The sequence below is a fragment of the Sphingomonas sp. UBA978 genome, assembly GCF_002292295.1.
GTDB lineage: Bacteria > Pseudomonadota > Alphaproteobacteria > Sphingomonadales > Sphingomonadaceae > Sphingomonas.
Window position 1 is genome coordinate 1 of the sequence record NZ_DBBS01000002.1, and the last position, 56498, is coordinate 56498.

Annotated in this window: 53 protein-coding genes, 1 tRNA gene and 1 riboswitch (1 of these 55 running past the window's edge); of the genes, 30 read left to right on the forward strand and 24 right to left on the reverse strand. The window is 69.2% G+C overall.

Features of this window, described 5'->3' with window-relative positions; translation table 11 throughout:
• Nucleotides 1–20: 20 nt before the first annotated feature.
• The 3 genes from B2515_RS00040 to gluQRS are packed head-to-tail and all read right to left on the reverse strand — an operon-like array spanning nt 21 to nt 1686.
• A complete protein-coding gene (locus tag B2515_RS00040; RefSeq protein WP_293872493.1) occupies nt 21–569 on the reverse strand; it encodes a cob(I)yrinic acid a,c-diamide adenosyltransferase in 549 nt (182 codons plus the stop codon).
• 13 nt (nt 570–582) lie between these two features.
• Nucleotides 583–813 (reverse strand): twin transmembrane helix small protein, encoded by a 231-nt coding sequence (locus B2515_RS00045; RefSeq protein WP_230631597.1) that lies wholly within the window; start codon nt 811–813, stop codon nt 583–585.
• A 9-nt stretch (nt 814–822) separates the two neighbouring features.
• On the reverse strand, nt 823–1686 hold the full coding sequence (gene gluQRS, locus B2515_RS00050) for a tRNA glutamyl-Q(34) synthetase GluQRS (protein ID WP_293872494.1): 864 nt from the start codon (nt 1684–1686) through the stop codon (nt 823–825).
• 125 nt (nt 1687–1811) lie between these two features.
• Here gluQRS and B2515_RS00055 point away from each other — a divergent pair, with 125 nt between their 5' ends.
• The 3 genes from B2515_RS00055 (at nt 1812) to ppc (ending at nt 5662) form a co-directional block, all read left to right on the forward strand.
• Nucleotides 1812–2378 carry an HNH endonuclease gene (locus B2515_RS00055; protein WP_293872495.1) on the forward strand — a complete coding sequence of 189 codons (567 nt, stop codon included), beginning with the start codon at nt 1812–1814 and terminating at the stop codon, nt 2376–2378.
• A gap of 16 nt (nt 2379–2394) precedes the next feature.
• On the forward strand, nt 2395–2856 hold the full coding sequence (locus tag B2515_RS00060; protein ID WP_293872496.1) for a hypothetical protein: 462 nt from the start codon (nt 2395–2397) through the stop codon (nt 2854–2856).
• Nucleotides 2857–2965: 109 nt separating this feature from the next.
• Nucleotides 2966–5662, forward strand: coding sequence for a phosphoenolpyruvate carboxylase (ppc, locus tag B2515_RS00065; RefSeq protein WP_293872497.1), 2697 nt, complete (start codon nt 2966–2968; stop codon nt 5660–5662).
• Between the two features lie 61 nt (nt 5663–5723).
• Here the strand turns inward: ppc and B2515_RS00070 are convergent, their stop codons facing one another.
• The 3 genes from B2515_RS00070 to B2515_RS00080 are packed head-to-tail and all read right to left on the reverse strand — an operon-like array spanning nt 5724 to nt 11293.
• The gene (locus B2515_RS00070; protein ID WP_293872498.1) at nt 5724–9059 is read right to left on the reverse strand and encodes an error-prone DNA polymerase; all 3336 of its coding nucleotides are present in this window, start codon (nt 9057–9059) and stop codon (nt 5724–5726) included.
• A 16-nt stretch (nt 9060–9075) separates the two neighbouring features.
• Nucleotides 9076–10626: a Y-family DNA polymerase gene (locus B2515_RS00075; protein WP_414711342.1), complete on the reverse strand. Its 1551-nt coding sequence runs from the start codon at nt 10624–10626 to the stop codon at nt 9076–9078.
• Nucleotides 10520–11293 (reverse strand): hypothetical protein, encoded by a 774-nt coding sequence (locus tag B2515_RS00080; protein WP_293872500.1) that lies wholly within the window; start codon nt 11291–11293, stop codon nt 10520–10522. Before B2515_RS00080 ends, B2515_RS00075 begins: the two co-directional genes overlap by 107 nt.
• A 141-nt stretch (nt 11294–11434) precedes the next feature.
• Between B2515_RS00080 and B2515_RS00085 the strand changes: the two genes are divergently transcribed.
• The 6 genes from B2515_RS00085 to B2515_RS00110 all read left to right on the forward strand — a co-directional run bounded on the left by B2515_RS00085 (nt 11435) and on the right by B2515_RS00110 (nt 18629).
• A tRNA-Gly gene (locus tag B2515_RS00085) sits at nt 11435–11509 on the forward strand.
• A gap of 241 nt (nt 11510–11750) precedes the next feature.
• On the forward strand, nt 11751–11921 hold the full coding sequence (locus B2515_RS00090) for a hypothetical protein (protein ID WP_293872501.1): 171 nt from the start codon (nt 11751–11753) through the stop codon (nt 11919–11921).
• Between the two features lie 336 nt (nt 11922–12257).
• Entirely contained in the window at nt 12258–14168 is a 1911-nt protein-coding gene (locus B2515_RS00095) for a putative bifunctional diguanylate cyclase/phosphodiesterase (RefSeq protein WP_293872502.1), read from the forward strand.
• 74 nt (nt 14169–14242) lie between these two features.
• Complete coding sequence (locus tag B2515_RS00100) at nt 14243–15043, forward strand: class I SAM-dependent methyltransferase (protein WP_293872503.1); 801 nt, start codon at nt 14243–14245, stop codon at nt 15041–15043.
• Between the two features lie 161 nt (nt 15044–15204).
• Nucleotides 15205–16242 (forward strand): patatin-like phospholipase family protein, encoded by a 1038-nt coding sequence (locus B2515_RS00105; protein ID WP_293872504.1) that lies wholly within the window; start codon nt 15205–15207, stop codon nt 16240–16242.
• Nucleotides 16239–18629 carry a PQQ-binding-like beta-propeller repeat protein gene (locus tag B2515_RS00110; RefSeq protein WP_293872505.1) on the forward strand — a complete coding sequence of 797 codons (2391 nt, stop codon included), beginning with the start codon at nt 16239–16241 and terminating at the stop codon, nt 18627–18629. The genes B2515_RS00105 and B2515_RS00110 overlap by 4 nt, the downstream gene beginning before the upstream one ends.
• Here B2515_RS00110 and B2515_RS00115 read toward each other — a convergent pair.
• Both B2515_RS00115 and B2515_RS00120 read right to left on the reverse strand, forming a co-directional pair.
• A complete protein-coding gene (locus B2515_RS00115; protein WP_293872506.1) occupies nt 18626–21790 on the reverse strand; it encodes a helicase-related protein in 3165 nt (1054 codons plus the stop codon). The genes B2515_RS00110 and B2515_RS00115 overlap by 4 nt on opposite strands.
• A gap of 153 nt (nt 21791–21943) precedes the next feature.
• Nucleotides 21944–22252: a hypothetical protein gene (locus B2515_RS00120; RefSeq protein ID WP_293872507.1), complete on the reverse strand. Its 309-nt coding sequence runs from the start codon at nt 22250–22252 to the stop codon at nt 21944–21946.
• Between the two features lie 107 nt (nt 22253–22359).
• Here B2515_RS00120 and B2515_RS00125 point away from each other — a divergent pair, with 107 nt between their 5' ends.
• Nucleotides 22360–22668, forward strand: coding sequence for a hypothetical protein (locus B2515_RS00125; RefSeq protein WP_293872508.1), 309 nt, complete (start codon nt 22360–22362; stop codon nt 22666–22668).
• 62 nt (nt 22669–22730) lie between these two features.
• Here the strand turns inward: B2515_RS00125 and B2515_RS00130 are convergent, their stop codons facing one another.
• On the reverse strand, nt 22731–23213 hold the full coding sequence (locus B2515_RS00130) for a hypothetical protein (RefSeq protein WP_293872509.1): 483 nt from the start codon (nt 23211–23213) through the stop codon (nt 22731–22733).
• A gap of 168 nt (nt 23214–23381) precedes the next feature.
• A riboswitch (cobalamin riboswitch) is annotated at nt 23382–23607 on the forward strand.
• 115 nt (nt 23608–23722) lie between these two features.
• Here B2515_RS00130 and metE point away from each other — a divergent pair.
• Nucleotides 23723–26026: a 5-methyltetrahydropteroyltriglutamate--homocysteine S-methyltransferase gene (metE, locus tag B2515_RS00135; RefSeq protein WP_293872510.1), complete on the forward strand. Its 2304-nt coding sequence runs from the start codon at nt 23723–23725 to the stop codon at nt 26024–26026.
• 55 nt (nt 26027–26081) lie between these two features.
• On the opposite strand, the gene B2515_RS00140 is transcribed toward metE, so the two are convergent.
• The 9 genes from B2515_RS00140 to B2515_RS00180 form a co-directional block, all read right to left on the reverse strand.
• Nucleotides 26082–28157: an acetyl-CoA carboxylase biotin carboxylase subunit gene (locus B2515_RS00140; RefSeq protein ID WP_293872511.1), complete on the reverse strand. Its 2076-nt coding sequence runs from the start codon at nt 28155–28157 to the stop codon at nt 26082–26084.
• Between the two features lie 16 nt (nt 28158–28173).
• Nucleotides 28174–28437, reverse strand: a complete 264-nt coding sequence (locus B2515_RS00145; protein WP_293872512.1) for a DUF2442 domain-containing protein — start codon at nt 28435–28437, stop codon at nt 28174–28176.
• Nucleotides 28434–28655: a DUF4160 domain-containing protein gene (locus B2515_RS00150; RefSeq protein ID WP_293872513.1), complete on the reverse strand. Its 222-nt coding sequence runs from the start codon at nt 28653–28655 to the stop codon at nt 28434–28436. Before B2515_RS00150 ends, B2515_RS00145 begins: the two co-directional genes overlap by 4 nt.
• Nucleotide 28656: 1 nt before the next feature.
• The gene (bioB, locus tag B2515_RS00155) at nt 28657–29652 is read right to left on the reverse strand and encodes a biotin synthase BioB (RefSeq protein WP_293872641.1); all 996 of its coding nucleotides are present in this window, start codon (nt 29650–29652) and stop codon (nt 28657–28659) included.
• Nucleotides 29649–30029 carry a lysozyme inhibitor LprI family protein gene (locus B2515_RS00160; RefSeq protein WP_293872514.1) on the reverse strand — a complete coding sequence of 127 codons (381 nt, stop codon included), beginning with the start codon at nt 30027–30029 and terminating at the stop codon, nt 29649–29651. Before B2515_RS00160 ends, bioB begins: the two co-directional genes overlap by 4 nt.
• A complete protein-coding gene (scpA, locus tag B2515_RS00165; protein WP_293872515.1) occupies nt 30026–32230 on the reverse strand; it encodes a methylmalonyl-CoA mutase in 2205 nt (734 codons plus the stop codon). Before scpA ends, B2515_RS00160 begins: the two co-directional genes overlap by 4 nt.
• Complete coding sequence (gene mce, locus B2515_RS00170; protein ID WP_293872516.1) at nt 32217–32636, reverse strand: methylmalonyl-CoA epimerase; 420 nt, start codon at nt 32634–32636, stop codon at nt 32217–32219. The genes scpA and mce overlap by 14 nt, the downstream gene beginning before the upstream one ends.
• A 105-nt stretch (nt 32637–32741) precedes the next feature.
• On the reverse strand, nt 32742–33032 hold the full coding sequence (locus tag B2515_RS00175; RefSeq protein ID WP_293872517.1) for a GIY-YIG nuclease family protein: 291 nt from the start codon (nt 33030–33032) through the stop codon (nt 32742–32744).
• Between the two features lie 97 nt (nt 33033–33129).
• Complete coding sequence (locus B2515_RS00180) at nt 33130–34656, reverse strand: acyl-CoA carboxylase subunit beta (protein WP_293872518.1); 1527 nt, start codon at nt 34654–34656, stop codon at nt 33130–33132.
• Nucleotides 34657–34754: 98 nt separating this feature from the next.
• On the opposite strand from B2515_RS00180, the gene B2515_RS00185 reads away from it, so the two are divergent.
• The gene (locus B2515_RS00185; protein ID WP_293872519.1) at nt 34755–36158 is read left to right on the forward strand and encodes a helix-turn-helix domain-containing protein; all 1404 of its coding nucleotides are present in this window, start codon (nt 34755–34757) and stop codon (nt 36156–36158) included.
• Here the strand turns inward: B2515_RS00185 and B2515_RS17320 are convergent.
• On the reverse strand, nt 36143–36427 hold the full coding sequence (locus B2515_RS17320) for a hypothetical protein (RefSeq protein WP_366001910.1): 285 nt from the start codon (nt 36425–36427) through the stop codon (nt 36143–36145). The two genes, B2515_RS00185 and B2515_RS17320, sit on opposite strands and share 16 nt — an antisense overlap.
• 1069 nt (nt 36428–37496) lie before the next feature.
• Here B2515_RS17320 and B2515_RS00195 point away from each other — a divergent pair.
• Nucleotides 37497–38285, forward strand: a complete 789-nt coding sequence (locus tag B2515_RS00195; protein ID WP_293872523.1) for a DUF72 domain-containing protein — start codon at nt 37497–37499, stop codon at nt 38283–38285.
• Nucleotides 38286–38323: 38 nt separating this feature from the next.
• Here B2515_RS00195 and B2515_RS00200 read toward each other — a convergent pair whose 3' ends face one another.
• Nucleotides 38324–40120, reverse strand: a complete 1797-nt coding sequence (locus B2515_RS00200; RefSeq protein WP_293872525.1) for an AcrB/AcrD/AcrF family protein — start codon at nt 40118–40120, stop codon at nt 38324–38326.
• A gap of 59 nt (nt 40121–40179) precedes the next feature.
• On the opposite strand from B2515_RS00200, the gene B2515_RS00205 reads away from it, so the two are divergent.
• A complete protein-coding gene (locus tag B2515_RS00205) occupies nt 40180–40611 on the forward strand; it encodes a GtrA family protein (protein WP_293872527.1) in 432 nt (143 codons plus the stop codon).
• A 2-nt stretch (nt 40612–40613) separates the two neighbouring features.
• Entirely contained in the window at nt 40614–41342 is a 729-nt protein-coding gene (locus B2515_RS00210) for a class I SAM-dependent methyltransferase (protein ID WP_293872529.1), read from the forward strand.
• A 40-nt stretch (nt 41343–41382) separates the two neighbouring features.
• Here B2515_RS00210 and B2515_RS00215 read toward each other — a convergent pair whose 3' ends face one another.
• From B2515_RS00215 to pyk, 3 genes are read right to left on the reverse strand one after another with little or no spacing between them, the layout of a single operon-like run.
• Nucleotides 41383–42408, reverse strand: a complete 1026-nt coding sequence (locus tag B2515_RS00215) for a glycosyltransferase family 2 protein (protein WP_293872531.1) — start codon at nt 42406–42408, stop codon at nt 41383–41385.
• Nucleotides 42409–42465: 57 nt separating this feature from the next.
• Nucleotides 42466–43005, reverse strand: a complete 540-nt coding sequence (locus tag B2515_RS00220; RefSeq protein ID WP_293872533.1) for a DUF4337 domain-containing protein — start codon at nt 43003–43005, stop codon at nt 42466–42468.
• Nucleotides 43006–43064: 59 nt separating this feature from the next.
• Entirely contained in the window at nt 43065–44519 is a 1455-nt protein-coding gene (gene pyk / locus B2515_RS00225) for a pyruvate kinase (RefSeq protein WP_293872535.1), read from the reverse strand.
• A 77-nt stretch (nt 44520–44596) separates the two neighbouring features.
• On the opposite strand from pyk, the gene B2515_RS00230 reads away from it, so the two are divergent.
• The 4 genes from B2515_RS00230 to B2515_RS00245 all read left to right on the forward strand — a co-directional run bounded on the left by B2515_RS00230 (nt 44597) and on the right by B2515_RS00245 (nt 46163).
• Nucleotides 44597–44974 carry a DUF1244 domain-containing protein gene (locus B2515_RS00230; RefSeq protein ID WP_293872536.1) on the forward strand — a complete coding sequence of 126 codons (378 nt, stop codon included), beginning with the start codon at nt 44597–44599 and terminating at the stop codon, nt 44972–44974.
• 116 nt (nt 44975–45090) lie between these two features.
• Nucleotides 45091–45357 carry a DUF2312 domain-containing protein gene (locus B2515_RS00235; RefSeq protein ID WP_230631800.1) on the forward strand — a complete coding sequence of 89 codons (267 nt, stop codon included), beginning with the start codon at nt 45091–45093 and terminating at the stop codon, nt 45355–45357.
• 73 nt (nt 45358–45430) lie between these two features.
• The gene (locus B2515_RS00240) at nt 45431–45877 is read left to right on the forward strand and encodes a nuclear transport factor 2 family protein (RefSeq protein WP_293872541.1); all 447 of its coding nucleotides are present in this window, start codon (nt 45431–45433) and stop codon (nt 45875–45877) included.
• Between the two features lie 7 nt (nt 45878–45884).
• Nucleotides 45885–46163, forward strand: coding sequence for a DUF1294 domain-containing protein (locus tag B2515_RS00245; RefSeq protein ID WP_293872543.1), 279 nt, complete (start codon nt 45885–45887; stop codon nt 46161–46163).
• Nucleotides 46164–46195: 32 nt separating this feature from the next.
• Here B2515_RS00245 and B2515_RS00250 read toward each other — a convergent pair whose 3' ends face one another.
• Entirely contained in the window at nt 46196–47662 is a 1467-nt protein-coding gene (locus B2515_RS00250; protein ID WP_293872545.1) for an ATP-binding protein, read from the reverse strand.
• Between the two features lie 113 nt (nt 47663–47775).
• On the opposite strand from B2515_RS00250, the gene B2515_RS00255 reads away from it, so the two are divergent.
• The 11 genes from B2515_RS00255 to B2515_RS00305 all read left to right on the forward strand — a co-directional run.
• Nucleotides 47776–48315: a DUF1003 domain-containing protein gene (locus B2515_RS00255; RefSeq protein ID WP_293872547.1), complete on the forward strand. Its 540-nt coding sequence runs from the start codon at nt 47776–47778 to the stop codon at nt 48313–48315.
• A 29-nt stretch (nt 48316–48344) separates the two neighbouring features.
• Entirely contained in the window at nt 48345–49088 is a 744-nt protein-coding gene (locus B2515_RS00260; RefSeq protein WP_293872549.1) for a YebC/PmpR family DNA-binding transcriptional regulator, read from the forward strand.
• 53 nt (nt 49089–49141) lie between these two features.
• The gene (locus B2515_RS00265; RefSeq protein WP_293872551.1) at nt 49142–49537 is read left to right on the forward strand and encodes an endonuclease domain-containing protein; all 396 of its coding nucleotides are present in this window, start codon (nt 49142–49144) and stop codon (nt 49535–49537) included.
• Nucleotides 49534–50040 carry a crossover junction endodeoxyribonuclease RuvC gene (gene ruvC / locus B2515_RS00270; protein WP_293872553.1) on the forward strand — a complete coding sequence of 169 codons (507 nt, stop codon included), beginning with the start codon at nt 49534–49536 and terminating at the stop codon, nt 50038–50040. Before B2515_RS00265 ends, ruvC begins: the two co-directional genes overlap by 4 nt.
• Nucleotides 50037–50633 carry a Holliday junction branch migration protein RuvA gene (gene ruvA, locus B2515_RS00275; RefSeq protein WP_293872555.1) on the forward strand — a complete coding sequence of 199 codons (597 nt, stop codon included), beginning with the start codon at nt 50037–50039 and terminating at the stop codon, nt 50631–50633. The genes ruvC and ruvA overlap by 4 nt, the downstream gene beginning before the upstream one ends.
• Before the next feature lie 46 nt (nt 50634–50679).
• The gene (locus B2515_RS00280) at nt 50680–50931 is read left to right on the forward strand and encodes a ribbon-helix-helix domain-containing protein (RefSeq protein WP_293872557.1); all 252 of its coding nucleotides are present in this window, start codon (nt 50680–50682) and stop codon (nt 50929–50931) included.
• Nucleotides 50924–51226, forward strand: a complete 303-nt coding sequence (locus B2515_RS17325) for a type II toxin-antitoxin system RelE/ParE family toxin (RefSeq protein ID WP_414711343.1) — start codon at nt 50924–50926, stop codon at nt 51224–51226. Before B2515_RS00280 ends, B2515_RS17325 begins: the two co-directional genes overlap by 8 nt.
• Nucleotides 51223–52266 carry a Holliday junction branch migration DNA helicase RuvB gene (gene ruvB, locus B2515_RS00290; RefSeq protein ID WP_293872561.1) on the forward strand — a complete coding sequence of 348 codons (1044 nt, stop codon included), beginning with the start codon at nt 51223–51225 and terminating at the stop codon, nt 52264–52266. Before B2515_RS17325 ends, ruvB begins: the two co-directional genes overlap by 4 nt.
• Nucleotides 52267–52462: 196 nt before the next feature.
• On the forward strand, nt 52463–54736 hold the full coding sequence (gene ptsP, locus B2515_RS00295) for a phosphoenolpyruvate--protein phosphotransferase (protein ID WP_293872563.1): 2274 nt from the start codon (nt 52463–52465) through the stop codon (nt 54734–54736).
• 98 nt (nt 54737–54834) lie between these two features.
• Nucleotides 54835–55794, forward strand: coding sequence for a helix-turn-helix domain-containing protein (locus B2515_RS00300; protein ID WP_293872565.1), 960 nt, complete (start codon nt 54835–54837; stop codon nt 55792–55794).
• A gap of 76 nt (nt 55795–55870) precedes the next feature.
• Nucleotides 55871–56498, forward strand: partial view of a tetratricopeptide repeat protein gene (locus B2515_RS00305; RefSeq protein WP_293872567.1) — the 5' portion only. Its footprint extends 338 nt past the window's final position; the window shows 628 of its 966 coding nt (coding positions 1–628); its start codon is at nt 55871–55873; its stop codon lies beyond the right edge, outside the window.

Below are 56498 nucleotides of genomic sequence, written 5' to 3' on the forward strand. Positions count from 1 at the left end.
CAGATGCCGGGACTAAACACCTAGCGGCTGGCGCCCGGCCGCCACAGCACGTCGCCGGCCGCGCCGGCATTCACCGCGCGCGCGGCGACGAACAGCCAGTCGGACAGGCGGTTGAGATAGGCGAGGGCGGGGGCGTTGAGCCCGCCGGCCGCCACCGCGCTCCGCTCCGCGCGGCGGACGATCGCGCGGGCGAGGTGCAGCGCCGCCGCGGCGGGATCGCCACCGGGCAGAATGAAGCTCGTCAGCGGCGACAGCGTGGCGTTCATCGCGTCGATCTCCGCCTCCAGCCGTGCGACCTGCTCGGGCAGGATGCGCAGCGCGCCGTCGATACCCTCGGGCGTGGCGATATCGGCGCCGAGGTCGAACAGGTCGTTCTGGATCACCAGCAGCCGCGCCGCCGGATCGCGGGTGCCGAGCGTCGCCAGTGCGACGCCGATCGCGCTGTTCGCCTCGTCGACATCGCCGATCGCGATCATCACCGGCTCCGCCTTCGACACGCGCGATCCGTCGACGAGGCCGGTCGTCCCGGCATCGCCGGTGCGCGTGTAGATGCGGTTGAGCTTTACCACTTTGGTAGCAGGATCAGGTGCGCCCGGCGGCGAACAGGATCACCACGACGATCAGGATCGCCAGCGCTTGGAAGAAGATGCGCTGCTGCATCATCCGGTTCGATTTGAGCGACGCCGCCGAGGGGCCTTCGCCGCCGCGAACCTGAGCGTGCGATTCCTGGAGGAAGGCGATGACGCCCCGGACCAGCGCGACCACCGTCGCCAGCATCGCCGCGATCAGCAGAATGACGAGGAAGGTGTTCATGCGTCCTACTTAGGGCCGGTGCGCGGCAAAGCCAATGGGAAGCCGCCCGGCGCGCAGCGCCTCGGCGAGCGCGGGGCCGTCCTCCCCCGCGGCGCGCAGGTCGGCGAGCGCGGGGGCGCCGTTGCGCTTGGCGAGCCGCGCGCCGTCCGGACCGGTCAGCAGCGCATGGTGCAGGTAGCGCGGCGTCGGCAGCCCGAGCAGCGCCTGGAGCAGCCGGTGGATATCGGTTGCGCGCAGCAGGTCACGGCCGCGCACCACGTCGGTGACGCCCTGTGCGGCATCGTCGACCGTCACCGCGAGATGATAGCTTGCGGGCGCATCCTTGCGCGCCAGCACGACGTCGCCGAACGCCTGCGGATCGGCGCGCTGCGGCCCCGCCTCGCGATCGGTCCAGTGCAGCGGGCCGGTGCATGCCACCGCCGCCGCCATCGCCAGCCGCCATGCATGCGGGGCACCGTTCGCGATCCGGGCCGTGGCCTGCCCGGGGTCGAGATGCCGGCAGGTCCCCGGATAGACCAGCCCGTCCGGCCCGTGATGCGGCGCGCTGGCGCTCGCCGCGATATCGGCGCGCGTGCAGAAACAGGGGTAGAGCAGGCCCTGTTCCCGCAGTCGCGTCAGGGCAGTCTCGTATAGCGCCAGCCGCGCCGACTGGCGGACGGCCGGTCCGTCCCATGCCAGCCCCAGCCAGGCGAGATCGGTGAGGATGCCCGCGACATGCGCCTCGCGGCTGCGCGTGCCGTCGATATCCTCGATCCTCAGCAGGAACGTGCCGCCCGCGGCGCGGGCATGGTCGTGCGCGCGGATCGCCGCATAGGCGTGGCCGAGATGCAGTGGCCCGGTCGGGCTCGGCGCGAAGCGCGTCGTGACGCTCATCGCCCCCGCCGCTCCTGCCGCCGCCGCCCGGCGCAGCCCCCTTGACCGACATCGGTCGCCCGTGCTGTCATACTGGCGTCACTCTCGTGGGCGACATGGCCCGCGGGTAATCCGTGGGAGGAGCCGTGTTTCATCCCGATCTGATCCGTCACCCCGACAGCTGCCCCGCGCTGGTGCTCAACGCGGACTATACGCCCTTGTCCTATTATCCGCTCAGCGTCTGGCCGTGGCAGACCGCGATCAAGGCGGTGTTCCTCGACCGGGTCGACATCGTCGCGCATTACGAGCGCGCGGTGCGCAGCCCAACCGCGGAGATCAAGCTGCCCTCGGTGATCGCGCTCAAGCAATATGTGCGTCCTTCGGCATTTCCGGCGTTCACCCGCTTCAACCTGTTCCTGCGCGACCGCTTCTCCTGCCAATATTGCGGCGTGGGACGCGACCTGACGTTCGACCATGTCGTGCCGCGCGCGCAAGGGGGGCGGACGACGTGGGAGAATGTCGTCACCGCCTGCGCGCCGTGCAACCTCCGCAAGGGCGGACGGACGCCGAAACAGGCGCATATGCCGCTGTACGTCGAGCCGATCCGGCCGACCAACTGGCATCTGCAGGAACATGGCCGCGCCTTTCCGCCCAACTATCTCCACGACACGTGGCACGACTGGCTCTATTGGGACGTTGAACTGGAAGCATGACCGAAGGGGGCCGTTTTTGCGCAATCTGATGATCGTGGCCGCGCTGGTGGCGCTGGCGGGTTGCGGCAGCGCGCGCGAGGAAAAGACGGCGCAGGCCGACGCCAATGCGGCGGGCTTCGTGCCGCCGGCGGTGACCAGCCGGGTCGATTTTTCCAGCGCGATGGAGCGGCGCTTCCGCGAACTCGATCGCAACGGCGACGACCGGTTGGACAAGACCGAACTGCCCCGCCAGAACAGCCGCCTGATGAATCTCGACCGCAACAAGGACGGCGAGATCAGCCTGATCGAATGGGGCGAAGGCACGCTGAAACGCTTCGACCAGATGGACCTCAACCACGACGGCACCGTCACGTCGGACGAGGAAAGCGAATGGCGCGCCGCCCGCGCGGCCGGGCGCCAGCCGGCGGCGGCGGCGACCACGCCGATGCTGGGCGATACGCTGAGCAACCAGGGGACGGTGGCGCCGCCGTCGCGCTGACCGGCCGGGAGGGCGACGGCGGCCGCAACCGTAACGGCAACCGCTGCTTTTGTCGTGCAAACCCCATCCCCGGTTGACCCCGCTCCTGCCGCAGCGCAGCATGAGGGGCATGGCTACCGTCGACCCCGCTTCGCTTCCCCCGATCGCCAACAACCCTGACGTCCGCTTCCTTGGTGCGAAACTGGGCGACGTCATCCGCGCCTATGGCGGCGATGCGCTGTTCGAGGCGACGGAGGCGATCCGCCGCGCCTCGGTCGAGCGGCACCGCGGCACCGACACCAGCGACGCGATCCACCGCCACCTGCAGGACCTCGGCCTTGACGAGACGCTCGATTTCGTCCGTGGCTTCATGCTGTTCTCGATGCTTGCCAACCTCGCCGAGGATCGCCAGGGCATCGCCGCCGAACAGGGCGCCGACGTCGCCGCCGCGCTGGCGACGCTGGCGGACGAGGGCATCGACCGCGCCGCGATCCAGCAGTTGCTCGCGCATGCGCTGATCGTCCCCGTGCTTACCGCCCACCCCACCGAGGTGCGGCGCAAGAGCATGATCGACCACCGCAACCGCATCGCGCAGCTGATGACGCTGAAGGATGCCGGGCGCGAGGAAACCCCCGACGGCGACCGCGTCGAGGATGCGATCACCCGCCAGATCGCCTTGCTGTGGCAGACGCGGGTGCTGCGTCGCGACCGGCTCTACGTCACCGACGAGGTCGAAACCGCGCTGAGCTACATGCGCGAGGTGTTCCTGCCGGCGCTGCCCGCGCTCTACCAGCGCTGGGACCGCGCGTTCGGCGAACGCGTGCCGAGCTTCGTCAGGCCGGGGAGCTGGATCGGCGGCGACCGCGACGGCAATCCCTTCGTCACCGCCGATTCACTGCGCACCGCTTTGGGTCGCGCCTGCGAGGCGGTGCTCGGCTTCTATCTCGATGCGGTCCATGCGCTGGGCGCGGAATTGTCGATCTCGACGCAGCACGTCCCCGTCGATGCCGCGGTCGAGGGGCTGGCGGACGCGAGCGGCGATACCGCCGAAAGCCGCCGCGACGAGCCGTATCGCCGCGCGCTGTCGGGCATCTATGCGCGCCTCGCCGCGACGCATCAGGCGCTGACCGGCAAGGCAGCGCCGCGGCCCGGTCACCTGACGGGCGAACCCTATGCCGATCCGCAGGCGTTCCGCGCCGACCTCGTTGCGATCGCGCATGGCCTCTCCCCGAAGGATTCCGGCACTGGGGCGCTGGGGACCGGCGGCGCGCTCGGCCGGCTGATTCGCGCGGTCGAGACGTTCGGCTTCCACCTCGCGACGCTCGACCTGCGCCAGAACAGCGCGGTCCACGAGCGCGTCGTCGCCGAGCTGCTCAAGACCGCCGGTGTCGAGGCGGATTATCTGTCGCTCGACGAGGACGCGCGCGTCGCTTTGCTCCGCCGCGAACTCGCGCATGCCCGCCCGCTCGCCAGCCGCTTCACCACCTATTCGGAGGAAACCGATTCCGAGCTGAAGATCGTGCTCGCCGCCGCCGAGGCGCATGCGAAATACGGGCCGGCGTGCATCACCAACTATATCGTCTCGATGGCGCAGTCGGTGTCCGACCTGCTCGAGATCAACCTGCTGCTGAAGGAGGTCGGGCTCTACCGGCCGGGTGACGCGCCGAGCGCCGCGATCATGGCGGTGCCCCTGTTCGAGACGGTCGGCGATCTCGAGGCCGCGCCGGGTATCATGACCGCCTGGTTCGGCCTGCCCGAGATCGCCGCGATCGCCGCGAAGCGCGGGCATCAGGAGGTGATGATCGGCTATTCGGACAGCAACAAGGACGGCGGTTACCTCACCTCGACCTGGCAATTGTCCAAGGCGTCGACCGCCTTGAAGCCGGTGTTCGAGGCGGCGGGCGTCGGCATGCAGCTGTTCCACGGGCGCGGCGGTGCGGTCGGGCGCGGCGGCGGCAGCGCCTTTGCCGCGATCCGTGCGCAGCCCGCCGGCACCGTGCAGGGCCGCATCCGCATCACCGAACAGGGCGAGGTGATCGCCGCCAAATACGGCACCCGCGACAGCGCGATGACCAATCTGGAGGCGATCGCGTCCGCCACCCTGCTCGCCAGCCTCGAGCCGGAACGGCTGTCCAATGCCGAGAACGACCAGTTCGCGGGCGCGATGGACACGCTGTCCGACACCGCCTTCCACGCCTATCGCGACCTCGTCTACGGGACCGACGGGTTCCGCACCTTCTTCCGCCAGATGACGCCGATCAGCGAGATCGCGGGCCTGAAGATTGGCAGCCGCCCCGCCAGCCGCAAGAAGAGCGACGCGATCGAGGATCTGCGTGCCATCCCCTGGGTGTTCAGCTGGGCGCAGGCGCGGGTGATGCTGCCCGGCTGGTATGGCGTCGGCCAGGCGCTGGCGGGGTTCGAGGACCGCGGCCTGCTGAAGGAGATGGCGCAGGGCTGGCCGCTGTTCGCCTCCAGCCTCGCCAATATGGAGATGGTGCTGGCGAAGTCGGACATCGACATCGCCGGTCATTATGCCGAACTGGTCGAGGACGAGGGGCTGCGCACCACGATCTTCACCCGCATCCGCGACGCCTGGCACCAGACGCACGACGGGCTGCTGGAGGTGACGGGCCAGACCCGCCTGCTCGACAAGCATCCCGCGCTCGACGCGTCGATCCGCCTGCGCCTGCCCTATATCGAGCCGCTCAACCTGCTCCAGATCGAACTGATGAAGCGCCACCGCGCCGGCGAGGACGATCCCCGCATCGGCGAAGGCATCCTGCTGTCGATCAACGCCGTCGCGACCGCGCTGCGCAACAGCGGATAATCGGGGGCAAGCGCGGGTCTTCGCTGCGCTCGGTCGCCGTCAATCCTGCGCCTGCGCGCCCTCAGTGGAAATCCCGCGACGGCGGCAGCACGCGGACGTCGCGCGGATGGCCGCCGCGGGGGTCGCGGCTCATGATCGGTTTGGGGCGGATCACCTCGTCGACCGGCAGCAGCGGGGTTTCGGCGTTATAGTCGGACGATAGCCGGCCGAGTTCCGCGCTGCGGTCGTACGCCTTCACCGTCATCAGGTGGATGACGCCCTCTTCGCTGCGCTGGATCACGCCCTCCAGTACCAGCAGCCGCGCCGCCATCACCGCGCGCCGGTTCGCCTCGAAATCGCGCGCCCACATCAGCGCGTTGGTGATGCCGGTTTCGTCCTCGATCGTGACGAAGATCGCATTGCCTTTGCCCGGCCGCTGCCGGACCAGCACCACGCCGGCGATCCGCGCCCGCCGCCCGTCCTTCGCGCGCGCCGCCTGCGCGCTCGACATGATGCCCTCCGCGGCGAAGACCGGGCGCAGGAAGCGCATCGGATGGTCCTTCAGCGACAATCGCGTCGTCTGGTAATCCGCCGCGACCTGTTCACTCGCCGGCATCGCCGGCAGCCGCGCGTCTGTTTCCTCGCCCAGCTCCGGCGCCTCCGCCGCGGCGAACAGCGCGAGCTGTTTCGGCGGCGTGCGCCGCACCGCCCACAGCGCATCGCGCCGTTCCATCGCGATCGAGCCGAACGCGTCGGCATCGGCGAGCAGGTTGAGCCCGCGCGTCGGCAGTCCCGCCCGCGCCGCGAGCGCCTCCACCCCCGCGAACGGTACGTCGCCGCGCGCTGCGACCAGCGCCTCGGCCCAGCCCTGCCGAAAGCCGTCGACCTGGCGGAAGCCGAGCCGGATCGCGAGGCTGCCGTCGTCCAGTCGCTCCAGCACATTGTCCCACTGGCTGGCGTTGACGTCGATCGGCCGCACCACGACGCCATGTGCGCGCGCATCTTGCACCAGCTGCGCGGGCGCGTAGAAGCCCATCGGCTGCGAATTGAGGATCGCGCAGCCGAACACCGCGGGGTGGAAGCATTTGATCCACGACGACACATAGACCAGCCGCGCGAACGACAGCGCGTGGCTTTCGGGAAAGCCATAGCTGCCGAATCCCTCGATCTGCTTGTAGCAGCGCTCCGCGAAGTCGCGGCTGTAGCCGCGGCGGACCATGCCGCCGATCAGCTTCTCCTCGAAATTGTCCATGCCGCCGACCTTGCGGAACGTCGCCATCGCGCGCCGCAGCTGGTTCGCCTCGCCCGGTGTGAACCCCGCCGCGACGATGGCGAGCTTCATCGCCTGTTCCTGGAACAGCGGCACGCCATAGGTTTCCCTGAGCAGCGTGCGCAATTCGTCGGGTGGACCGAAGGCGGGGTCGGGGGAGGGGAATTCCGGTATCTCCTTGCCGGCCCGGCGACGGAGATACGGGTGGACCATGTCGCCCTCGATCGGCCCCGGCCGCACGATCGCGACCTGCACGACCAGATCGTACAATTTGCGGGGCTTGAGGCGAGGCAGCATGTTGATCTGCGCCCGGCTTTCGACCTGGAACACGCCGATACTGTCGCCCTTGCAGAGCATGTCGTAGACATCGGGATGTTCGTCGACGGCGATCGTTTCGAGCTGGTGCGTGCCCAGGCCATGGTCGTGCATCAGGTCGAATGCCTTGCGGATGCAGGTCAGCATGCCGAGCGCGAGGATATCGACCTTCATGATCTTCAGTTCGTCGATGTCGTCCTTGTCCCATTCGATGAAGGTGCGGTCCGCCATCGCGCCGTGATGGATCGGCACCGTCTCGTCCAGCCGCCCCTGCGTCAGCACATAGCCGCCGACATGCTGCGATAGATGGCGGGGGAATTTGATGAGGCTGTCGACGATGGCGCGCAGCCGCGCGATCTCGGGATTGTCGATGTCGAAGCCGGTCTGGCCGAGATGTTTCGCCTCGAACCGGTCGGCGAAGCTGCCCCAGACGGTGCTGGTCAGCCGCTGCGTCACGTCCTCGGTCAGGCCCAGCGCCTTGCCGGCTTCGCGCACCGCGCTGCGCGGGCGGTAATGGATCACGGTCGCCGCGATCGCCGCGCGATGGCGGCCGTAGCGGCGGTAGATATATTGCATCACCTCCTCGCGCCGCTCGTGCTCGAAATCGACGTCGATATCGGGGGGCTCGTCGCGTTCGGCCGAGACGAAGCGCGAAAAGAGCAGATCGTAGCGCATCGGATCGACCGAGGTGACGCCGAGCAACCAGCAGACCGCCGAATTCGCCGCCGATCCGCGGCCCTGGCACAGGATCGGCGGATCGCATTCCTCGCGCGCGAAGCGGACGATGTCGTGAACCGTCAGGAAATAATAGGCATATTGCCGGTCCCGTATCAGCGGCAGTTCCTCGTCGAGCAGGGCCTGCAACCGGGCGGGGAGGCCGCCCGGAAAGCGCCGATGCGCCGCGGCATAGGCGATATGCTCCAGCCAGCCCTGCGCATCCCAGCCATCCGGCACCGGTTCGTGGGGATATTCATAGGCAAGCTGCGTCAGCGTGAAATCGATGCGATCGAGTATCGTCAGGCTTTCCGCCACCGCCTGCGGCGCATCGGCGAACAGGCGGGCCATCTCCTCGCCGGGCTTGAGGTGCCGTTCCGCATTGGCGGCGAGCAGCTGCCCGGCCGACGCGATCGTCGTACCATGCCGGATGCAGGTCAGCACGTCGTGGAGCGGCCGGGCATCGGCAGTTGCGAACATCGCATCGCAGGTCGCGAGTAGCGGCACGCCGACGCTCCGGGCGATCTGCGCATGGCGGCGCAACTGCCGTCGATCCCGGCCGGCGCGCGGCATGGTGAGGCCCAGCCACAGCCGGTCCGGCGCGGCATGGGCGAGCCGGCGCAGCGTCTCGCCGAGGCTCGGGTCGTCGCGGCGTGGCGGCAGCATCGCCTCCGGCCGCGGAGTCGCCGGCCGAGCGCTCGACACGGGCAGCACGATCAGCAGCAGGTCGTCGCTATGCCGCAACAGGTCGCCCAGCCCCAAGATGCAATCGCCCTTCTGCGCCCGCAGATTGCCGGTGGTAAGCAGGCGGGTCAGCCGGCCCCAGCCATGCCGTGTGGCCGGATAGGCGACGATGTCCGGCGTGCCGTCGGCGAAGACCAGCCGCGCGCCGACCACCAGCTTGAAATCGATGTCGCGGAAGCCGCCCGTGATCGCGCGCTCGCGGATCTCGCGCAACGCCTTGTGGACGCGCACCACCCCGGCGACGGTATTGCGGTCGGCGATGCCGATTCCCGCATGGCCCAGTGCCACCGCCTGACCGATCATGTCCTCGCCATGACTCGCCCCGTGCAGGAACGAGAAATTGGTTGCGGCGACCAGTTCGGCGAACGCGGTCATGACGCGGGGCGGGGCGTCACGCGAACAGCCCGTGCAGATACCAGCGCGGATGCTCGCGTTCGTCGTGCAGGCCGTGGCGGAAGATCCAGAAGCGGCGGCCGCGGCGATCCTCGACGCGATAGTAATCGCGGGTCGGGATCGTCGCATCGTGCCGTCGCCACCATTCGCCGGCGATCCGCTCCGGTCCTTCCGAACGGGCGATCTCGTGGACGCGGCGGCGCCAGCGGAAGCGGTGCGGGGGGCCGTCCGGCACCTCGGCCATGACGCTCTCGATCGGCTGTGGCGGGTCGAACAGATAGATCGGGCGCAGCGGCGGCTCGCCCGCCTCCGTCTCCGGCCAGGCGGCGGCCGGCGCGTCGGCGGTGGCGGGCAGCATCAGTTCGGCCTGTTCGGGGATGTGGCTGTCGCGCGCCCCGAAGCGGCGCACCCGGCTGCGCCCGAGCCGGGTCGAGAGCTGGTCGACCAGCTGCGCCACTTCCCCCTCTCGCGAGGCGCCGCCCTCCAGCCGCAATTGCGCCGCGTCGAGCCGCTCGGCCAGCGCGACGTCGAGCCGCACCAGATCGTAGCCGAAGCCGGGGTCGAGCGGATCGGCGAGGCTGTCGATCCGCTCCGCGAACAGGCGCATCAGCAGCGCGACGTCGCGCGTCGGCTGGCCCGTCTCGACGCGCAGCGACTGGACGTGGCCATCGGCGCGGAACAGTCGCGCCTCCCACCGCCGCCCGCCCTGGTGGCGTTCGGTCAGCGTCGTCGCCGCCGCCTCTGCCAGTTCCTCCAGCACCTCCAGCGCATAATCGGTGCGCGCGATCGGTTCGGCGAAGCGGCGCTCGACCGCGATCGGGGCGATCCGGACGCGCGCCTTCACCGGTGCTCTGTGGTCGCCGGCGAGCCGCCGCACCATCGTCGCCGCCTCTTCGCCGAAGCGCGCGGCGATCCCCGCCAGCGGACGCGCCATCACATCGCCGACCGTCTTCAGCCCGGCGCGGGTCAGCGCCACTGTCGCATCTCGGTCGAGGTCGAGCGCCGCCACCGGCAGCCGCTTCACCGCGCCCTTCTCGTCCGGCGCGGGCGCACCGGCATAGCGGGCGAGCGCCCGCGCGATCTCCGGCGTGTCGCCGAACGCGTGGCGCGCCAGGATGCCGCGCCGCGCCATCCGCGCCTCGACATCTGCCGCCAGCGGCCGTTCGCCGTCGAAAGCATGCGCGCAGCCGGCGATATCGAGCACCAGGGCATCGGGCGGCATCAGCGCCACCGTCGGGCTGTAGCGCGCGCAACCGTCCGCCAGCCGCTCCAGCCAGTCCATGTCGGCGTGCGGATCGGCGGGGAACACCTCCAGCTCCGGCACCCGCGCGCGCGCATCGGCGAGGCTGAGCCCCGGCTCCAGCCCGGCGCGCGCCGCGGTCAGGTCGGTCGCGGTCAGCCGCACCGCCTGACCGACCGTCTCGGTAAAGGCGATCGGCGTCTCACCCTGCCGCACGAACAGATGCGGCCGGGTGGCGCGCAGCCGCTCGATCGGGAGCCACGGAAAGACCAGCGCCAGATAGCGGCGCTCCACGGAAACTCTTGGCATCACGATCCCATTCCACGCGCCAGCGCTGCCCCGCGGGGCCTCCGCGCCGGCGCAGACATTCGACGTCGAACGCGGGGAGGCCGGGCGCGCCCTCTCCCCCGCCCTGATCCAGCGCGGTCGACGGCACCGCCGCCACGCCCCAGCGGGTCGCCGCGGCGCTCGGCGTCGGTGCGGCGCCGATGCGTAGCGACAGGATGGTAACGCCCGACGATTCGGCCGCCAGCATCAGCCGCCGCGTCGCGGTGAGGTCGAATCCCGGCGCGCGTCCGACGCTCTCGACCAGCACGGTGCCGAGGCCGGCACAGCGCGCCGCATCCGCCGCCGCGCGCAGCAGCGCCGCCTCGTCCGCGACGACGCCCAGCACCAGCGAATCGGCGGACAGCCCCAGTTCGATCAGGCCGGTCGCATGCAGCCGGCCCTGGCTGCGCTCGCACGCCTCGGTGCGCAGCCACAGCAGCGGCAGCGCGCCGGCGGCGAGTGCGGCGGCGATGCCGAAGCCGGCGCCGCTCGGCCCGTCCTCGCCATCGATCGCATAGATATCATGCAGTTGCGCCCGTCCCAGCCCCTGCGCCAGCCAGGCGTCGACCGGCGCGGCCATGGCTTGCGCAGCGCCCGTGCCGGCGGCAATGCGCCGCAGGCGGGCGATCAGGGCGGACGAGTCGGCCATCTATGTTCTTGTAATGTTCTATATATCGAGTCGCCAAGCCTGAATCGTGTTGCTGTATTTCGAGATAGGGGTTGCACCCCTCAAAACACGCGGCTAATAGCGCCCCTCACCCACCGACCAGCCGGTCGGACAGGCGCCAGAGCGGGCGTAGCTCAGGGGTAGAGCACAACCTTGCCAAGGTTGGGGTCGAGGGTTCGAATCCCTTCGCCCGCTCCAGTTTTTCCATGCATCCAGCGAGAAACAGCCGAAAGGCGATCCGCACCGTCGGGATCGCCGGTAACGCGTGGGCGGATGGCGGCGCGTGTGCCCGGCTGTGCCGGCCGCATCGTCCGGTCGACGTGCGGTCGTCGGGACATGCGATTAGGTCGCCCGATGGAAATCTGATAACAGGGCGCTACCGCCGCACCGCGACGGCTGAGAGACCGCTTTGTGCTCCCGCTCGAGACGGGAGGCGCCTGTGCCGACTCTGCGCAACATGCATCGCAGGCGTGCCTTGTTCGAACAGGGGATGGCCGACCGGTCGGCGACCAACATGGCGCGGATCATCCATCAGCGGCTGGCGCTGCTCCACGACGTCGAGGCCGAAGCCCCGCTGCCCGGGCCATCGCCCGCAGAGCCGGCGCGGTGACGGCGGCCGCACTGGTGGCGGTGCAGGCCCCGAGCGCCGCGTCGCCGCGCGAATCGTGGCCGGTGAAGGTCTATCGGTCGAGGACGGTGCCGACGGACTGGTGACGCCTGACAATATTGCCAGAAAATCATGCCTTTCGGCAAGACAGAATCAGTGTTGGGGACGTGAGCGCAAGCTGATCGCCCGCTTCAATATTGAGCGACAGGATCGTATAATCCGAAAAGGACGGGTCATTATGGCTTGATTTTCTCATTTCGGTTTGAATACTTAGGCAATAAACTCGGGTGAGCGACCCGTCTTAATGAACGGTAAACATCCGCCGGGTCATGCTTGGCCATGGATGAGGGCTCACATGGCGACGCACTGGAGCAGCATAGGGGGCTGGGCGGCTCGCTGCTCAGGTTGCAGAACGCGATCCTAGGGTCGATCGCCAAAGGCGACCGGCTCGCCTCGACCTGCACGCAACTGTGTGTCGAGGTCGAGGCGCTGCTGCCGGACGTAATCTGCTCCGTCCTGCTCGTCGACGACGAAGGCCGGCTGCATCCGCTGGCGGGGCCCAGCCTGCCGAACGCCTATTCCGCGGCGCTGGACGGCACGCTCATCGGCCCGTCCTCCGGTTCCTGCGGCAGCACCGCCTATTTCGGGACGGAGGTGGCGGTGGAAGATATCGCCACCGATCCACGCTGGGAACAGTATCGCCACATCGCGCTGTCGCACGGCCTCAGGGCCTGCTGGTCCAGCCCGATCATCAACGCCGCCGGCACCACGGTCGCGACCTTTGCGATCTACCATCGCGAACCGACGATGCCGACGGAGGCGGAGCGCGAGGTCGTGCAGAATTGCGTGCATCTCTGCCTGATCGCGATCGACCGGCATCATCGCCTGGTCGAGCACGAACGGCGCGCGTTCACGGATGCGCTGACCGGACTGCCGAACCGCGCGGCCTTCAATGCCGCCTTGCTCGATCTCGACTGCCGGCAGGTCGGCGGCTGGGCGCTGTTCGCGCTCGACCTCGACAATCTGAAGGTGGTCAACGACACGTTCGGCCATGCCGCCGGCGACGGCCTGTTGCGGGCGGCCAGCCGCTGCGTCGAGAAAGCGGCCTTCCCCGACCGCGCGTTCCGCATCGGCGGCGACGAGCTGGCCGTCGTCGTCCAGTCGCCTGACGCGCTGCGCGATCTGGAGGGGGCGGCCGGGAAGATCCTGCAGGCGCTGATGTCTCCGGTCGATTGCGGCGGGCAGATCATCGTGCCGCGCGCGACCATCGGTGGTGCCGTCCAGTCGCACGATGCGCCGTCGGTGGATCGCGTCCGGCAGAATGCCGATTTCGCGCTCTACCATGCCAAGGAAACCGGGCGGGGCGGGTTCGTCCGCTACTGGCCGGGCCTGGGCTCGTCGATGACGCAGCGGCTGAGCGCCATCCGCGACGTGGGGGCGGCGCTGCGCGAGGACCGGATCGAGGCCTTCTATCAGCCGATCTTCCGCCTCGACACGCGCGAGATCGTCGGGCTCGAGGCGCTGTGCCGCATGCGCATCGGCGACGGGATCGTCGCAGCCTCCGCGTTCCACGAAGCGATGAGCGACGTGTATGTCGCCACCGCGATCACCGCGCGGATGATGCAGATGGTCGCGGCGGATATCCGCGGCTGGCTGGATATGGGCATCCCCATCCAGCATGTCGGCATCAACGTCTCCTCCGCCGACCTGAGCGGCGGGTCGGTCGACCGCGTCCTGACCGATGCCTTCGCCCAGGTTGGCGTGCCGCTGGAGCATGTCATCCTCGAGGTGACGGAAACCGTCTACATGGGCGATGGCGACCAGCTGATCCAGGCGGCGATCCAGTCGCTGCGCGGCAAGGGCATCAAGGTGGCGCTGGACGATTTCGGCACCGGCTTCGCCTCGCTGACGCACCTGCTCACCGTGCCGGTCGACATCATCAAGATCGACAAGACCTTCGTCGATCACCTCGCGGTGGACAGCGTCAGCATGACGATCGTCGAAGGGCTGATCCGGATCGCGGAGCGGATGAACATCCGCATCGTCGCGGAGGGCATCGAGTCCGAGGAACAGGCCGGCCTGCTCGCCGCCGCGGGCTGCATCCTCGGGCAGGGTTTCCTGGTGTCGCCCGCGCTCCCGCGCCAGCAGACGACCGCGCTGCTGCTGAGCCGGGCGCAGCGTCCGGAGGGCGCGGCAACCGGCGTGCCTGCTGCCAATACCGCGCGGATGGCGACGCGGGGGTTGGGTTAGGGGCGTTGGTGTCATTGTAGAAGTTGTTCGCGCGGGGCATGGTCGTGCCGGGATGCCTGTAGGACCGTAACGATATGAATCGCTTGATCGCTACCTTTGCCTGTCTTGCCACGTTCGGCGCCGCCGGAGCGGTCGCGCAGTCCGTCGCCCCGTCCAAACAGATCGCCGCCGCGGTCGCAGCGCCGACGCGGACGCCGGCGAACCGGGAGCGTGATCGCTATCGCCACCCGGCGGAGACGCTCGCCTTCTTCGGCGTGACGCCGACGCAGACGATCATCGAATTCCTGCCGGCCGGGGGCTGGTATACCGAGATCCTCGCGCCGCTGACGAACGGCCGCGGGCGCTATGTCGCGCTGGTGCCGACGCCGCAGGCCGAACGCACCCGCACCCAATTGGCCGGCAAGGCCGCGACCTATGGCACGACGCAGGTCGCGACGATCGACTTCGCGACGGGCGCATCCTCGCTTCCCGCGGGCAGCGCCGACGTGGTGCTGACGTTCCGCAACGTCCACAATCTGCTGATGCAGGACGATCCCGCCGCAGCGGGCCGCGTGTTCAAGGCATTCTATGCGGCGCTGAAGCCGGGCGGCGTGCTGGGCGTCGTCGACCATCGCCTGCCCGAGGACATGGACACGGCACGCGAGAAGACGAGCGGCTATATCAAGCGGTCGACCGTCGTCCGGCTGGCGAAGGACGCGGGCTTCACGCTCGCCGGGGAATCGCGGATCAACGCCAATGCCAGGGACACGCACGACCATCCCGAGGGCGTGTGGACGCTGCCGCCGACCTATCGCCTGAAGGATGTGGATCGCGCCAAATATGCCGCGATCGGCGAGAGCGACCGCTTCACGCTGCGGTTCGTCAAGCCGCGCTGAGCCCCGCGGCGCCGGCCGTGGCACCGTCCACGGCCGGCCGTCTGTAACGATTTGTGACCCCCGCATCCAAAAGCGCATCGGGCCGTTAGGGCCGCAGCGGGCGCATCCTTCGCATGAGACCCGTCTGTCCGGAGAGGACCACGACAGAGGGACCGCCTGCCATGACCGATGCCACCACCGCCCGCCCGAGGCTTGCGCTTGCCCTGCAGGGCGGGGGTGCGCACGGCGCCTATGGCTGGGGCGTGCTCGAACGGCTGCTCGACGAGGATGTGGAGATCGTCGCGGTCAGCGGCGCCAGCGCGGGGGCGCTGAACGGCACGGCGCTGGTCGCGGGGCTGGCATGCGGCGGCCGTGAGGGCGCGCGGGCCGGGCTGGAGCGATTGTGGCGCGCGGTGTCGGGCGGGTCGCCGTTGCAGGCGTTCGACCTCGACCTGTGGGCCGGGCCGCTGTTCGAGCCGTTGTTCCGCCGCTCGCTGGAAGTGACGAAGCTGCTCGGCCGCTATATCGCGCCGTTCGCGCCGCATATCCGCGACATGCGCGCGCTGCGCCGGATCGTCGACCAGACGATCGACCTGACCGCGATCACCCGCCCGGACGCGCTGCCGCTGCACATCGCCGCGACGCGCGTGGCCAACGGCACCGCGCGCCTGTTCGCGAACGACGAGATCACGCTCGATGCGCTGATGGCGTCCGCCTGCCTGCCCGATCTGTTCGCCGCGGTGCATATCGACGGCGAGGATTATTGGGACGGCGGCTTTTCCGCCAACCCCGCGCTCGAACCGCTCATCTTCGGCGATGCCCGGGCCACCGACATGCTGATCGTGCAGATCACGCCGTTCACCAACGCGGACGTGTCGTCGTCGCTGACCGGCACGATGGCGCGGATGAGCGATATCGGCTTCAACGCCTGCCTGCTCCGCGACCTCAAGGCGCTGACCGAGGTGCAGGCGATCGCACGCGAGGCGCAGTCCGCGTCGCCGAAGATGCAGGCGCTCGCCGCGACCAACCTGCACCTGATGGGCGCGCCGCCCGAACTGGCGCAGCGCGGCGCGGCGAGCAAGATCGACACGCGCTGGTCGCAGATCGAGGAGCTGCGCGCGCTGGGCCGTGCGACGGCGGAAGCCTGGCTCGCCGACCATCGCGGGGGGCTGGGGCGCATCTCGACGCTGACCGGCCTGCCCGACGCGGTGGCGGCATGAGCCGGGTGCCGCGGACGCTGCTGCTCGGCGTGCAGGCGGCGGCGGGCCTGCTGGGTGCGGCGATGCTCGCGCTCGGGCTGTGGCTGCTGGCGCTGGGAGGGACGCCTTATTACGCGGTCGCCGGCGTATCGCTGATCGGCGGCACCGTACTGACGTGGCGGGGGCGGCCGGTCGGCGGCCTGCTGCTGACGGGGGCGGCACTGCTGCTCAGCATCGTCTGGGCGGTGGCCGAGATCGCCGGCAAGGGCTGGCAACCGGTCTGGGCGATCGACCTGGCTGCGCGGGTCGGTGCGATCGGCGCCCTGTTCGCGGCGGCGCTGCTGGTCTGGCTGCTCGGCAGCGCGGGCGCGACGGCGCGGCGACGGCGGACGGCGCTCGCGACGGCCGGGGTCGCGCTGGTCGCGGTGGCGGGCAGCGTCGCGCTCGCCTGGGAGCGGCCCGTCTCGCCGGCGGGGCGGCCGGGTGCGCCACAGCCCTTCCCGGCGGATACCGACTGGGCGGCGTTCGGCGGCACCAACAGCGGCGAGCGTTATTCCCCCGCGGCGCAGATCACGCCCGCCAACGTGTCGGCATTGCGCCCGGCGTGGCAGTTTCACACCGGCGATGCCGCGCCCAACGATCGCGTCTCCTATGCCGCGCAGAACACGCCGCTGAAGGTCGGCGATACGCTGTTCCTGTGTTCGCCGGGCAACATGGTCTTCGCGCTCGATCCGGGGACGGGGGCGGAACGCTGGCGCTACGATCCCAGGGTCGCGCCGCGCGCGATGGAATCGATGTTCAGCGCCGCCTGTCGCGCGGTCGGCTATCATGCCGCCGCGGCCGGTGGCGACGCGGTGTGCGCCACGCGGGTCTTCGTCGCGGCGGCGGACGGGCGGCTGATCGCGCTCGATGCGCGCCGCGGCACCCCGTGTCCGGGCTTCGGTACCGGCGGCACGGTCGACCTGACCGCGGGCATGGGCCTGCGCGAACCCGGCCATGCCTCCAGCAATTCGGGGCCGGCGGTGGTCGGCGATCTGGTGCTGGTCGGCCAGCAGGTCAGCGACAACCAGCGGCGCGACGCGCCCTCGGGCGTGGTCCGCGCCTATGACGCGACCAGCGGCGCGCTGCGCTGGGCATGGGACGCCAAGCGGATCGACCGGCCGCAGGCCCCGCTGGCGCCCGGCGAGATCTGGCCGCTGGGGACGCCCAACGTCTGGAACGTGATCTCCGCCGACGACGCCATGGGGCTGGTGTTCCTGGCGACGGGCAATGCCGGCAACGACCATTTCGGCGGCAATCGCGAGGCGGCGGACGACCGCTACAGTTCCGCCGTCGTCGCGGTGGAACGGGCCACCGGCGCGACGCGCTGGGTGTTCCGCACCGTCGAGCGCGACCGGTTCGACTACGACCTCGGCGCGCAGCCGGTCATCACCGACATGACGATCGCCGGCGCGCGCCGCCGCGTCGTCATTCAGGGGACCAAGACCGGGTCGCTGTTCGTCCTCGACGCCGCCACCGGCCGGCCGCTGCGTCCGGTCGTCCGTCGCCCGGTGCCGCAGGGCGGCGTGCGGGGCGAGACACTGTCGCCGACGCAGCCGCAATCGGTCTTCTACCCCAATTTCGCCGGCCTGCCGGGCCGCGATCCGGAACGGATCGATGCGCGCCATGCCTTCGGTCTGACGCCGATCGACGCCGCTTTGTGCCGGATCCAGTTCCACCGGATGCGCTATGCGGGGATGTACACGCCGCCGACCGACAAGGGGCTGGGGACATTGCTGTATCCCGGTACGATCGGCGGGCTGAACTGGGGCGGGCTGGCGATCGATCCGGCGCGCGGGCTGGTCGTCACCAACCACAGCCGCCTCGCCAATCAGGTCCGCCTGATCCCGCGCGACAGGGTGGCGGACCCGGCGATCGGCGATGGCGGCCGCCGCCCAGACCAGGCGGTGGCGCCGCAGAAGGGCGCGCCCTGGGGCGTCGACCGGCCGATCTGGCTGTCGATCCTCGGCGTGCCGTGCAACACGCCGCCCTGGGGATTCCTGTCGGCGACCGATCTGGCGACGGGCGGGCTGGCGTGGAGCCAGCCGTTCGGGACGGGCTATGACGCCGGGCCGCTCGGCATTCCGATGCGGCTGCGCATCCCGCTCGGCACGCCCAATCTGGGCGGTGCGGTGACGACCGCATCGGGGCTGACCTTCATCGCCGCCGCGCAGGACGACTATCTGCGCGCGTTCGAAACGGCGAGCGGCCGGCTGCTCTGGTCGGCGCGCCTGCCGGCGGGCGGGCAGGCATCGGCGATGACCTACATGCACCGCGGCCGGCAATATGTTGCGATCGGGGCGACCGGGCACAAGCAACTCAAGACCCGGGCGGGCGATGCGCTGATGGTCTATGCGTTGCCCGATTAGGCGGGGCGCTCCATCGGCATCTCGCCCAGCAATTCCCTGACCCGCTCGCTGCGGCGCAGCGGGTCGGCGATCCGCTCGCGCACGAGCCACCGCCGTTTCGACGCCTCGAACGGGGCGGGCAAATGCGCCTTCGGGTCGCCCAGCGTGAACGCCAGCGCGCCCGGACCCGCGTCGATCTGACGGACGCCCGCGTCCATCGCGAGGATCACGATCCGCGTCATCTCCAGCAGGCGGACGGTGGCGGCCGGCAGGCTGCCGAAGCGATCCTCGAGCTCGGCGGCGAACGCCTCCAGCGCCGCCACGTCGCCGAGGTGCGCGAGCTGGCCGTAGAGCGTCAGGCGGACATCGGCCTCGGGGATCCACTCTTCCGGTATCGCCCCCGCCAGACCGAGGTTGAGGACCGGGTGCACGCGCTCGACATCCTCGCCGCGCGCCGCCTTGAGCGCCTGACCGAGTAGATACTGGTAGAGATCGACGCCGATCAGCTTCATATGGCCGGCCTGCTCCTCGCCGACGAGGTCGCCCGCGCCCCGCATGTCGAGATCGCGGGCGCTGATCGCGAAGCCGGCGCCGAGCTGGTCGAACGCCTGCAGCGCGCGCAGGCGCTTCAGCGTCGCCTCCGCGATCGTCGCTTCGCCCGCGGTCAGCAGCAGGATCTGGCCGCGCCGCCCGCCGCGGCCGACCCGCCCGCGCAGCTGGTGCAGCTGCGACAGGCCGAAGCGGTCGGCGTAATGGACGATCATCGTATTGGCGCGCGGCACGTCCAGCCCCGCCTCGATGATGTTCGTCGCCAGCAGGATATCGCCGTCACCCGCGGCAAAGGCGGTCATCGCATCGTCGAGGTCGCCGGCGTCCATCCGGCCATGCGCGACGACGACGCCGAGTTCGGGGACGAGGCGCGCCAGCCGCTTGGCCAGCGGTGCGATATCCTCGATCCGCGGGACGACGACGAAGCTCTGCCCGCCGCGCGCCCGCTCGCGTCGGAGCGCCCGGCGGACCGTCTCGTCGTCGAAGCCCTGCACGATGGTGCGGATCGGCTGGCGCCGTGCGGGCGGGGTCGCGATGATCGACAGGGCCTGCAGCCCGACCATCGCGGATTGCAGGGTGCGCGGGATCGGCGTGGCGCTCAGCGTCAGGACGTGGCCGGCGCCCATGGCGCGCAGGCCGGCCTTCGCCTTGGCACCGAAACGCTGTTCCTCGTCGATCACGACCAGTGCCAGATCGGCGAACGTCACGCTCTTGCCGCCGACGCTGCCGGTGCCGATCACGACGTCGATCGACCCGTCGGCAAGGCCCGTCCGGACGCGCTTGCGCTCGGCGGCGGTGGACAGGCGCGACAGGCCGGCAACCGTCAGGCCGGTCGCTTCGAACCGCTTGCGGAAGGTCGCGAGATGCTGGCGGACCAGCACCGTCGTCGGCGCGACGACGGCGACCTGGCGACCGGCCAGCGCGACCATTGCCGCGGCGCGCAGCGCGACCTCGGTCTTGCCATAGCCGACGTCGCCGACGACCAGCCGATCCATCGGCCGCCCGCTGGCCAGATCGCTGCGCACCGCCGCGATCGCGCGCATCTGATCCGCGGTTTCGGTGAAGGCGAAACCCGCGGCGAACGTCTCGTACGCCGCATTGTCGGGGACGATCGGCGCGGTGGTGCGCGCGTCGCGTGCCGCGGCGAGCGCCTGCAACGCCCGCGCACTGTCGGCGATGGCCGCATCGATCCCGGCCCGGCGTTTCGCCCAGCTGCCGCCGTCGAGCGTGTCGTAGGTCACCGCATCGGCATCCGCGCCATAGCGCCAGATCCGCCCCGCTTCGGTGACGGGGACGAGGCGGCGGGCGCTTTTGGCATATTCGAGCACGATCGCGTCGGTGGACGCGGTGTCGTCGAGCTGGACCGCTTCCAACCCGACCACCGCGCCGATGCCGTGATCCTCGTGCACGATCAGGTCGCCGATCCGCAGCTCCGCGCCCTCGCCGAACCCCTGTGCGGATCGCGGATCGCTCGCGTCGAGCTGCGCGCGGCTGCCGAGCAGATCGGCGGCGGCGACGATCGTGACGTCGTCGAGGACGAAGCCATGGTCGAGCGGTGCGACGAGCAGCGATACGGTGCCGGCGGGGCTGCGCGCCGCCTCCGCCAGCGATCCGATCGCCACGCCGTCCAGCCCGAGGCGGGGCGACAGGAAGCGCAGGTCGCGGGCAGCGCCGGCGATGACCATGCGCCCTTCGGCCAGTGCGGCGCCGGCGAAACGGCGGAACGCCCGCAGCGGATCGCGCCGTTCGACGAAGCGCGGAATCGGCGCGCCCGTGTCCGGCCCCGGCACGATCCGGCGCTCCGCGACGGCGGCCTGCCATGCCGCATCGTCGACGAGCGCCGCCAGCGATCGGCGTTCCCCCGATCCGTCCGCGGCGAGCGCGAGGAACCGGTCCCGCCGATCCTGCGCGCGGGGATCCAGATAGACGTCGGCGTCCGGCAGATGGGCGGTGATCGGCACGCCCTCGCCGAGCGGCGGCTCGCTGGCCCGACCGATGGTCACCTGTTCGACATCCTCCAGCCCGAGCTGGGTGACCGGATCATAGCTGCGCAGCGTCGTGACGCGACCGTCGGCGAATTCGATCCGCACCGGGTGCAGGCGATCCGCCGGGAACAGGTCGACGACGCTGCCGCGGATCGCGATCTCGCCCGGCTCGTCGACGCGATCGTCGAGGACATAGCCGATACTCTCCGCCAGCGCGGGCAGGGCGGCGACGTCGATCGCCTCGCCGACCGCGAACACCGGTGGCGCTTCGTCGAACGCGGTCGGGGCGGCGTAGCGCACGGCGCTGGCCTCCGCCGACAGCACGAGCAGGACAGGCCGATCGGCCGCGCCGGCCGTGGCGGTGCGCAGGCGGCGCAACGCCTCGACCCGCTGGCCGACATTGGCGGCGCTCGGCGGGGCGGCCTCGCCGGGCAGCGCATCGCTGCCGGTCAGGTGGATCACCTCCGTCGCCGGCGCGAACGCCGCGGCGAGGCGCGCGATGGTTTCGGCGCGGGCCTCGTCCTCGGCGACGACGATCGCACGCCGGCTATCGCCGGCGACGATCCGGGCGGCGACGCATGCGGGCGGCGCGGCGGGCGCCGTCGCCTCTTCGCCGGCGACGACGCGGTTGCTGGTACGCTTCAACATGGCCGCTCTCCGGGGCGATCATGCCCGCAAGATGAACGGCAGCCCGTCGTGCTTCGTTCCGCGCCGACGGGTCGGGCGGTCACGATGAAACGGAAAAATATCCTTCCATCACAAAGGGAACCGACACGAAACCCGTGACCGGTCGTACCGACCTCATTCGTCCGGCGGTGTGCCGAACGAGAGCGCCTCGGCCGAGCCGACCTTCTTTTCGCCAGCGAACAGCTGGTCGAGCCGATCCCGGATTTCCTGACGATATTCCTGCTGGCCGCGCCGCCGCGGACCGGCGACCGACACCTCGTCGGCGATCGCGTCCTTGATCCGCGCGATCGCCGGTTCCGCCAGCACATTGGCATCGCGCAATTCGATGCAGAGCTGCACCAGCCCGACCGCGGTCGCCTGCGCCCGCAGGCCGACGTTCACCACATCGAAGTGCAACCTCTTCTGTCTGTCGACCGTGTTCATCCGACCTCTCCTTTCGTCCGGATGGTCAACGCGCGAAGGCGGCGATGCGCTGCGATGGGTCCGATATCGGTCCCGTCGCGTTGGGCGATGCGATTGGAGAGAAATCAATGAGCACCACCCTGAGCGCCAAGTTCGACACCCGCCGCGACGCCGAAATGACGGTCGAACGGCTGGTCCAGCAGTTCCGGATCGAGCGGACGGACATCCTGGTCACGGCGGACGGCGACGACAACACGGCCGGAGTCGAGGAAGCGGGGTCCGACACTGCGGCCGGCACGCCGACGCCGGAGAATCGCGGGGATGCCGCACTCGAGGGGCGGGTGGTCGTTTCGGTGAAGATCGATGGCGAGGCCCTCGCCGACGAGGTCCGCGCGGCGTTCGGCGAATTCGAAGCCGAAGACGTCACCGAACGATGAGCAGGTGCGGTCATGGGCGGATACGTCGCCCATGATCGCACCGGCGGTTCGCCGGCTTCAGCTCAGCTGGCGGTCGGCGCGTGGCCATCGGTTTGACGACGCCGTGCCAAATCGGCGTTCTGCGCCTGCCGTATCTCTTCGTACGTCCCCGTGCGGGCGTCCGGCATCGGGACGGTGGCGAGGCCGCTGACGTTCGGACTGTCGCCCGCGCCGCCGCTGATCTCCTTGTCGAACACGCCGGTTTGCACCGCGATGCGCATCGCCTGCAGGTAATCGGCGAAGCGGTCCGCCGGAACGAACACCCGCGTCTGGCCGTCGATCGTCAGCGGCGCGCCGTTGGGCAGCGTCGGACTGAAGGCGACATGGCCGTTGTCCTCGTCGAACCATGATGGTCGATCGTCCGCCGCGGGCTCGGCCCATTGCCGCTCCGCCGTATCGAGCGAGGCGAGCACGGGTGCCCGCATCGCCGCGATGTCGGGGCTGTCGCTCTTCATCGTATCGGCAATGGCCTGACCGGCGCCATCGACCATGGTCTTGAGTGACATATATGCTCTCCAATGACGGTTAAACGTTTGAAGAGACGGGAAAGTGCCTCGCGCCCCGCATGCCGTTCCATTGCCCGGGCCGTGGTCGATGGTCGGGGCGTCACATGCCCCGCAGGTGTCATATAAAGAAATCTTTATATCGCCGTTGACGGATGCGCCAAAGCCCGGGATGATAAGGGCGTCGAGGTTCTTCGGCCGCGAAGGCGCGCCGAAGCTAAGACGGGAAGCCGGTGCGGACCCCCTTCGAGGATCAGGGTCCAAGGCCGGCGCTGCCCCCGCAACTGTAAGCGGCGAGCGGCGGTCGACAGTGTCACTGGCGGTGCGAGCCGCTGGGAAGGCCAGACCGACGTGACGACCCGCGAGCCAGGAGACCTGCCTTTGACGCGATAACGTCCACCGGCGGGGATCCCGGGCTGGCCGCTTGCACGCACGCGACCGGCGCCTGTCCGGTTCGCGCGTCCTGCCTGTGACCATCCGTCTTCCTCGCCCTTCATCGGGGTATGAAGACCATGACCGTCACTGTTGCCACCTTGGGCTTTCCACGCATCGGCCCGCGCCGCGAACTCAAATTCGCCCTCGAACGATATTGGGCGGGCAAGGCGTCGAAGCAGGACCTGCTGACCGACGCCGCCGCCCTGCGCACCGCCGCCTGGGCGCGCCAGCATGCGCTGGGCGCCGACTGGCTGCCGTCCAACGATTTCTCGCTCTACGACCATGTCCTCGACACCAGCGTCATGCTCGGCGCGGTGCCGGCACGCTATGGCGCCGCCGACGGACAGGCCGGGCTCGACACCTATTTCGCGATGGCACGCGGCACGACCGCGCCGGCCGGCGACGATCAGGGCGACGGCTGCGGCCACGCCAGCCTGACCGCTTGCGAGATGACCAAATGGTTCGACACCAACTACCATTACATGGTCCCCGAACTGGTCGCCGGACAAACGCTCGCGCTCAACCCGCTCAAGATCGTCGACGAATATCGCGAGGCGAAGGCGCAGGGCTACGAGACGCGGCCGGTGTTGCTCGGGCCGGTGACCTGGCTCAGCCTCGCCAAGGGGCGCGACGTCGATCCGTTCGCCTTCCTCGACGAGGTGCTGGGGCTCTACGCCGCGATCCTCGGCCAGCTCGCCGCGGCGGGGGCGGAATGGGTGCAGATCGACGAGCCGGTGCTGGTGCTCGACCTCGACGATCGCCAGCGCACCGCGCTGACCCGCGCCTACGCCCGCCTGTCGCGGGTCGGCGTCAAGCTGATGCTGACCACCTATTTCGGCGCGCTCGACGACAATCTGTGGCTCGCCGCGGCGCTGCCGGTGGCGGGGCTGCACGTCGATCTGGTCCGTGCGCCGCAGCAGCTCGATGCGCTGCTCGCCAAGGCGCCGAAATCGCTGTTGCTGTCGCTGGGGGTCATCGACGGCCGCAACGTCTGGCGTGCCGACCTCGCCGCCTTGCTCGACCGGCTGGAACCGATCGCGGCGACCCGCGACATCGTGCTCGCGCCCTCCTGTTCGCTGCTCCACGTACCGGTCGATCTCGCGCTCGAAACCCGGCTCGACGACGAGGTCGCGCAATGGCTCGCCTTTGCGGTACAGAAGGTCGCCGAGCTCGACACGCTGAAGCGCGCGCTCAACCACGGCCGCGACAGCGTCGCCGACCGGCTCGCCGCCGCAACCGCGGCGGCCGCGGCGCGCAAGGTGTCGGCGCGTATCCACGATCCCTATGTCGCGGTGCGGCTCGCCGCGGTGACGCCGGACATGGTCGAACGCCGCTCGGGCCACGCCACCCGCATCGCCGCGCAGGCCGCGGTGCTGGACCTGCCCGCCTATCCGACCACCACGATCGGTTCGTTCCCGCAGACCGCCGCGGTGCGCCACGCTCGTGCCGAACACAATCGCGGCCATCTCAGCGGTGCTGATTACGACCGGTTCCTGCGCGCGGAGACGACGCGGGCGATCCGCTGGCAGGAGGATGTCGGGCTCGACATGCTCGTCCATGGCGAATTCGAGCGCAACGACATGGTGCAATATTTCGGCGAGCAGCTGTCGGGCTTCGCCTTTACCGTCAACGGCTGGGTGCAAAGCTACGGCTCGCGCTGCGTCCGCCCGCCGATCCTGTTCGGCGACGTCACGCGGCCGCGGCCGATGACGGTCGACTGGTGGCGCTTTGCGCAGGACCAGACCCGGCGGCCGGTCAAGGGGATGCTGACCGGGCCGGTGACGATCCTCAACTGGTCGTTCGTGCGCGACGACCAGCCGCGCGAGGCGAGCTGTCGCCAGATCGCGCTCGCCATCCGCGACGAGGTGATCGACCTCGAGGCGGCGGGCGCGCAGGCGATCCAGATCGACGAGGCGGCCTTGCGCGAGGGGCTGCCGCTGCGGCGGCGCGACTGGCAGGCCTATCTCGACTGGGCGGTCGCCTGTTTCCGGCTCTGTGCCGCCGGGGTGGCCGATGCGACGCAGATCCACACCCACATGTGCTATTCGGAGTTCAACGACATCCTGCCGGCGATCGGCGCGATGGACGCCGACGTCATTTCGATCGAGACGGCGCGATCGCAGATGGAGCTGCTCGAGGGCTTCGCCCGCTATCGCTACCCCAGTGCGATCGGGCCGGGGGTGTACGACATCCATGCGCCGCGCGTGCCCTCGCGCGACGAGATGGTCGCGCTGATCCGGCTCGCCCGCCGCCATCTCGCGCCCGCGCAATTGTGGGTGAACCCCGATTGCGGGCTGAAGACGCGCGGCTGGGCCGAGGTCACGCCGGCGATCGAGGCGATGGTCGCTGCCGCCCGCGAATTGCGCGCCGATCCGGTCTGACCGGCGCGTCGACCGACCGGCCAGTCCCCCGTGCGGGGGCGGCCGGTCGGTCGGTTCATTCCATCTCGAGGATGATCTGGTCGACCGACAGGCTGTCGCCCGCCGCGGCGGAGACGGCCTTCACCCGGCCGGATTTCTCCGCGCGCAGGATATTCTCCATCTTCATGGCTTCGACGACGGCGAGCGGCTGCCCCGCCTCGACCGCGTCGCCGGCGCCGACGTCGAGCCGGACGAGCAGGCCGGGCATCGGCGCGATCAGGAAGCGCGACAGGTCGGGCGGCACCTTCTCGATCAGATGCGCCGCATAGGGTGCGGCATGCGCGGGCAGCACCCGCACCTGATGGCTCGCGCCGCGCGTGGTCAGGCGGAAGCCGCCACGCGTCGCCGCGATACGGACGGACAGATGCCGATCCTCGCCGATCTCCGCCTCCACCATCCGGTCGCCCGGCGTATATTCGAAAGCGATGTCGAGGTCCTCGCCGTCCACGGCGATGCCGTCGGTGGAGACGTCCACTTCGTGATCGCTGCCGTCGATCCGCACCGCCCATCGGCTCGGCGGCGGCAGGCGGCGGCCGAGCTGGCCGTCGATCCGCCGCGCGCGATCCGCCTGCGCGGTCGCGGCAAAGGCGGCGATCGCGGCGAGCGTACGCGTCAGGTCGGCATCGGCGGGGGCGCCGTGGAAACCGTCGGGATATTCCTCGGCGATGAAGCCGGTGGTGATCGCGCCCGAACGGAAGCGCGGATGCTGCATCAGCGCCGACAGGAAATCGATGTTGGTCCCCGGCCCCTCGATCTCGAACGCGTCCAATGCGGCGATCTGCGCATCGATCGCCGCCTCGCGCGTCGGCGCCCAGGTGATGAGCTTGGCGATCATCGGGTCGTAGAACATGCTGACCTCGCCACCCTCGGCGACGCCGTCGTCGACGCGGATACGGGGTTCCCCTCCTGCTTGCGCGAGGGGCTGGGATTCACCCGATGCATCGCCCGCGGACAAGCCCTCCCCTGGCCCCTCCCGCAAGCGGGAGGGGGATTGCATGGGCGGATTGTAGCGCACCAGCCGGCCGATGCTGGGCAGGAAGCCGCGATACGGGTCCTCGGCATAGACGCGATTCTCGATCGACCAGCCGTGGATGCCGACCTGATCCTGCGTGATGGCCAGCGGTTCGCCGGCGGCGACGCGGATCATCTGCTCGACCAGATCGAGCCCGGTGATCTCCTCGGTCACCGGATGTTCGACCTGCAGCCGGGTGTTCATCTCGAGGAAATAGAAGCCCTGACCGGTGGTGTCGGCGCCCGACACGATCAACTCGACAGTGCCCGCGCTGTAATAGCCGACCGCGCGGGCGAGCGCGACCGCCTGTTCGCCCATCGCTTTCCGCATCGCCGGGGTGACGAAGGGGGAGGGCGCCTCCTCGACCACCTTCTGGTGGCGGCGCTGGACCGAACATTCGCGCTCGTTGAGGTAGAGGATGTTGCCGTGCTGGTCGCCGAGCACCTGGATCTCGATATGGCGCGGGCTCTCGATGAACTTCTCGATGAAGACGCGGTCGTCGCCGAAGCTGGCGAGGCCTTCGCGCTTGGTCGCCTCGAACCCCTCGCGCACGTCAGTCTCGCTATACGCGAGGCGCATGCCCTTGCCGCCGCCGCCGGCCGAGGCCTTCATCATGACCGGATAGCCGATGTCGGTGGCGATCCGAACCGCCTCGTCGGTGTCGGCGATCTCGCCGAGGAAGCCGGGGACGACGTTGACGCCCGCCGCCTTGGCCAGCTTCTTTGATTCGATCTTGTCGCCCATCGCCGCGATCGCGTTCGGCGGCGGCCCGACGAAGGCGATGCCGGCCTCGGCGCAGGCACGCGCGAAGCTCTCGCGCTCGGAGAGGAAGCCGTAGCCGGGGTGGATGCAGTCCGCGCCGGTTTCCCTGGCGGCGAGCAGGATCAGCTCCGCCTTGAGATAGCTCTCGGCCGCCGGCGCCGGCCCCAGCCGCACCGCTTCGTCGGCCATCAGGACGTGCGGCGCGCGGGCGTCGGCATCGGAATAGACCGCGACGGTCTTGATCCCCATGCGCTTGGCGGTGCGGAACACGCGGCAGGCGATCTCCCCGCGATTGGCGACCAGGATTTTCTTGAACATGTCCGTTCCTCGATTGTCAGCGCGTGGCCGTGACGGCGGGAGCACCGCGCAGCAGGCCTTCGGTGCTCAGGTCCTCGTCGATGTCGGGCCAGTGGATGCCATAGCCGGCACCCGCCTTTTCCCAATGCGCACGCTGTTCGGGCGTGGCGTGCAGCAGTCGGGGATACCAGGCGAGCGGCGCGGCGATGCTGCGACCGTCCATCAGATCGACGATCAGGCTCGCGGCGTCGAAGCGCACGTCGAGCACGCGTTCGTCGGTGATCCTAGCCGAAATATTCATGCCACGCCTCCAGCAAGCCGGTACGGTGCTCCTCGACCATCGATAGGCAGGTCGTTGGTCTCATGCGCGCGAAAGCCGCGGCTTTTCGCGACCTCCACGACGGTCAGCCACACCTTGATCGTGGCATCGCCGCGATCGATGTGGATGTGCGGCGGTTCGTTGGGTTCGTGACTGTAAAGATAGAAACGAAACGCGCCGATCCGCAGCACCGTCGGCATGTCACTCCGCCGCCTCGGCCAGCCGGCAGTCCGCGGCCATCGGCGTGACGCCGAGCTTCGCGAAGAGCGCTGCATCCTTGTCGTCGCCGGCGTTGCCCGCGGTCAGCAGTTTGTCGCCGGTGAAGATCGAGTTCGCGCCCGCCATGAAGCACAGGGCCTGCGTCGATTCCGACATGCTCTCGCGCCCCGCCGACAGGCGGACCATGCTTTCGGGCATGGTGATGCGCGCGACGGCGACGGTGCGGACGAATTCGATCTCGTCGATCCTGGCGAGCGGCGTATCGGCGAGCATGTCGCCGAGCACCGTGCCCTTGACCGGCACCAAAGCGTTGACCGGCACGCTGCCGGGATGCTCCGGCAGGGTGGCGAGCGCATGGACGAAGCCGACGCGATCGTCACGCGTCTCGCCCATGCCGACGATGCCGCCGCAGCACACGTTGATCCCGGCGCTGCGTACCGCGTCGAGCGTATCGAGCCGCTCCTGAAAGCTGCGCGTCGTGATGACGTCGCCATAGCGTTCGGGCGAGGTGTCGATATTGTGGTTGTAGTAATCGAGGCCCGCGTCGGCGAGCTGCCGCGCCTGATGCGGTTCGAGCATGCCCAATGTCATGCAGGTTTCCATGCCCATGCCGCGCACGCCCTCGACCATCGCCAGAATCGCGCCCATGTCGCGGTCCTTGGGGTTGCGCCACGCCGCGCCCATGCAGAAGCGGGTCGAGCCGTTGTCCTTCGCCTGCGCCGCCGCCTGCAGCACGGCGCGGACGTCCATCAGCTTGGTCGCCTTGACGCCGCTGTCGGCGCTGACCGACTGCGAGCAATAGCCGCAATCCTCCGGGCAACCGCCGGTCTTGATCGACAGCAGCGTCGACAGCTGGACCTGCGACGGCGCATGATGCGCGCGGTGGACGCCCTGTGCCTGCCACATCAGCTCGTCGAACGGCAGGTCGAACAGCGCGGCGATCTCGTCGCGGGTCCAGTCGTTACGCACCGTGTTCATCGTCCCCGCTGCCACATCATGTCCTTCAATTGTGCCGTCCGTTCGCGCGTCAATCGCGCGAGGCATTGCGCCCGTACCATCGGCTGCATCGAACCGCCCGCATATTCCCCGCCCTCGATCGTGCACTGGGAATCGCGAAACGCCAGCCAGGCGCGCTGGCTGGCGAGCGTCGCCGCGGCATAGCCGAACCCGCCGCCGCGCGTGGTGTCGGCGGCGTCGCGCCGCTTCATCGCCGCATAGGTGCGCTGCCACTGGGCGGTCATCGTCGCATCGGCGGCCTTCCACGCGGCGCCGGCCTCCTGGTTCATCGCGGTCTGGGTCTGCGCGCCGGCCGGTGCCGCCACCAGCAACGCGGCGGACAGGGCGTAACGGATCATGCGGCATCCTCCTGTGGTGGCATGTTATGGCCGAGCAGACGCAGCACGTCCTCGGCCGCCTTGATGAGGTTCGTACCCGGACCGAAGATCGCCTGCACCCCCGCATCGCGCAGCGCCTGATAATCCTGCGCCGGGATGACGCCGCCGGCGATCACCTTGATGTCGGCACGGCCGGCATCGCGCAGGTGGCCGATCAGTTCGGGGATCAGCGTCTTGTGCCCCGCGGCGAGGCTGGATGCGCCGACGATGTCGACGTCGCTGTCCAGCGCCAGGATGGCGGCCTCCTTCGGCGTCTGGAACAGCGGGCCGGGGACGACCTCGAACCCCAGGTCGCCGAACATGCTGCTGACGAGGTTGGCGCCGCGATCGTGGCCGTCCTGCCCCATCTTGGCGACGAGCATGCGCGGCTTGCGGCCGAGGCGGCGTTCGGTCGCGGCGACACCGTCCGCCAGCCGCTCCCAGCGTATGTCGTCGGCATAGGCGCCGCCGTAGATGCCCTTCACCGGCGTCGGCTGCGTCCCGAACCGGCCGAAGACGTCCTCCATCGCGCTGCTGATCTCGCCCAGCGTCGCGCGCGCCCGCGCCGCATCGACCGCGAGCGCGAGCAGGTTGCCCGAACCGCGCGCGCCCTCGCGCAGCGCATCGAGCGCCGCCCGGCACGCCGCCGCGTCGCGCGTCGCCTTGACCCGCTCGATCCGCCGGATCTGCGATTCGCGCACCGCGACGTTGTCGACGTCGAGGATGTCGATCGGGTCCTCGTCCGCCTTGCGATATTTGTTCACCCCGACGATCACGTCTTCGCCGCGATCGACGCGCGCGGCTCTGGCGGCCGACGCCTCCTCGATCATCGCCTTGGGCCAGCCCGCCGCGACCGCCCTGGCCATGCCGCCTTCGGCCTGCACCCGCTCGATGATCTCCCACGCGCCATCGACGAGGCTCTGCGTCAGGCTTTCGACATAATAGGAGCCGCCGAGCGGATCGACGACCTTGGTCATCCCCGTCTCTTCCTGGATCACGATCTGCGTGTTGCGCGCGATCCGGGCGGAGAAATCGGTGGGCAGCGCGATCGCCTCGTCGAGCGCGTTGGTGTGCAGCGACTGGGTGCCGCCGAGCATCGCCGCCATCGCCTCGATCGTCGTACGCATGACGTTGTTGTACGGATCCTGCTCGGTCAGCGAGACGCCCGAGGTCTGGCAATGCGTGCGCAGCATCTTGGACCGTTCGTCCTGCGCGCCCAATTGCGTCATCGCGCGATGCCACAGCACCCGTGCCGCGCGCAGCTTGGCGATCTCCATGAAGAAGTTCATGCCGATCGCGAAGAAGAACGACAGCCGCCCGGCGAACCTGTCGATATCCAGACCCGATGCGACGCCGTATTTCACATATTCCATGCCGTCGGCGATGGTGAAGGCGAGCTCGTGGAGCTGCGTCGCCCCCGCCTCCTGCATGTGATAGCCGGAAATCGAGATGGAGTTGAACTTCGGCATCTCGCGGCTGGTATAGCCGAAGATGTCGCTGATGATCCGCATGCTCGGTTCGGGCGGGTAGATATAGGTGTTGCGGACCATGAACTCCTTCAGGATGTCGTTCTGGATGGTCCCGTCGAGCAATTCGCGGTCGACGCCCTGTTCCTCGCCCGCGACGATGAAGAAGGCGAGGATCGGGATCACCGCGCCGTTCATCGTCATGCTGACACTCATCTGGTCGAGCGGGATGCCGTCGAACAGGATCTTCATGTCCTCGACGCTGTCGATCGCGACGCCCGCCTTGCCGACGTCGCCGGTGACGCGCGGATGGTCGCTGTCATAGCCGCGGTGCGTGGCGAGATCGAAGGCGACGCTCAGACCCTTCTGCCCGGCCGCGAGGTTGCGGCGGTAGAAGGCGTTCGATTCCTCCGCGGTCGAGAAGCCGGCGTATTGCCGGATCGTCCACGGCCGCCCGGCATACATCGACGCGCGCACGCCGCGCGTGAACGGCGCGAAACCGGGCAGGCCCGGGTCCACCGGCGCGTCCTCGGCGGTGTAGAGCGGCTTGACCGCGATCCCCTCGGGCGTCGCCCAGATGAGGTCCTTGCCCTTCACCTCCTTCGCGGCGGCGGCTTGCCAGTCGGCGAGGTTCGGCTGCGGTGTTGGCTCGGGCGTCGCCGGCAGGGTCGGTGCGGCGCCGCTATCCTCGCCGGTGTTGGTTTCAATGATCGCCATCAGGCGTCTCCATCAGTTCGACCAGAACGCCGCCCATGTCCTTCGGGTGCACGAAGACGATCGGCGTGCCATGCGCCCCGATGCGCGGTTCGCCGAGCACGCGCGCGCCCTTCGCTTTTAGGTCGGCGACGGCGACGTGGATGTCGGGCACCTCGAAGCAGACGTGATGCTGCCCGCCGGCGGGATTGCTGCGCAGGAAGCCGGCGATCGGCGAGGTGTCGTCATAGGGTTCAATCAGCTCGATCTGCGTGTTGGGCGTGTCGATGAAACACACCTTCACCCCCTGCGCGGGCAGGTCGAACGGTTCGCCGATCACTGTCGCGCCGAGCAGGTTGCGATACGTCTCGATCGATCGGGCGATCGACGGCGTGGCGACGCCGACATGGTTGAGGCGGCCGAGGATCATGCGTGTTTTCCTCCCGTCATTGCGAGCGCAGCGCGGCAATCCAGGGCAACGCGCGCGACTCTGGATTGCTTCGCTGCGCTCGCAATGACGGCACAGGTGGGTGTGTCAGCCATGCATGATCTGCTCGTAAAGGTCGTGCCAGCCAGGATTCATCGCTTCGATCAGCGCGAGCTTTTTCGCGCGCGATCCGGCCTTGATCTGTTTCTCGCGCAGGATCGCCGCCTCCATCGTATCCGCCGCTTCGAACCAGACGAGCAGCTTGCAGCCGTAACGCTTGGTGAAGCCGTCCATCAGCCCTTCGCGATGTTCCCACGCTCGCCGCGGCAGGTTCGACGTCACGCCGACGTAGATCGTGCCGTTGCGGCCGCTCGCCACCATGTAGATCGTCGGGTGCATTCACAGCCCGCCCCCCGTCATTGCGAGCGTAGCGAAGCAATCCAGAGCCCCACATCCGGACACTCTGGATCGCGTCGCTTCGCTCGCGATGACGGGGTCACAGCGGAATATTGTCATGCTTCTTCCACGGATTCTCTAGGCTCTTGCCCTTGAGTTTCCGCAAGCCCAGCGCGATCCGCCGCCGGGTCGAGTGCGGCTGGATCACCTCGTCGATGAAGCCCTTGCTCGCCGCGACGAAGGGGTTGGCGAAGCGTGCCTCGTACTCGGCGGTACGCTCGGCGATCTCCTCGGGCGTTTTCCCGCGGAAGATGATCTCCACCGCGCCCTTCGCGCCCATCACCGCGATCTCGGCGGTCGGCCAGGCGTAGTTGAGGTCGCCGCGCAGATGCTTCGACGCCATCACGTCGTACGCGCCGCCATAGGCCTTGCGGGTGATGACGGTGATCTTGGGCACGGTCGCCTCGGCATAGGCGAAGAGCAGCTTCGCGCCATGCTTGATGATGCCGTTATGCTCCTGCGCGGTGCCCGGCAGGAAGCCGGGCACGTCGACGAAGGTCACGATCGGGATGTCGAACGCGTCGCAGAAGCGCACGAACCGCGCCGCCTTCTTCGAGGAATTGATGTCGAGCACGCCCGCCAGCACCATCGGCTGGTTGGCGACGAAGCCGACCGTGCGCCCCTCGATCCGGCCGAAGCCGGTGATGATGTTGCCCGCATGCGCCGGCTGGGTTTCGAAGAAGTCGCCTTCGTCGACGACCTTCCGGATCAGCTCGTGCATGTCATAGGGCTGGTTGGCGCTCGCCGGCACCAATGTGTCGAGGCTGGGCTCCAGCCGGTCCCACGCATCCGCGGTCGGGCGTTCCGGCACGGGTTCGCGGTTCGAGGCGGGCAGGAAGTCGATGAAGTCGCGCGCCGCCAGCAGCGCCTCGATATCGTTCTCGAACGCATTGTCGGCGACCGACGTCTTGGTGGTGTGCGTCACCGCGCCGCCCAGCGCCTCCTGTGTCACCACCTCGTTGGTCACCGTCTTGACCACGTCGGGGCCGGTGACGAACATGTAGCTCGAATCCTTCACCATGAAGATGAAGTCGGTCATCGCCGGCGAATAGACCGCGCCGCCCGCGCACGGCCCCATGATGAGGCTCAATTGCGGCACGACGCCCGATGCGAGCACGTTGCGCTGGAACACCTCGGCATAGCCGCCGAGGCTCGCCACGCCCTCCTGGATGCGCGCGCCGCCCGAATCGTTGAGGCCGATCACCGGCGCGCCGACCTTCAGCGCGGTGTCCATCACCTTGCAGATCTTCTGCGCGTGGCGTTCGGACAGCGACCCGCCGAACACGGTGAAATCCTGGCTGAAGACATAGACCAGCCGGCCGTTGATCGTCCCCGATCCGGTGACGACGCCATCGCCGGGGATGATCTGCGTCTCCATGCCGAAATCGACGCAATTGTGCTCGACGTACATGTCGATCTCTTCGAACGACCCTTCGTCGAGCAGCACGTCGAGGCGTTCGCGTGCGGTCAGCTTGCCCTTGGCGTGCTGCGCGGCGACGCGTTTTGCGCCACCTCCGGCTCTGGCAGCGGTACGACGGCGTTCGAGTTCGTTCAGCGTGGATGACATACAGGCTCCTGCTCGTCTCTCTCGCCCCGTGTAGCCCGATGCCGCAACTGTGGTTTTGCAAAATTGCAACCATGGGGTTTGCAAAGTAGGGCGAGCCGATGGCCGACGTTCCCCGCCCCCGTATCTTCGCCGGCGACCGCGTACGGGCGCTGCGCGCGCGCCTGTCGCTCAGCCAGACTGCGCTCAGCCGCCGGCTCGGCATCTCGACCAGCTATCTCTCGCAGATCGAAAGCGGCGACCGGCCGATCACCGGCGGCGTGCTGGGCGCGCTGGCCCGCGCCTTTCCGCTCGACTGGGTCGATGTCGCGCCCGAGGACGACAGCGCCGCGCTGGTCGGCGCGCTGGAGGCGGGAACCGATCCCTCCGTCCCCGCCGCGCTGCTGGACGAGGACGCCATCCTGCGCGGGCTGAAGCAGCAGCCGCTGGTGACGCGGCGGATGACCGCGCTCCATGCCGCGCTGCGCCGCTCGCAGGAGCAATTGCGCGTGCTCGACGACCGCGTCGACGCCAGCCAGCCGACGCTGCTGCCATGGGAGGAGGTGCGCGACTGGTTCCAGGGCAGCGGCAATTACATCGATCCGCTCGACCGGTTCGCCGAGGCGCTGGCCGACGCCCTGCCCGGCACGCGGTCGACCGCCACCCTGCTGACCGAACGGCTGCGCGATGCGCACGGCATCGCGGTGATCGAGGACGGCAGCGCGCTGCGCGCCTATGACGCCGCCCGCGCCACCCTGCTGATCGACGGCGCGCAGCCGATCGAGACGCGGCATTTCCAGCTCGCGCACCAGCTGATCCGGCTGGAGGCGGATGCGCTGATCGAGGGGATCGTCGCCGCCGCACCGCTGCGGTCGGACGCCGCGCGCGAACTGCTGCGCGTCGGCCTCGCCAATTACGGTGCCGGCGCGTTGCTGATGCCCTATGCCCGGTTCCGCGCCGAGGCCCGCCGGTGCCGCCACGACGTCGATGCGCTGCGCCAGCGGTTCGGCGTCAGCTTCGAACAGATCTGCCACCGCCTGTCGACGCTGCAGCGGCCCGGCGCGCCCGGCATCCCCTTCTTCTTCTGCCGCATCGACATGGCGGGCAACATCACCAAGCGCCATTCCGCCACCCGGCTGCAATTCGCGCAATATGGCGGCGCCTGTCCGCTGTGGGTGGCGCATGAGGCGGTCGCCATCTCCGACCGCATCCTCGTCCAGGTCGCCGAGATGCCCGACGGCGCGCGCTACGTGTCGATGGCCAAGGGGCTGGTGAAGGCGACCGCCAGCTACCGCCGCACGCCGCGCCGCTATGCGGTGGTGCTGGGGTGCGAGGTCGAACATGCCGGCGATTTCGTCTACGGCGACGGCCTCGACGTCGGCGGGGCGGGCAGCGCCACCCCGATCGGCCCGTCCTGCCGCATCTGCCCCCGCCGCGACTGCGACCAGCGCGCCTTCCCCCCGGCAGGCCGCGAATTGCTGATCGACCCCGACCGCCGCACGATCGTACCCTATGCGTTCGAGTGATGCGCTGCGCCGTCGGGTTGATGACACCGCCGGACGATGGCCACGATCCGTTCGGGAGCACGCGCCGCGGCGGGTTCGTCCCGGACGATCGCGCCGACCGTCGCTGCGCGCGTGGCGATCGAAGGATCCTTCACCACCTGTGCGATGGCCGCTTGCGCCGCCGCTTGGCGAAACGCTGCCGGACGGATCGTGGCCCCAATCCCCAGCCGGGTAATTCGCGCACCATTGTCGAACTGATCGCCGAAGAAGGGGACGACCAGCTGCGGCACGCCTGCGCGCGCATTGCCTGACCGATGGTGCCGATGCCGCCGTGATGCACTACCGCCGCCGCACGCCCGAACAATCGGGAATGCGGCACATAGCCCATCCGCATAACGTCTCCGGCATCGTCACGCAGGCCGGATTCGCCCGTTAGCAGTACCGCGCGTCGGCCCAGTTTCCGTGTCGCCGCGATCGCCTCGTCATAGAAATCGCCAGGCGCATGGACAACGAAGGAGCCTAGCGTGAATACGATCGGTGGGGGGCCGCGGTCGAGAAACGCCGTTAGTGCGGGATCGAGCGGAGCGGAGAAACCATGCTCGCTGTCGAACAATGGAAAGCCGATCGCCTCCGTTCCCGGCGGCGCATCGGGTTGCACCGTCGCGAGCAGCGGCGAGTAACAGCAGAGCGTCGCCACCTGCGCTGGCAACGGATCGAACATCGGCGTCGCACGATGTGGTCGCAGGCCGTGTGCGGTTCGGACGCGCGCCACGGCACCGCCGTATCGCGCCCGGACGGCAAGGCGCAGCATCGTAAGCAGCCCGGCGTTCCATCGCCGTCCGATCGGTCCGGCCGGGGCGTGCGCCATCATTGCCGATTCCGGTGCTACCGGTGGATCGCAGCCAGACAGCATCGCCATCGGTTGCAGATTGAGCGCGACCAGCGGCAGGCCGCGCTTCTCGGCGACAATCCCCGCCGCTAGCGCATACATCGATCCGACGATCACATCGGCATCGCCGGCCAGCGCATCGAGAGCGATGGTACTGTCGGCAAGCGCGGGGAGGATCACGGACTCGATCATGAAACTGCGCTGCGTCAGCACCCGGTGCGCGGCCTCCGCCGCATCGATTCCCAGTCGTGCGCAGATCGTCGCGAAGCCTGGCAGGATCGCCTCGGCGGCGAGCCCCGTGCCGTGCACCTTGTCGACGTGATCGGCCGGCACCGCGAGCAGTACGTCATGCCCCTGTGCCTGCAGCGCCAGCCCGATCGCGATAAACGGGTGGAGATCGCCGAGTGATCCGATCGTGACCAGCAGCGCTTTCATCGCCATACCCCCGATCGCGGTGGTACACCGATTTAATGACGATACGAATCGGGATCGGCGGCTGGACCTACGAGCCGTGGCGCGGGACCTTCTATCCCGCCAAATGGCCGCAGAAGCGCGAGCTCGAATATGCCGCGTCGCAGCTGTCGGCGATCGAGATCAACGGCACATATTATTCGAGCTTCAAGCCCGCCAGCTTCGCCAATTGGGCGGTGGCGGTGCCGGACGGCTTCGTCTTCGCGGTCAAGGCATCGCGCTATTGCACCAACCGCAAGGTGCTGGCCGAGGCGGGGGAATCGATCGAGCGCTTCGTCGGGCAGGGGATTGTCGAACTGGGCGACAAACTCGGCCCGATCCTGTGGCAGTTCATGGCGACCAAGAGGTTCGACGCGGACGACATGGCCGCGTTCCTCAAGCTGCTGCCGGCATCCCACGCCGGCGTACCGCTGCGCCATGCGGTGCAGGTGCGGCACGAGAGCTTCGCCGATCCCGCCTTCGTCGCGATGGCGCGGGCGGCGAACGTCGGAATCGTCTATGCCGATTCGACCGACTATCCGGCGATCGCCGACGTCACCGCCGACTTTGTCTATGCCCGGCTGGAGGCGGCGGAGGAGGAGAATCCGGCGGGCTATACCGACGCCGCGCTCGACGACTGGGCGAGGGCGGCGCGGACGTGGCAGGCGGGCGGATCACCCGACGGCCTGCCCTATGTCACCCCCGACACGCCCGCGAAGGCGCAGCGCGACACGTTCGTCTTCTTCATCAACGGCGCCAAGGTCCGCGCGCCCCATGGGGCGATGGCGCTGATCGCGCGGCTGCGCTGATCCCGGCGTCCGTCCGGGGATGACCCGGATGGTCCCCCTCAATCCACCTTGAACAACCGCAGCGGCGAATCCTTCGGCAGCGGTAGCGGCGTCAGCCACGCCGGCAGCTCGCCATGCGCCAGCTGGTCGTAGAAGCCGCCGGGATCGCGGGCGCGATAGTTGGTCGATTCCGAATGGTTCGGGCAGAGCATCAGCATCGTCGCGCCATGGCGGCGGATGATCGCATGCGCTTCGTCCGCCGACCGGCCGAAGGCGTGCTGGACGTCGAGGATCGCGGCGCCGTTGCGGTGATACGGGCCGGCGATCGCATCGTGATGCGTCACGGTGATGAGCCGTGGTCCCAGGTCGACGAAGGTGAAGATCGTCTGCGCCGGATAGCGGTCGAGCGCCTTCAGCACCGTGTAGCGCACGCAATTGCCGGTCGAGCCGTTGACCCGCTTCGTATAGGCATTGGGCCGGTCGACCGGCAGATATTTGATGATGAGCCCGGCGAACAGGCCCGACACGAGCAGGAACGCCGCCACCGTGCCGCCGATCCGCACCGGCATCGAGCGGTGGCCGAGCAGCCACGGCAGCACGATCCAGCCGAGCAGCGTCGCGCCCGGCACCGCGAGCAGCTGCGCCGCCGGTCCGGCGCGCACCTGCCACAGCAGCATCAGGCAGGCGAAGGTGACGAACAACGCCACCGCGGTCCAGCCGATCAGCGCCTTCGTGCCGCGCGCACGCCAGGCGCCGAGCAGGACGCCGACGACGCCGACGACCGGCAGCGCCGCGATCGGGAAACCGAGGCGGAAGGCGTGCTTGTAGATCGGCTTGGCCTCGCGGACGTTGTTCAGCCAGTTCTTCTCCAGCTCGGGCGAGACGCCCTCGGGCCGTGCAAGGCATTGCGGGAAGAAATGGACGAAGCCGGCGACGATCACCGCGCCCGCCAGCACCGACAGGCCGAGGCGCAGGTTGCGCGCCGCCGGGTCGAGCCGCGCGAGCAGGAACAGCAGCGCTCCCGCCGCGACGCAGACGCTCAGCCACACCGGGGTCAGCGCATCGCAGCGCATCGCATGATTGGCGTCCGATGCGAACGCCGCGAAGCCGATCGCGCTGCCGCCGCCGAGGCTGAGGGCATAGGCCTGCAACCGCGTCGATTCGACCCGGTCCCAGACCCAGCGCAGCGCGAGGATCGCACCCGCCATCGCGCAATAGGGCAGCATCTCCAGCCCGATCGACAGGCTGACCGCACTGGCGAGGCCGACCATCAGCCCGCCGCGCGCACCCCTGGGATCGCACAGGCCGGCGACGGTCAGGCTCAGCATCGCGAGCTGCCAGCCGTGATGGTCGATCCGTTCGGGCAGGAACATCAGCATCGTCGCCGACGTGCCGAGCAGGAAGACCAGCGCCAGCGGCCAGGCGCGCGGATCGATCAGTCGCCGCACCGTCGCCGCGACCCCCAGCATCGCGATCGACAGCGGCAGCAGCGGCGCGATCCCGCAGGCCAGTCGCTCCGCCCAGAAGTTGCTGGTGAACAGGCGAAAGAACAGGATCAGCCCGGCGATCGGCAGGTCGACGATGCGGCTCCAGTGGATGTCGAACCCGACCGGCGGGTTGAGCCGATAGTTGCGCAGGTCGTACCAGGGCTGGCCCGCCAGCCACGCGCGCACCTGCATCAGCCGCATATTGTCGTCGGTGTCGCCCAGCGACAGCCAGCGCACCAGATTCCAGTCGCTCCAGATGTACCAGACCGCCACCGCCAGCCAGGCGATCAGGGTCAGCGCGATCCAGTGCCGGTCGATGGCGTCGACGAGGCGACCGCGTGCCGTGGGAGCGGGGGGGAAAGTGTTCAACTGCTGCGACCCTTGAATTACCGTTCCGTTCCCGGCCCATTGCCTTTAGGGCGGGCAGGATGGCGAGGGAAGCACCGGCACGACTGGCAGGATTGCGCGACAGCGGCATGCTCGGGCAGATCGTCCGCTTCGGGATCGCCGGGGGCCTGTCGACGCTGATCTATTCGGCCGTCTACCTGCCGCTGACCATCTGGGTCTTTCCCCGCGAACATGCCGTCTATGCCGTCCCGTTCGCCTTTGCCGTGGCGGTCACCGCCGGCTATGTCCTGCACAGTCGCTGGAGCTTCCGCGACCATGGCTCGGGCAGCCGCGGGCGGCGGCAACAGGCGCAGTTCGTCGGCGTGCAGGCGTCGGGCATGGCGCTGAACGCCGCCATCACCTGGATCGGCACCGCGCTGCTCGGCCTGCCGGCCTGGGCGCCGCTGCTGCCCGCGGTGGCGCTCGCCACCATCTTCACCTTCATCCTCAACCGCTGGCTGGTGTTCGCGTAACTATGGATCGCATCGTCTACGACCGGATGGCCGCGCATGATTCCACCCATTGGTGGTATCGCGCGCGCCGCGACATCCTCAGCGATTATCTGACCCGCTACGGCGCCCTCCCGAAGGACGCGCGCATCCTCGAGATCGGCTGCGGCACCGGCCACAACCTGCCGATGCTCGCCGCGTTCGGCGAGGTCGACGCGATCGAGATCGATCCCGCCGCGCGGGACATCGCCAGCGCGCGGCTCGGCAAGCCGGTCGGCGATGCGCCCTTGCCCGACCTGCCCGGCGTGCCGCGCGGCCGCTACGATCTCGTCGCGGTGCTCGACGTCGTCGAACATATCGCCGACGACGTCGCCGCGCTGAAGGGGATGGCGAGCCTGCTCAGGCCCGGCGGCAAGATCCTGATCGCGGTGCCGGCGCACCAATGGCTGTGGAGCGCGCACGACGTGGTGAATCACCACCACCGCCGCTATTCCAAGGCGTCGCTGACGACAGCGATCGCGGCGGCGGGGCTGAAACCCCGCAAGCTCACCTATTTCAATTCGCTATTGTTCCCGCTGGCGGCGGCGGCGCGCATCGCGGGGCGGCTGACCGGCCGCGACGACAGCGACGATTCGCCCCCCGCCAAACCCCTCAACGCGCTGTTCGAGACGATTTTTCGCCTCGAACGCCACGCGGTCGGTCGCGTCCCGCTGACGCTCGGCGTCTCGATCGTGACGCTCGCAGAACCGAAATAGGCCGAGCCTCCCTCTCCCCGCCGGGGAGAGGGAGGAAGGGTCACTCCGCCGCGCGCCGCTCCTCGGCGTCGGCCACCTCGAACTCGGGTGAGGGTTCGGCGGCGTTGAATCCCAGCGTCGAATGGCCCTTCACCGGTCCGGCGATGTCCGCCACCAGATAGAGCGGCCGCCGCTTCGATTCGATGTAGAGCCGGCCGAGATACTCGCCGATCATGCCGAGCACGAACATCTGCACCGCGCTCAGCACGGTGACGACCAGCATCGTCGAGGTCCAGCCCTGCACCGGCGATCCCTCGAAGAACCCCCACAGGATGTAGAAGAGCAGCAGCAGCGACGCGCCGGCGAGGATCACCGAGGCATGGCTGGCGAAGCGCAGCGGCGCGGTCGAGAAACCGGTGACCGCATCGAAGGCGAGGCGCACCATCTTGCCGAGCGGATAATTGGTCTCGCCCGCATGCCGTTCGGCGCGGTCGTACGGAAAGGGGACCTGGCGGAATCCCACCCAGGCGACCATGCCGCGGATGAAGCGCGCCTGTTCGGGCAGCGACAGCAGCGCGTCGAGCGCGCGGCGGCTCATCAGCCGGAAGTCGCCGGTGTCGAGCGGGATCGGCGTGTCGGTGACGCGGTCGAGCACGCGATAGAAAGCGGCCGCGGTCGCCTTCTTGAAGATCGTCTCGCCCTGACGCTTGCGGCGCACCGCATAGACGACGTCCGCCGCCTGCGCCGCCATCGTCGCGCGCATGTCGGTCAGCAATTCGGGCGGGTCCTGCAGATCGGCGTCGATGATGAGGATTTGCGCGCCCGAACACAGGTCCAGCCCCGCGGTCAGCGCCAGCTGGTGGCCATGGTTGCGCGACAGGTTGATCGCGACCAGCCGCGGGTCGGCCGCGGACAGGCGCTGCATCACCGCCCAGCTGTCGTCGCGGCTGCCGTCGTTGATGAGAACGATCTCGTGATCGTCGCCCACCGCCGCAGTCGCCGCCGCCGACACGCGCGCGTGCAGCAGCTCCAGGCACGCGGCCTCGTTGTAGCAGGGGATGACGACGGACAACGCGGGGCGGTACATAAGATACCGCCCTTAACGCGTCGCCGGCCCGTCATCCATACGTAACGTATTGGTGCGCTATCCCAGCAGCGTGCTCAGCACGTCGGGATGGAAGGCCCAGCCGGCGAAACCGCACAGCGACAGGAACAGCCCGAACGCGGCGAAGCCCCAGGCGGCGCCCAGCAGCCAGCCGCTCTCGGCCAGCGCCGCGACCGCGCAGATCGAGATGGCGGTGGCGATCGCCGCCTCGCTCGCGTCGAACTGGTCGTCGTGGACGTTGAGCGCGTCGTAGCGGTCGCCCGCCGCCCGGGCCGCCACGGCCAGGCGTGGCGCCTCGCGGCGATAGCGCGCGGCATCGGTGGCGAGCCGGTCCGATGGCGGCGCGCGCATCGCCGCGAGTTGCAGCTGCGCGATCTCGGTAACGCGCAGCTTGGTGCGCGTCGCCTGATATTCATTCCACAGGTCGACCGAGCGCGCCTGCGCCTGGTCCATCGCCTGGACGATGTTGCCGTCCTTGATATTGCCCAGTCCCATCGCGACCGACAGGACGACGACGGTGACCGCGACGCGGCGGTTGAGGCGTTTGTCCTTCGCCTCGGCGCTGACCTCGAACTCCATGGCGCCGCCCTTGCCGCCCGGGGCACGGCGGCGCCAGTGAATTGCCTGTCATCCGCGCGTCAGGAATAGTCCTTCAGCTCGTCGCCGGTGATGTGGACGACGTGGAGCACGTTGGTCGATCCCGGCGTGCGGAACGGCACGCCCGCCATCACGATCACGCGGTCGCCCGCCTTGGCGATGCCGGTGCGCAGCGCCATGCGCTTCGCCTTGCCGACCATGTCCTCGAACGATTCGACGTCGCGGGTGTGGACCGCATGCGTGCCCCACAACAGGCCGAGCCGGCGCGCGGTGTCGCGGCTCGGCGTCAGCACCAGGATCGGCACCGACGGCCGTTCGCGCGCGATGCGGCGCGCGGTCGATCCCGAGGTGGTGAAGCAGATGATCGCGGTCGCCGACGTCGTCTTGGCGATCTGCTTGGCCGCCTCCGCCAGCGCGTCGGCGGTGGTCGGATCGGGCCGCATCACGGTGAAGTGGACGCGGTCGCCATGCATCGGATCGCCTTCGACCGAGATGCCGATCGAATTCATCATCGCGACCGATTCGACCGGCCACGCGCCCGCCGCGCTCTCCGCGGACAGCATGATCGCATCGGCGCCGTCGTAGATCGCGGTGGCGACGTCGGACACCTCGGCGCGGGTCGGCGACGGGCTCTGGATCATCGATTCGAGCATCTGCGTCGCGACGACGACGGGGCGGCCGAGCCGGCGCGCCGTCTCGACGATCCGCTTCTGCAGCGGCGGCACCGTCTGCGGCGGCAGCTCGACGCCCAGGTCGCCGCGCGCGACCATCACGCCGTCGCACATCTCGACGATCTCCTCGAGCCGGTCGATCGCCGCCGGCTTCTCGATCTTGGCGAGCAGCGCCGCCTTGCCGCCGATCAGCTTGCGCGCCTCGGCCAGATCCTCGGGCCGCTGCACGAACGACAGCGCGATCCAGTCGACGCCCTGTTCGACCGCAAAGGCGAGGTCGCTGCGGTCCTTTTCGGTCAGCGCCGCCATCGGCAGCACCACGTCGGGGACGTTCAGCCCCTTGTTGTTCGACAGCGGGCCGCCGACCTCGACCGTCGTCTCGATCCGCTCGGGGCCGTGATCGGTGACGCGCAGCACCAGCTTGCCGTCGTCGAGCAACAGGCGGGCGCCCGGCTCGATCGCGGCGAAGATCTCCTTGTGCGGCAGCTCGACGCGGGTCGCGTCGCCGGGCGTGGGATCGCGGTCGAGCACGAAGGTGCTGCCGCTTTCCAGCACGGTCCGGCCGCCCTCGAACCTGCCCACGCGCAGCTTGGGACCCTGCAGGTCCGCGAGGATCGTGGTCGGCCGCTGGAACTCGCGCTCGAGCCCGCGGATCGCCTCGATCACCGCGACCTTGGACTGCTGGTCGCCGTGGCTCATGTTGACGCGGAACGCGTCCGCGCCCGCCTGGAACAGCGTCGCGATCATCTCGGGTGTATTGCTCGCCGGACCTAGGGTCGCGAGCACACGCACTTTCCGCGAGCGGGGCGCGATGGCAGTGGTCATAGAAAGGGGCTCCTGGGGAATGGCCGCGACCTCCTCTAAACCCTATCTAGGCGCGATCAACCTTCGGAAAGACCCGCATGACCGACAAACTCGATGCCCTGCCCGATGCCGTCGCGGCACAGGCGTTCCGCCGCCTCGTCCGCCATCTGCGCCATCGCACCGATGCGCAGAACGTCGATCTGATGGGCCTGTCGGGCTTCTGCCGCAACTGCCTGTCCGACTGGATCGAGGAGGCGGGCGATCTGCCCAGGGCGGAGGCGCGCGAGACGATCTACGGCATGCCGCAGGCGGAGTGGAAGGCGCGCTACCAGACCGAGGCGACGCCCGACCAGCTCGCGCGGATGGAGGAGAGCGTCAAGCGCAATGCGGGGCGCGAAGAGGCGCTGGACGACGCGCTCGACGACAGCTTCCCGGCGAGCGACCCGCCCGCGATGACCGAACCCGGCCGCGGCTAAGGCCGGGGTTGAGCGCGACGTGGTAAACGCCTAGACGCCCGCCCCTACCGGTCGAAACCGGTATCCTTTCAGCGAATCATATGAGGGCCGCGCACCAGCCGCGGCGGGGTGGGACAATGGCGGACGAACGGCAAGAAGGCATGGGCGGCGGTCAGGTCGCAGCGGACGAACTGCGCCTGCTGATCGAGCGCGCCGAACGGCTCGAGGAAGAGAAAAAGGGCATTTCGGACGACATCAAGGACGTGATGGCCGAGGCCAAGGGTCGCGGCTACGACCCCAAGGCGATCCGCAAGATCCTCTCGATCCGCAAGAAGAAGAAGGAAGAATATCAGGAGGAGGAGGCGATCCTCGAGGTATACATGCAGGCGCTCGGCATGATCTGACCGGCAGGCGGCTTGACCGGTCGTCCGGGGCTGTATTAATCGCATAAGTCACGTTGCGATGGAGCCTGCCCCGATGACCGCCCGTCTTGCCGCCGTCCTGATCGTTGCTGCGGTCGCCTCGCCCGCGACCGCGCGCGTCGCCGACACCGCGGCGGTGGAGCAGGTCGTCGACCGCTTCAACGCCGCCCGGGCGGCTTTCGACCCTGTCGCGCTCGGCGCCACGCTGGCGCCCGATTACGAAGAAATCTCGCCGGTCGGCGATGTCGACGATCGCGCCGAGGTCCTCGGCTTCTACCGCGCCGACCAGCGCAAGGCCGGGCCGGTGATCCAGAGCAGCGAACGCCGCAGCGCGATCCACGGCCCGTTCGGGATCGCGACGGAGCGTCTGTCCTTTACGATGACGCGTCCCGATGGCGCGACGATGACCCGCTCGCTCCGCGCCCGCTATGTCGCGGTGCGCAGCGGCGCCGGCTGGAAGCTGGTGTCGGCGCAATATACCCCGGTGCCGCCGGCGAAATGACGCTCGGGTGACGATCCTCGCGTTCTCGCTCGGCTTCGTCGCGATCAATCTGCTGACCGTGTTCGCCTTTGCGCATGACAAGGCGCGGGCCGTCTCCGGTGGCTGGCGGGTGCGCGAATCGACCTTGCTGGGCCTCGCCCTGATCGGGGGATCGCCGGGTGCCGTCTGGGCGCGGCACCGTTGGCGTCACAAGACCCGCAAGCAACCCTTCGCGACCTGTCTCGACCTGATCTTTATGGTCCATGCCGGACTGGCCGTCGGGCTGGCGACGCTGCTGATCCGGTAGATCCGGGCCGATCGTGACCCGGGGTCGGGGGGCTATGCCGCCTCGCTCGCCGCGGTCGTCCATCCCAGTCGCGGGATCGTGATCGAGCGCTTCCCCGACAGGTCGACGCGCGCGACGAACAGCTCGCGGCTTTCGATATAGCCGATCAGGCGGCGCACCCGGCCGAGCGAACTGGTGCCGTACGTCTCGGCCATCGCCGCATCCGACGGGCACGGCTCGCCGTTCTTCGCCGCGCGTGCGACCAGCAGGAAGGCGCCGATCATATCGTCGGGCAGCGAATAGGCGAGCTCCATGGCCTCCGCCCATTGCGGGTCGGTGACGTCGAAGATGCCGGCACGCGCCGCCGACAGCCGCCGGGTGAAGCCGGGCAGGTCGAGCGGCGGTTTCGCCAGCCCCGCCATCCGGCAGCGCACCTGGAAATCCTGGAACAGCACCGAGGGCGGGCGCAGCGCCGAATCGCGGTCCGCGACGATCGCCTCGAGCACGGCGGCATAGATCGCCTCGACCTCGCCGTCCGACTTGTCGGGCAGCGGCGCGAGCGTCGTCTGCTGCGACACCGGCCGTTCGATCGTGTCGAGCAGTTCGTCCGCGGGCACCCGGCGGGGCCGCGAATCGAAGCTCATCGGCAGTTGCGGCGCCTCTTCGGGCGGCGGGGCGAAGATCAGCTGCTGCAGGTTTTCGGCGGGCGCGGTCGGCAGCGGCGTCAGCTTGGGGCTGCCGCTGCGCGCCGAGGTCGCGACCTGGCCGATCTTGACCGTGATCGGCCGCCGCGACACCGCCGGCCCCAGTGCGAGGAAGGTGCCGCGCGCCAGATCGCGGATCACATCGGCCTGCCGCCGCTCCATGCCGAGCAGGTCGGCGGCGCGCGCCATGTCGATATCGAGGAAGGTGCGCCCCATCAGGAAGTTCGACGCCTCCGCCGCGACGTTCTTGGCGAGCTTCGCCAGCCGCTGCGTCGCGATCACGCCGGCGAGGCCACGCTTGCGGCCACGGCACATCAGGTTGGTCATCGCCGACAGGGACGCGCGCCGCACCTCTTCGGCGACCTCGCCGCCGGTGACCGGCGCGAACAATTGCGCCTCGTCGACCACGACCAGCGCCGGATACCAATGGTCGCGCGGCGCATCGAACAGAGCCGACAGGAAGGCGGCGGCGCAGCGCATCTGTCCCTCCGCCTCCAGCCCCTCGAGGCTCAGCACGACCGAGGCGCGATGTTCGCGCAGCCGCGTCGCGATCCGCGCGATTTCCGGCACCGAATAGTCCGCCGCCTCGATCACGACATGGCCGTACGGCCCGGCGAGCGTGACGAAGTCGCCCTCCGGATCGATCACCACCTGTTGCACCTGTCCCGCCGATCCTTCGAGCAGGCGGCGCAGCAGGTGCGACTTGCCCGACCCCGAATTGCCCTGGACGAGCAAGCGGGTGGCGAGCAGTTCTTCGAGGTCCATGGTCACGGGCGCGCCGCGCTCGTCGCTGCCCATGTCTACGCTGACGGTCATTGTGGCTGCGTTTGGCGTATCCGGGGGGGCGGGGGCAAGCGGTTTGCGGCGATTGCCGGTTCGCGACCGCTCCACTACGGCACCGGTCGATCCCTGCCGCCCGAGGAGGCCCCATGTCGCCGATCCCGCTCGCCGATCTCGCCCAGCGCCTGTTGCGCAAGCCCGCGCATGCGCTCGACGCGGAGGAGCGGCGCGTCCTCGACAGCATCGATGCCGGTACGATCGTCAGCCGCGACGCCGCCGACGAGGCGGATGCGCGGGCGAGCTTCGGCGAGCGCCTGTCCGACCGGGTCGCGGCGATCGGCGGCTCGTGGAGCTTCATCATCGCCTTCACCGCGGTGCTGCTTGGCTGGATGCTGCTCAATTCGGACGTGCTGGCGCATTTCGGCGCGGCGTTCGATCCCTTCCCCTACATCTTCCTCAACCTGATGCTCTCCACCGTCGCGGCGATCCAGGCGCCGGTCATCATGATGAGCCAGAACCGCCAGGCGGCGAAGGACCGGCTCGCCGCCAGCCTCGATTACGAGACCAACCTGCGCGCCGAACTCGACATCCTGCGCCTGCACCAGAAGCTCGACGGCGTCGTGCTCGACCGGCTCGCGGCGCTGGAGGAAAAGATCGACAGGCTGGCGAACCGCGCGCCCGCGGCCTAAGGACGTGCCATTATTCGCTAGAGGCAGTCATGGCAGGCCATTCCAAGTTCAAGAACATCATGCACCGCAAGGGCGCGCAGGATAAGAAGCGCTCGGGCATGTTCTCCAAGCTTTCCCGCGAAATCACCGTCGCGGCGAAGATGGGTCTTCCCGATCCCGACATGAACCCGCGCCTGCGCGCCGCGGTCAACGCCGCCAAGGCGCAGTCGGTCCCCAAGGACAATATCCAGCGCGCGATCGACAAGGCGTCGAAGGGCGATACCGAGAATTACGAGGAAATCCGCTACGAGGGCTTCGGCCCCGGCGGCGTCAGCCTCATCATCGAGGCGCTGTCCGACAACCGCAACCGCACCGCGACCAACGTGCGCACCGCGGTGTCGAAGAACGGCGGCAACCTCGGCGCGAGCGGTTCGGTCAGCCATGCGTTCGATCGCGTCGGCCTCATCAGCTACCCCGCCGCCGCCGGTGACGCCGAAACGGTGTTCGAAGCGGCGCTGGAAGCGGGGGCCGAGGACGTGACCTCGTCCGAGGACGGCCACGAGATCTGGACCGCGGTCGGCGACCTGCACGAAGTCGCCAAGGCGCTCGAGCCGGTGCTCGGCGAACCCGAAGGCGCCAAGCTCGCCTGGCGTCCGCAGACGATGGTGTCGGTCGACGAAGGCGATGCGGCGACGCTGTTCAAGCTGATCGACACGCTCGACGACGACGACGACGTGCAGACCGTATGGGGCAATTACGAGGTCTCCGACGAGGTGATGGAGAAGCTGGGCTGACCGGAAAAGCCCCTCCTCTTCAGAGGAGGGGTTGGGGTGGAGGAGTCACGAGGGTGATCGATCATGCGCGCCAAAACCGCCGCAACCCCACGGAACCCGAACGTCGTCTCTGGCGACATCTGTCCGGCTCGCGCCTGGGCGGTTTCAAATTTCGTCGGCAGCATGCGATCGACAGCCGCATCCTCGATTTCTTCTGCCCGTCGCTTGCGCTTGGCATCGAGATCGATGGCGACACTCATGATCCCGCCACCGACCGCAGGCGCGATGCGCTGTTGAAGCAGCAATACGGCATCGCCATACTTCGCTTCACCAACGCCGACGTCATGACCAATATGGAAGGCGTGCTCCTGACCATCCTCGACCGCGCTCGCCAGATGCCACCGCGCTGGCCAACGACCGGACTCCTCCACCCCAACCCCTCCTCTGAAGAGGAGGGGCTTTCCCCATGATTATCCTTGGCCTCGACCCCGGGCTCGGCACCACCGGCTGGGGCGTCATCCATGCCGACGGCAACCGCCTCAAGCATATCGCCAACGGCCAGATCAGGACCGATCCGTCGATGCCGCTCCCCCGCCGCCTGTCGAACCTGCACGCCGCGCTGATCGACGTGATCCTCGCCGAGCGCCCCGACGGCGCCGCGGTCGAGGAGGTGCTGGGCAACACCAACGCGCAATCCACGCTCAAGCTGGGCCAGGCGCGCGGCGTCGTGCTGCTCGCCGCCGCCGCCAGCGGACTGCATATCGGCGAATATCACCCCTCGACCGTCAAGAAGGCGGTCGTCGGCACCGGCGGCGCGGAAAAGCGCCAGATCCAGGCGATGATGGCCGTGCTGCTGCCGGGTGCGAAGCTGGCCGGGCCCGACGCCGCCGACGCGCTTGCGGTCGCGATCACGCACGCGCATCATCTCGCCTCGGCCCAGGGCATGGCGCGCCGCGCCAGGGTGACCGCATGATCGCACATCTCAAGGGCCGGCTCGATGCGACCGGCGTTGATTATGCCGTGATCGACGTCGGCGGCGTCGGCTATTTCGTCGGCGCCTCGGCGCGCACGCTCGCCGCGATCGGCCCGGTCGGCGAGGCGGCGATGCTGCACACCGAGATGCTGGTCGCCGAGGATTCGATCCGCCTCGTCGGCTTCGCCCGCGCCGAGGAGCGCGACTGGTTCCGCCTGCTGACCGGCGTCCAGGGGGTGGGCTCGCGCGTCGCGCTCGCGATCCTGTCGGCGCTCGACACGGCCGAGATCGCGCGTGCGGTATCCGCGCAGGACAAGGCGATGGTCGCGCGCGCCAACGGCGTCGGCCCGAAGCTCGCCGAGCGGATCGTCCGCGAGCTGAAGGACAAGGTCGGCACCGTCGCGCTGGGCCCCGCGGCGGCCGCGCAGGTCATGCCGGCCGGCGCCGCCGCGGATGCGGTGTCGGCGTTGCTCAATCTCGGCTTCCGCCCCGCCGAGGCGGCAAGCGCGGTCGGCGCGGCGGAGGAAGACCTTGGCCCCGCGGCGACGCTCGACGCATTGGTGCGGCTGGCGCTGCGCAAGGCGGCGAAGTGATCCCACGTCGCTGGACGCTCGGATGAAACAGGACTATATCGGGAACATGGCGCAACTGCACGTCTCTCTCCCGGCCGACCTCCAGCGCTATGTCGAAGGGCGCGTGTCCGCGGCGGGATTCACCGATCCGGCCGATTATCTGCGCGTGCTGATCGAGCGCGATCAGCATAGTTATCAGGCCGATGTGCGGCGCGTCCGCCTTCTGGTCGAGGAAGGGATCGCGTCGGGGATCGTCGATCGCGAACCCGAAGACATATTGGACGACATCATCGCCGATATCCGTAACGCAGATGACTAGGCTGCGCGTCAGCGCGCAAGCCCGTCGCGATCTGCAGATTATCGGCAGGGAAGGCCGGCGCCGATTCGGCCGTTCGGCATCAGAGGCGCATATCGAAGGGTTTCGTCGCTTGTTCGCTTTGTTGCGCGACCAGCCATTCGCCGGCCAGGAATGGCCCGATCTGGAACTGGGCGTCCGGTCCCTGTCGCATCGTCCCCATCGTATCCTGTATCGCGTCGTCGGCGGCGCCGTCATGATCGATCGCATCATCCATCAGGCCCGCGATCTGCGGCATGCTCTCCCGGTCGAACAATGACCGACGACCGCCTCCTCACCGCCAGCCGCCGTCCCGAGGACGTCGATGCGGCGCTGCGGCCGCGCAGCCTCGACGAATTCGTCGGGCAGCAGGCCGCGCGTGAGAATCTGCGCGTGTTCATCGAGGCGGCGCGGCAGCGCGGTGACGCGCTCGACCATGTGCTGTTCTTCGGCCCGCCGGGGCTCGGCAAGACGACGCTGGCGCAGATCATCGCGCGCGAGATGGGCGTCGGCTTCCGCGCCACCTCCGGCCCGGTCATCGCCAAGTCGGGCGACCTCGCCGCCCTGCTCACCAATCTCGAGGACGGCGACGTGCTGTTCATCGACGAGATCCACCGCCTCCAGCCCGCGGTCGAGGAGGTGCTCTACCCGGCGATGGAGGATCGCGCGCTCGACCTGATGATCGGCGAGGGGCCGTCGGCGCGCAGCGTCCGGATCGACCTGCCCAAGTTCACGCTGGTCGGCGCGACGACGCGGCAGGGGTTGCTGACGACGCCGCTGCGCGACCGCTTCGGCATTCCCGTCCGCCTGCAATTCTACACCGTCGAGGAACTGACCCGCGTCGTCACCCGCGCGGCCGGGCTGCTCGACCTCGGCATCGCCCCCGACGGCGCCAGCGAGATCGCCCGCCGCGCGCGCGGCACGCCGCGTATCGCCGGCCGCCTGCTGCGCCGGGTGCGCGACTTCGCCAATGTCGCGGGTACGCCGACCGTCGATCGCATCGCCGCCGACCGCGCGCTCAACCGGCTGGAGGTCGATGCGCTCGGCCTCGACGCGATGGACCGGCGCTACCTTCACATGATCGCCGACATCTACCGCGGCGGGCCGGTGGGCGTCGAGACGCTCGCCGCCGGCCTGTCCGAACCGCGCGACACGATCGAGGAGGTGATCGAACCCTATCTGATCCAGCTCGGCCTCGTCGCGCGCACCGCGCGCGGCCGCGTGCTCAACGCCGGCGGCTGGAAGCATCTCGGCCTCAATCCGCCGGCGGGATCGCAGGACGGTTTATTTGACGTGGGGATGGATGATGGAAAGCGATGATTTGGCCATTGCGTGTCCCCGATTGCTGCGCGAAGCGGAACGACATCTCGCAAACTATGAAAACATCATCTGGATGTTGATCGTTGTGGTCGTCATCGAGGCGATCATCATATACGACCAGTGCCGAAAAAAGCCGTAACAGGTGGCCTTTGAGTTTGCCGTTAGCTTTCGGTGCGTGATCCGGTAGACAAGCCCTATGCCCAGTTCGGCCGCCGCCTCCGCCCGCGAAATCCTCACCCGTCTCCACGACGTCATGGCCGGCCGCAACCCGGCGCAGGCGAAGCTGAACGCCGTCGTCGGCATCATCGCCGAGGCGATGGATAGCGAGGTCTGCTCGATCTATCTGCTGCGCGAGGGCGTGCTCGAACTGTTCGCCACCCGCGGGCTCGACCAGGCGGCGGTGCACGTCACCAAGCTGGCGCTGGGCGAAGGCCTGGTCGGTTCGATCGCCGAGGATGTCGAGGTGCTCAACCTCGATGAGGCCGCCAGCCATCCCGATTTCGCCTACAAGCCCGAAACGGGCGAGGAGCGCTACCACAGCTTCGCCGGCGTGCCGATCATCCGCCGCGAACGCGCGGTCGGGGTGCTCGCGGTGCAGCACAGCGAGCAGCGCAAATATCAGGACGTCGAGATCGAGGCGTTGCAGACCGTCGCGATGGTCCTGTCCGAACTGATCGCCAATGCCGGGCTGATCGACGCCGCGGGCGCCGGCACCAACCGTCCGCAGTCGACCGCCGCGGTCCGCCTGCCCGGGCAGAAGCTGGTCGAGGGCATGGCCTCGGGCCATGCGGTGTTCCACCAGCCGCGGATCGTCGTCGAACATACCGTCGCCGAGGATACCGATGCGGAGCGCCACCGCGTCTACGCCGCGTTCGACAAGATGCGCGAACAGATCGACCGGATGACGCGCGAGGCGGAATTCGGCGTCGGCGGCGAGCATGAGGAGGTCCTGCAGACCTACAAGATGTTCGCCTATGACGAGGGCTGGGCGCGGCGGATCAACGAGGCGATCGACAGCGGGCTCACCGCCGAGGCGGCGATCGAGCGCGTCCAGCAGCGTACCCGCCAGCGCATGCGCCAGATCGACGATCCGCTGCTCGCCGACCGGATGCACGACCTCGAGGATCTGGCGAACCGGCTGCTGCGCATCGTCTCGGGCCAGATGGGCACGGCGGCGCAGATGGGGTTGCGGCAGGACACGATCCTGATCGCGCGCAACCTCGGCCCCGCCGAGCTGCTCGAATATGACAAGCGCCGGCTGAAGGGGGTGATCCTCGAGGAAGGGTCGCTGACCGCGCATGTCACCATCGTCGCGCGGGCGATGGGCGTGCCGGTGCTCGGCCGCGTCCGCGACGTCCGCCGGCTGATCGCGGAAGGCGACCTGCTGCTGCTCGATTCGGTCGCGGGCAACGTCTTCGTCCGCCCGTCGTCGGGGATGGAGGAGGCGTTCGAATCGAAGCTGGCGCTCCGCCAGAAGCGCAAGGCCGCCTTCGCCGCGCTGCGCGACGTGCCGCCGGTGACGAAGGACGGCCATCGCGTCACGCTGATGGTCAACGCCGGCCTGCGCGACGACGTCGCCGCGCTCGATATCACCGGCGCGGACGGGATCGGCCTGTTCCGCACCGAATTCCAGTTCCTCGTTTCCGCGACGCTGCCGCAGCGCGAGCGCCAGCAGCGCCTCTACAAGGAGGTGCTGGATGCCGCCGGCGACCGCCCGGTGATCTTCCGCACCGTCGACATCGGCGGCGACAAGGCCTTGCCCTACCTCAACAAGGAGGATGCGGACGAGGAGAATCCGGCGATGGGCTGGCGCGCGTTGCGGCTCGCGCTCGATCGCGACGGCCTGATGAAGGTGCAGGCGCGCGCGCTGATCGAGGCGGCGTCGGGCCGCACGCTGAACGTCATGTTCCCGATGGTGTCGGAAGCATGGGAATTCGCCGAGGCGAAGGCCTTGTTCGAGGCGCAGCGGGCATGGATCGGCGCACGCGGCCGCCGCCTGCCGCTCGAGATCCGCTATGGCGCGATGCTCGAGGTGCCGGCACTCGCCGAACAGCTCGACCTGCTGCTGCCGGAGATCGATTTCCTGTCGGTCGGCACCAACGATCTGACGCAATTCCTGTTCGCCGCCGATCGCGCCAATCCGCGCCTCGCCGAACGCTACGACTGGCTGAGCCCGTCGATCCTGCGCTTCCTGTCGCGGGTGGTCGGGCCGTGCCGCGACGCCGAGGTCGCGCTCGCCGTCTGTGGCGAGATGGGCGGCCGGCCGGTCGAGGCGATGGCGCTGATCGGGCTGGGTATCGACCGCCTGTCGATCACGCCGGCGGCGATCGGGCCGATCAAGGCGATGGTGCGCAGCCTCGATCATGCCGCGCTCACCGCCTTCGTCGCGCAGCTGATCGCGCGTCCGCCACGCGACATGCGCGGGGCGCTGACCGACTGGGCGGTGCAAAGCGGCGTCGATCTGGCCTGAAAGGCCGTCGAACCGGGCGGCGCTCACGTTGACTTGCAGCAAGGCATCGGGGAATGTCGCCCACGTCAGCGATCCGCAGCACTCCATTGGAGACACGAATGGACGAGGTCGATCCCGGCCAGCCCAACCCGAATACCGTTCCGCCGGCCCGGCCGGGGGAGCGGTTGCGTGAGGCGCGCGAGAGCAGGGGACTGAGTCTGGCGGAAGTCGCCGCGCGCACCCGCGTGCCGCAGCGGCATCTGGAGGCGCTGGAGGCGGGCGATTACGCCGCGCTGCCGTCGCCGACCTATGCAATGGGCTTTTCCAAGGCCTATGCCCGCGCGGTCGGCATCGACGAGGTCGTCATCGCGCAGGAGGTGCGGCGCGATCTCGACCGGCTCGGGCCGCGCCGCCCGGAATATGTCCCGTACGAAACCGCCGATCCCGCCCGCGTGCCGTCGCGCGGGGTGGCGATCCTCGGCGTCGGCGTCGCGCTCGCGGTATTGATCCTCGTCGGCCTGTGGTATGGCACCAGCCTGTTCCAGCCGGGCAGCGGCACGCCCGCCGCCGGCGAGACGGTGGTCGCGCAGACGATCGCGCCGACGCCGACGCCCGCCGCCACCCCGGCGGCGCCGACCGGCGGACAGGTGGTGCTGACCGCCAGCGACGAGGTGTGGCTCCGCGTATACGACGCCGACAACGCGACGCTGTATCTCGGCACGATGAAGCCGGGCGAGACGTTCACCGTCCCGGCCGGCGCCAACGATCCGAAGATCAACGTCGGCCGCCCGGACAAGCTCGCGGTGACGCTCAACGGCTCGGCGATCCCGCCGCTCGGCGACGGATCGCGCGCGATCAAGGACGTACGGGTCAGCGGCGAGGCGATCGCGGCGCGGCTCGCCGGACAGCCCGAGGCCGCCGCCACACCGGCGGCGGCGACGGCCGACCGGACCCCGACGCGCGCCGCCGCGACGCGGCCCGCGCGCAGCGAGCGCCGTCCGGCGCTCAGCGAGACGCAGCGCGCCAACCTCCAGTCGTCGCAAGAACCGGCGGCGACGGGCAATTCTTCTGCGCCTTAAGGCTGGCGACAGCTAGGCGGATGCAGCTATGACGGCGCTTCGTTAACCTGACACGCGCCGGGGGGTGCCCAAGACCATGCGTACGATCATCTGGGCGCTTGCCGCCGCCACGTCCTTGATTCCCGTCGCCGCATTGGCGCAGAGCAATGTTGAGGGCCGCGTCGGCAAGCTCGAAAGCGAGATGCGCGCGGTGCAGCGCAAGGTCTTTCCGGGCGGCGCCGGCCAGTATCTCCAGCCCGAGATCTCGCGGCCCGATACGCCGCAGGCCGCCGGCGGCAGCCCCGCGACCAGCGCGGTCGCCGACCTGACCAGCCGCGTCACCGCGCTGGAGCAGCAGATGGCGGGGATGACCGACCAGATCGAGCAGACGGGCTACAAGGTCCGTCAGCTGCAGGACCAGTTCGACGCCTACAAGCGCAGCACCGATGCGAGGCTCGCCGGCCTCGCCTCTACCCCGGCGCTGGCGACTACGCCCGCCTCGACGCCGCTCGGCGAGGACGAGGCGGCGGCCGGCGCGACGACGCGGCCGACCCGGACGCCGCCGCGCGGCACCGCGACGCCCCGCCCCGTGGCGACGCCCGCGACCGTGGTCGACACCGCGGAGGATAGCGCGCCGGCGACCGGCGCGAAGGTCGACAAGCCCGCGACCGGCGACACGCCCGAGGACGAATATCTCTACGGCTATCGCCTGTGGGCGGCGAAGC

What these genes read in the sequence shown, in the direction of transcription:
- bioB (WP_293872641.1), bottom strand. Translation starts at nt 29,652, where the DNA reads ATGAACACGGTGCGTAACGACTGGACCCGCGACGAGATCGCCGCGCTG.
- B2515_RS00215 (WP_293872531.1), bottom strand. Translation starts at nt 42,408, where the DNA reads ATGTACCGCCCCGCGTTGTCCGTCGTCATCCCCTGCTACAACGAGGCC.
- B2515_RS00045 (WP_230631597.1), bottom strand. Translation starts at nt 813, where the DNA reads ATGAACACCTTCCTCGTCATTCTGCTGATCGCGGCGATGCTGGCGACG.
- B2515_RS00180 (WP_293872518.1), bottom strand. Translation starts at nt 34,656, where the DNA reads ATGTCATCCACGCTGAACGAACTCGAACGCCGTCGTACCGCTGCCAGA.
- B2515_RS00175 (WP_293872517.1), bottom strand. Translation starts at nt 33,032, where the DNA reads ATGCACCCGACGATCTACATGGTGGCGAGCGGCCGCAACGGCACGATC.
- B2515_RS00145 (WP_293872512.1), bottom strand. Translation starts at nt 28,437, where the DNA reads ATGAATATTTCGGCTAGGATCACCGACGAACGCGTGCTCGACGTGCGC.
- scpA (WP_293872515.1), bottom strand. Translation starts at nt 32,230, where the DNA reads ATGGCGATCATTGAAACCAACACCGGCGAGGATAGCGGCGCCGCACCG.
- ppc (WP_293872497.1), top strand. Translation starts at nt 2,966, where the DNA reads ATGGCTACCGTCGACCCCGCTTCGCTTCCCCCGATCGCCAACAACCCT.
- B2515_RS00255 (WP_293872547.1), top strand. Translation starts at nt 47,776, where the DNA reads ATGTCGCCGATCCCGCTCGCCGATCTCGCCCAGCGCCTGTTGCGCAAG.
- B2515_RS00185 (WP_293872519.1), top strand. Translation starts at nt 34,755, where the DNA reads ATGGCCGACGTTCCCCGCCCCCGTATCTTCGCCGGCGACCGCGTACGG.
- B2515_RS00115 (WP_293872506.1), bottom strand. Translation starts at nt 21,790, where the DNA reads ATGTTGAAGCGTACCAGCAACCGCGTCGTCGCCGGCGAAGAGGCGACG.
- pyk (WP_293872535.1), bottom strand. Translation starts at nt 44,519, where the DNA reads ATGACCACTGCCATCGCGCCCCGCTCGCGGAAAGTGCGTGTGCTCGCG.
- metE (WP_293872510.1), top strand. Translation starts at nt 23,723, where the DNA reads ATGACCGTCACTGTTGCCACCTTGGGCTTTCCACGCATCGGCCCGCGC.
- B2515_RS00130 (WP_293872509.1), bottom strand. Translation starts at nt 23,213, where the DNA reads ATGTCACTCAAGACCATGGTCGATGGCGCCGGTCAGGCCATTGCCGAT.
- B2515_RS00205 (WP_293872527.1), top strand. Translation starts at nt 40,180, where the DNA reads ATGGCGAGGGAAGCACCGGCACGACTGGCAGGATTGCGCGACAGCGGC.
- ruvB (WP_293872561.1), top strand. Translation starts at nt 51,223, where the DNA reads ATGACCGACGACCGCCTCCTCACCGCCAGCCGCCGTCCCGAGGACGTC.
- B2515_RS00105 (WP_293872504.1), top strand. Translation starts at nt 15,205, where the DNA reads ATGACCGATGCCACCACCGCCCGCCCGAGGCTTGCGCTTGCCCTGCAG.
- B2515_RS00235 (WP_230631800.1), top strand. Translation starts at nt 45,091, where the DNA reads ATGGCGGACGAACGGCAAGAAGGCATGGGCGGCGGTCAGGTCGCAGCG.
- B2515_RS00095 (WP_293872502.1), top strand. Translation starts at nt 12,258, where the DNA reads ATGGATGAGGGCTCACATGGCGACGCACTGGAGCAGCATAGGGGGCTG.
- B2515_RS00070 (WP_293872498.1), bottom strand. Translation starts at nt 9,059, where the DNA reads ATGACCGCGTTCGCCGAACTGGTCGCCGCAACCAATTTCTCGTTCCTG.
- B2515_RS00220 (WP_293872533.1), bottom strand. Translation starts at nt 43,005, where the DNA reads ATGGAGTTCGAGGTCAGCGCCGAGGCGAAGGACAAACGCCTCAACCGC.
- mce (WP_293872516.1), bottom strand. Translation starts at nt 32,636, where the DNA reads ATGATCCTCGGCCGCCTCAACCATGTCGGCGTCGCCACGCCGTCGATC.
- B2515_RS00280 (WP_293872557.1), top strand. Translation starts at nt 50,680, where the DNA reads ATGGCGCAACTGCACGTCTCTCTCCCGGCCGACCTCCAGCGCTATGTC.
- ptsP (WP_293872563.1), top strand. Translation starts at nt 52,463, where the DNA reads ATGCCCAGTTCGGCCGCCGCCTCCGCCCGCGAAATCCTCACCCGTCTC.
- B2515_RS00250 (WP_293872545.1), bottom strand. Translation starts at nt 47,662, where the DNA reads ATGACCGTCAGCGTAGACATGGGCAGCGACGAGCGCGGCGCGCCCGTG.
- B2515_RS00080 (WP_293872500.1), bottom strand. Translation starts at nt 11,293, where the DNA reads ATGGCCGACTCGTCCGCCCTGATCGCCCGCCTGCGGCGCATTGCCGCC.
- B2515_RS00230 (WP_293872536.1), top strand. Translation starts at nt 44,597, where the DNA reads ATGACCGACAAACTCGATGCCCTGCCCGATGCCGTCGCGGCACAGGCG.
- ruvA (WP_293872555.1), top strand. Translation starts at nt 50,037, where the DNA reads ATGATCGCACATCTCAAGGGCCGGCTCGATGCGACCGGCGTTGATTAT.
- B2515_RS00210 (WP_293872529.1), top strand. Translation starts at nt 40,614, where the DNA reads ATGGATCGCATCGTCTACGACCGGATGGCCGCGCATGATTCCACCCAT.
- ruvC (WP_293872553.1), top strand. Translation starts at nt 49,534, where the DNA reads ATGATTATCCTTGGCCTCGACCCCGGGCTCGGCACCACCGGCTGGGGC.
- B2515_RS00075 (WP_414711342.1), bottom strand. Translation starts at nt 10,626, where the DNA reads ATGCCAAGAGTTTCCGTGGAGCGCCGCTATCTGGCGCTGGTCTTTCCG.
- B2515_RS00100 (WP_293872503.1), top strand. Translation starts at nt 14,243, where the DNA reads ATGAATCGCTTGATCGCTACCTTTGCCTGTCTTGCCACGTTCGGCGCC.
- B2515_RS00140 (WP_293872511.1), bottom strand. Translation starts at nt 28,157, where the DNA reads ATGTTCAAGAAAATCCTGGTCGCCAATCGCGGGGAGATCGCCTGCCGC.
- B2515_RS00110 (WP_293872505.1), top strand. Translation starts at nt 16,239, where the DNA reads ATGAGCCGGGTGCCGCGGACGCTGCTGCTCGGCGTGCAGGCGGCGGCG.
- B2515_RS00125 (WP_293872508.1), top strand. Translation starts at nt 22,360, where the DNA reads ATGAGCACCACCCTGAGCGCCAAGTTCGACACCCGCCGCGACGCCGAA.
- B2515_RS00195 (WP_293872523.1), top strand. Translation starts at nt 37,497, where the DNA reads ATGACGATACGAATCGGGATCGGCGGCTGGACCTACGAGCCGTGGCGC.
- B2515_RS00160 (WP_293872514.1), bottom strand. Translation starts at nt 30,029, where the DNA reads ATGATCCGTTACGCCCTGTCCGCCGCGTTGCTGGTGGCGGCACCGGCC.
- gluQRS (WP_293872494.1), bottom strand. Translation starts at nt 1,686, where the DNA reads ATGAGCGTCACGACGCGCTTCGCGCCGAGCCCGACCGGGCCACTGCAT.
- B2515_RS17325 (WP_414711343.1), top strand. Translation starts at nt 50,924, where the DNA reads ATGACTAGGCTGCGCGTCAGCGCGCAAGCCCGTCGCGATCTGCAGATT.
- B2515_RS00120 (WP_293872507.1), bottom strand. Translation starts at nt 22,252, where the DNA reads ATGAACACGGTCGACAGACAGAAGAGGTTGCACTTCGATGTGGTGAAC.
- B2515_RS00300 (WP_293872565.1), top strand. Translation starts at nt 54,835, where the DNA reads ATGGACGAGGTCGATCCCGGCCAGCCCAACCCGAATACCGTTCCGCCG.
- B2515_RS00260 (WP_293872549.1), top strand. Translation starts at nt 48,345, where the DNA reads ATGGCAGGCCATTCCAAGTTCAAGAACATCATGCACCGCAAGGGCGCG.
- B2515_RS00240 (WP_293872541.1), top strand. Translation starts at nt 45,431, where the DNA reads ATGACCGCCCGTCTTGCCGCCGTCCTGATCGTTGCTGCGGTCGCCTCG.
- B2515_RS00150 (WP_293872513.1), bottom strand. Translation starts at nt 28,655, where the DNA reads ATGCCGACGGTGCTGCGGATCGGCGCGTTTCGTTTCTATCTTTACAGT.